Origin of the sequence: Proteus sp. HMSC14B05 (assembly GCF_001808035.1) — a bacterium.
GTDB lineage: Bacteria > Pseudomonadota > Gammaproteobacteria > Enterobacterales > Enterobacteriaceae > Proteus > Proteus mirabilis.
In genome coordinates, this window is the sequence record NZ_KV791969.1 from 171,939 (window position 1) to 229,609 (window position 57,671).

The 57,671-nt window shown below is 38.4% G+C and carries 56 protein-coding genes and 2 tRNA genes (1 of these 58 only partly in view); 33 read left to right on the forward strand and 25 right to left on the reverse strand.

All coding sequences use genetic code 11. The features are described from left to right. Positions 1-136: 136 nt before the first annotated feature. A complete protein-coding gene (ydiK, locus tag HMPREF3129_RS03230) occupies positions 137-1,249 on the reverse strand; it encodes an AI-2E family transporter YdiK (RefSeq protein WP_004243171.1) in 1,113 nt (370 codons plus the stop codon). A 217-nt stretch (positions 1,250-1,466) separates the two neighbouring features. Between ydiK and ydiJ the strand changes: the two genes are divergently transcribed. The 10 genes from ydiJ (at position 1,467) to HMPREF3129_RS03280 (ending at position 12,791) form a co-directional block, all read left to right on the forward strand. Continuing rightward, the gene (ydiJ, locus tag HMPREF3129_RS03235; RefSeq protein WP_070486774.1) at positions 1,467-4,523 is read left to right on the forward strand and encodes a D-2-hydroxyglutarate dehydrogenase YdiJ; all 3,057 of its coding nucleotides are present in this window, start codon (positions 1,467-1,469) and stop codon (positions 4,521-4,523) included. Next, the gene (locus HMPREF3129_RS03240; RefSeq protein ID WP_004243169.1) at positions 4,520-4,933 is read left to right on the forward strand and encodes a hotdog fold thioesterase; all 414 of its coding nucleotides are present in this window, start codon (positions 4,520-4,522) and stop codon (positions 4,931-4,933) included. Before ydiJ ends, HMPREF3129_RS03240 begins: the two co-directional genes overlap by 4 nt. Positions 4,934-5,083: 150 nt before the next feature. Further along, complete coding sequence (locus HMPREF3129_RS03245) at positions 5,084-5,695, forward strand: hypothetical protein (RefSeq protein WP_004250977.1); 612 nt, start codon at positions 5,084-5,086, stop codon at positions 5,693-5,695. 407 nt (positions 5,696-6,102) lie between these two features. Next, positions 6,103-6,471: a Fe-S cluster assembly scaffold SufA gene (gene sufA, locus HMPREF3129_RS03250; protein ID WP_036918404.1), complete on the forward strand. Its 369-nt coding sequence runs from the start codon at positions 6,103-6,105 to the stop codon at positions 6,469-6,471. 17 nt (positions 6,472-6,488) lie between these two features. Beyond that, positions 6,489-7,985: a Fe-S cluster assembly protein SufB gene (gene sufB / locus HMPREF3129_RS03255; protein WP_004243165.1), complete on the forward strand. Its 1,497-nt coding sequence runs from the start codon at positions 6,489-6,491 to the stop codon at positions 7,983-7,985. A gap of 44 nt (positions 7,986-8,029) precedes the next feature. Beyond that, a complete protein-coding gene (gene sufC / locus HMPREF3129_RS03260) occupies positions 8,030-8,776 on the forward strand; it encodes a Fe-S cluster assembly ATPase SufC (RefSeq protein WP_036918402.1) in 747 nt (248 codons plus the stop codon). After that, the gene (gene sufD, locus HMPREF3129_RS03265; RefSeq protein WP_004250980.1) at positions 8,751-10,058 is read left to right on the forward strand and encodes a Fe-S cluster assembly protein SufD; all 1,308 of its coding nucleotides are present in this window, start codon (positions 8,751-8,753) and stop codon (positions 10,056-10,058) included. The genes sufC and sufD overlap by 26 nt, the downstream gene beginning before the upstream one ends. 6 nt (positions 10,059-10,064) lie before the next feature. After that, positions 10,065-11,306: a cysteine desulfurase SufS gene (gene sufS, locus HMPREF3129_RS03270; RefSeq protein ID WP_004243160.1), complete on the forward strand. Its 1,242-nt coding sequence runs from the start codon at positions 10,065-10,067 to the stop codon at positions 11,304-11,306. A gap of 21 nt (positions 11,307-11,327) precedes the next feature. After that, positions 11,328-11,756: a cysteine desulfuration protein SufE gene (sufE, locus tag HMPREF3129_RS03275; protein WP_004243158.1), complete on the forward strand. Its 429-nt coding sequence runs from the start codon at positions 11,328-11,330 to the stop codon at positions 11,754-11,756. A 117-nt stretch (positions 11,757-11,873) separates the two neighbouring features. Continuing rightward, complete coding sequence (locus HMPREF3129_RS03280; RefSeq protein ID WP_004243156.1) at positions 11,874-12,791, forward strand: L,D-transpeptidase family protein; 918 nt, start codon at positions 11,874-11,876, stop codon at positions 12,789-12,791. A 104-nt stretch (positions 12,792-12,895) separates the two neighbouring features. Here the strand turns inward: HMPREF3129_RS03280 and HMPREF3129_RS03285 are convergent, their stop codons facing one another. Together HMPREF3129_RS03285 and HMPREF3129_RS03290 are read right to left on the reverse strand one after the other, a co-directional pair. Continuing rightward, complete coding sequence (locus HMPREF3129_RS03285; protein ID WP_004248171.1) at positions 12,896-13,135, reverse strand: Lpp/OprI family alanine-zipper lipoprotein; 240 nt, start codon at positions 13,133-13,135, stop codon at positions 12,896-12,898. Positions 13,136-13,410: 275 nt separating this feature from the next. Further along, positions 13,411-14,463 (reverse strand): linear amide C-N hydrolase, encoded by a 1,053-nt coding sequence (locus tag HMPREF3129_RS03290; RefSeq protein ID WP_036918400.1) that lies wholly within the window; start codon positions 14,461-14,463, stop codon positions 13,411-13,413. 404 nt (positions 14,464-14,867) lie between these two features. Between HMPREF3129_RS03290 and HMPREF3129_RS03295 the strand changes: the two genes are divergently transcribed. Together HMPREF3129_RS03295 and gadC are read left to right on the forward strand one after the other, a co-directional pair. Then, the gene (locus HMPREF3129_RS03295) at positions 14,868-16,259 is read left to right on the forward strand and encodes a glutamate decarboxylase (RefSeq protein WP_004243150.1); all 1,392 of its coding nucleotides are present in this window, start codon (positions 14,868-14,870) and stop codon (positions 16,257-16,259) included. A gap of 104 nt (positions 16,260-16,363) precedes the next feature. Continuing rightward, positions 16,364-17,917 (forward strand): glutamate/gamma-aminobutyrate antiporter, encoded by a 1,554-nt coding sequence (gadC, locus tag HMPREF3129_RS03300; RefSeq protein ID WP_017826959.1) that lies wholly within the window; start codon positions 16,364-16,366, stop codon positions 17,915-17,917. Between the two features lie 114 nt (positions 17,918-18,031). On the opposite strand, the gene pykF is transcribed toward gadC, so the two are convergent. The 4 genes from pykF to HMPREF3129_RS03320 all read right to left on the reverse strand — a co-directional run bounded on the left by pykF (position 18,032) and on the right by HMPREF3129_RS03320 (position 21,623). After that, entirely contained in the window at positions 18,032-19,444 is a 1,413-nt protein-coding gene (gene pykF / locus HMPREF3129_RS03305; protein ID WP_004248168.1) for a pyruvate kinase PykF, read from the reverse strand. Positions 19,445-19,909: 465 nt separating this feature from the next. Continuing rightward, a tRNA-Val gene (locus HMPREF3129_RS03310) sits at positions 19,910-19,986 on the reverse strand. Positions 19,987-20,014: 28 nt separating this feature from the next. Then, positions 20,015-20,091 (reverse strand) — tRNA-Val (locus HMPREF3129_RS03315). 158 nt (positions 20,092-20,249) lie between these two features. Further along, the gene (locus HMPREF3129_RS03320; RefSeq protein ID WP_004248167.1) at positions 20,250-21,623 is read right to left on the reverse strand and encodes an MATE family efflux transporter; all 1,374 of its coding nucleotides are present in this window, start codon (positions 21,621-21,623) and stop codon (positions 20,250-20,252) included. Between the two features lie 303 nt (positions 21,624-21,926). Here HMPREF3129_RS03320 and HMPREF3129_RS03325 point away from each other — a divergent pair, with 303 nt between their 5' ends. Beyond that, the gene (locus HMPREF3129_RS03325; RefSeq protein WP_004243145.1) at positions 21,927-22,583 is read left to right on the forward strand and encodes a riboflavin synthase; all 657 of its coding nucleotides are present in this window, start codon (positions 21,927-21,929) and stop codon (positions 22,581-22,583) included. A gap of 89 nt (positions 22,584-22,672) precedes the next feature. On the opposite strand, the gene cfa is transcribed toward HMPREF3129_RS03325, so the two are convergent. Both cfa and punC read right to left on the reverse strand, forming a co-directional pair. Further along, positions 22,673-23,827, reverse strand: a complete 1,155-nt coding sequence (gene cfa / locus HMPREF3129_RS03330; RefSeq protein ID WP_004243144.1) for a cyclopropane fatty acyl phospholipid synthase — start codon at positions 23,825-23,827, stop codon at positions 22,673-22,675. Positions 23,828-24,129: 302 nt separating this feature from the next. Continuing rightward, on the reverse strand, positions 24,130-25,347 hold the full coding sequence (gene punC, locus HMPREF3129_RS03335) for a purine nucleoside transporter PunC (protein ID WP_004248166.1): 1,218 nt from the start codon (positions 25,345-25,347) through the stop codon (positions 24,130-24,132). A gap of 119 nt (positions 25,348-25,466) precedes the next feature. Here punC and punR point away from each other — a divergent pair, with 119 nt between their 5' ends. Beyond that, entirely contained in the window at positions 25,467-26,369 is a 903-nt protein-coding gene (gene punR, locus HMPREF3129_RS03340) for a DNA-binding transcriptional activator PunR (RefSeq protein ID WP_004243142.1), read from the forward strand. 9 nt (positions 26,370-26,378) lie between these two features. Here punR and purR read toward each other — a convergent pair whose 3' ends face one another. After that, the gene (gene purR, locus HMPREF3129_RS03345) at positions 26,379-27,404 is read right to left on the reverse strand and encodes an HTH-type transcriptional repressor PurR (protein ID WP_004243141.1); all 1,026 of its coding nucleotides are present in this window, start codon (positions 27,402-27,404) and stop codon (positions 26,379-26,381) included. Positions 27,405-27,672: 268 nt separating this feature from the next. Here purR and cydH point away from each other — a divergent pair, with 268 nt between their 5' ends. Further along, the gene (gene cydH / locus HMPREF3129_RS19105; protein ID WP_096043109.1) at positions 27,673-27,756 is read left to right on the forward strand and encodes a cytochrome bd-I oxidase subunit CydH; all 84 of its coding nucleotides are present in this window, start codon (positions 27,673-27,675) and stop codon (positions 27,754-27,756) included. 134 nt (positions 27,757-27,890) lie between these two features. On the opposite strand, the gene sodB is transcribed toward cydH, so the two are convergent. Beyond that, positions 27,891-28,469: a superoxide dismutase [Fe] gene (gene sodB, locus HMPREF3129_RS03350; RefSeq protein WP_004243139.1), complete on the reverse strand. Its 579-nt coding sequence runs from the start codon at positions 28,467-28,469 to the stop codon at positions 27,891-27,893. A 239-nt stretch (positions 28,470-28,708) separates the two neighbouring features. Next, positions 28,709-29,524, reverse strand: a complete 816-nt coding sequence (locus tag HMPREF3129_RS03355; RefSeq protein WP_004248165.1) for a sulfite exporter TauE/SafE family protein — start codon at positions 29,522-29,524, stop codon at positions 28,709-28,711. Positions 29,525-29,820: 296 nt separating this feature from the next. On the opposite strand from HMPREF3129_RS03355, the gene HMPREF3129_RS03360 reads away from it, so the two are divergent. Then, positions 29,821-30,156, forward strand: coding sequence for a hypothetical protein (locus HMPREF3129_RS03360; RefSeq protein WP_004248163.1), 336 nt, complete (start codon positions 29,821-29,823; stop codon positions 30,154-30,156). A gap of 150 nt (positions 30,157-30,306) precedes the next feature. Here HMPREF3129_RS03360 and HMPREF3129_RS03365 read toward each other — a convergent pair whose 3' ends face one another. Continuing rightward, positions 30,307-30,873: a TetR/AcrR family transcriptional regulator gene (locus tag HMPREF3129_RS03365; RefSeq protein WP_004243136.1), complete on the reverse strand. Its 567-nt coding sequence runs from the start codon at positions 30,871-30,873 to the stop codon at positions 30,307-30,309. A gap of 98 nt (positions 30,874-30,971) precedes the next feature. Here HMPREF3129_RS03365 and HMPREF3129_RS03370 point away from each other — a divergent pair, with 98 nt between their 5' ends. Together HMPREF3129_RS03370 and HMPREF3129_RS03375 are read left to right on the forward strand one after the other, a co-directional pair. After that, complete coding sequence (locus tag HMPREF3129_RS03370) at positions 30,972-31,505, forward strand: dihydrofolate reductase family protein (RefSeq protein WP_004248161.1); 534 nt, start codon at positions 30,972-30,974, stop codon at positions 31,503-31,505. Between the two features lie 314 nt (positions 31,506-31,819). After that, complete coding sequence (locus tag HMPREF3129_RS03375) at positions 31,820-32,158, forward strand: Grx4 family monothiol glutaredoxin (protein ID WP_036918397.1); 339 nt, start codon at positions 31,820-31,822, stop codon at positions 32,156-32,158. A gap of 121 nt (positions 32,159-32,279) precedes the next feature. On the opposite strand, the gene rnt is transcribed toward HMPREF3129_RS03375, so the two are convergent. After that, positions 32,280-32,918, reverse strand: coding sequence for a ribonuclease T (gene rnt / locus HMPREF3129_RS03380; RefSeq protein ID WP_004243132.1), 639 nt, complete (start codon positions 32,916-32,918; stop codon positions 32,280-32,282). Positions 32,919-33,013: 95 nt separating this feature from the next. Further along, positions 33,014-33,421: a lactoylglutathione lyase gene (gloA, locus tag HMPREF3129_RS03385; RefSeq protein ID WP_004248157.1), complete on the reverse strand. Its 408-nt coding sequence runs from the start codon at positions 33,419-33,421 to the stop codon at positions 33,014-33,016. Positions 33,422-33,601: 180 nt separating this feature from the next. Here gloA and HMPREF3129_RS03390 point away from each other — a divergent pair, with 180 nt between their 5' ends. Together HMPREF3129_RS03390 and slyA are read left to right on the forward strand one after the other, a co-directional pair. Then, positions 33,602-33,841 carry a DUF1289 domain-containing protein gene (locus HMPREF3129_RS03390; RefSeq protein ID WP_004243130.1) on the forward strand — a complete coding sequence of 80 codons (240 nt, stop codon included), beginning with the start codon at positions 33,602-33,604 and terminating at the stop codon, positions 33,839-33,841. A 462-nt stretch (positions 33,842-34,303) separates the two neighbouring features. After that, positions 34,304-34,732, forward strand: coding sequence for a transcriptional regulator SlyA (gene slyA, locus HMPREF3129_RS03395; protein ID WP_004243123.1), 429 nt, complete (start codon positions 34,304-34,306; stop codon positions 34,730-34,732). 344 nt (positions 34,733-35,076) lie between these two features. Here slyA and HMPREF3129_RS03400 read toward each other — a convergent pair whose 3' ends face one another. Further along, positions 35,077-35,544 carry an outer membrane lipoprotein gene (locus tag HMPREF3129_RS03400; protein WP_004243121.1) on the reverse strand — a complete coding sequence of 156 codons (468 nt, stop codon included), beginning with the start codon at positions 35,542-35,544 and terminating at the stop codon, positions 35,077-35,079. A gap of 220 nt (positions 35,545-35,764) precedes the next feature. On the opposite strand from HMPREF3129_RS03400, the gene anmK reads away from it, so the two are divergent. From anmK to pdxY, 4 genes are all read left to right on the forward strand, one after another. Beyond that, the gene (gene anmK / locus HMPREF3129_RS03405) at positions 35,765-36,877 is read left to right on the forward strand and encodes an anhydro-N-acetylmuramic acid kinase (protein WP_004243120.1); all 1,113 of its coding nucleotides are present in this window, start codon (positions 35,765-35,767) and stop codon (positions 36,875-36,877) included. A gap of 43 nt (positions 36,878-36,920) precedes the next feature. Further along, positions 36,921-37,574, forward strand: a complete 654-nt coding sequence (pdxH, locus tag HMPREF3129_RS03410; protein ID WP_004243118.1) for a pyridoxamine 5'-phosphate oxidase — start codon at positions 36,921-36,923, stop codon at positions 37,572-37,574. 130 nt (positions 37,575-37,704) lie between these two features. Next, entirely contained in the window at positions 37,705-38,979 is a 1,275-nt protein-coding gene (tyrS, locus tag HMPREF3129_RS03415; RefSeq protein WP_004248155.1) for a tyrosine--tRNA ligase, read from the forward strand. Between the two features lie 120 nt (positions 38,980-39,099). Then, the gene (gene pdxY / locus HMPREF3129_RS03420; protein WP_004248153.1) at positions 39,100-39,969 is read left to right on the forward strand and encodes a pyridoxal kinase PdxY; all 870 of its coding nucleotides are present in this window, start codon (positions 39,100-39,102) and stop codon (positions 39,967-39,969) included. Between the two features lie 78 nt (positions 39,970-40,047). Here pdxY and gstA read toward each other — a convergent pair whose 3' ends face one another. From gstA to pspF, 8 genes are all read right to left on the reverse strand, one after another. After that, a complete protein-coding gene (gstA, locus tag HMPREF3129_RS03425) occupies positions 40,048-40,659 on the reverse strand; it encodes a glutathione transferase GstA (protein ID WP_004248152.1) in 612 nt (203 codons plus the stop codon). A gap of 218 nt (positions 40,660-40,877) precedes the next feature. Continuing rightward, positions 40,878-41,666, reverse strand: coding sequence for an enoyl-ACP reductase FabI (fabI, locus tag HMPREF3129_RS03430; RefSeq protein ID WP_004243111.1), 789 nt, complete (start codon positions 41,664-41,666; stop codon positions 40,878-40,880). 208 nt (positions 41,667-41,874) lie between these two features. Further along, positions 41,875-42,684, reverse strand: a complete 810-nt coding sequence (gene sapF / locus HMPREF3129_RS03435; protein WP_004243110.1) for a putrescine export ABC transporter ATP-binding protein SapF — start codon at positions 42,682-42,684, stop codon at positions 41,875-41,877. Further along, the gene (gene sapD, locus HMPREF3129_RS03440; RefSeq protein WP_004248150.1) at positions 42,674-43,675 is read right to left on the reverse strand and encodes a putrescine export ABC transporter ATP-binding protein SapD; all 1,002 of its coding nucleotides are present in this window, start codon (positions 43,673-43,675) and stop codon (positions 42,674-42,676) included. Before sapD ends, sapF begins: the two co-directional genes overlap by 11 nt. Continuing rightward, positions 43,675-44,568, reverse strand: coding sequence for a putrescine export ABC transporter permease SapC (gene sapC, locus HMPREF3129_RS03445; RefSeq protein WP_004243108.1), 894 nt, complete (start codon positions 44,566-44,568; stop codon positions 43,675-43,677). The genes sapD and sapC overlap by 1 nt, the downstream gene beginning before the upstream one ends. Continuing rightward, positions 44,555-45,520 (reverse strand): putrescine export ABC transporter permease SapB, encoded by a 966-nt coding sequence (gene sapB / locus HMPREF3129_RS03450; RefSeq protein ID WP_036918395.1) that lies wholly within the window; start codon positions 45,518-45,520, stop codon positions 44,555-44,557. The genes sapC and sapB overlap by 14 nt, the downstream gene beginning before the upstream one ends. Beyond that, positions 45,517-47,208 carry an ABC transporter substrate-binding protein SapA gene (sapA, locus tag HMPREF3129_RS03455; protein ID WP_004243105.1) on the reverse strand — a complete coding sequence of 564 codons (1,692 nt, stop codon included), beginning with the start codon at positions 47,206-47,208 and terminating at the stop codon, positions 45,517-45,519. The genes sapB and sapA overlap by 4 nt, the downstream gene beginning before the upstream one ends. A gap of 280 nt (positions 47,209-47,488) precedes the next feature. Continuing rightward, complete coding sequence (gene pspF / locus HMPREF3129_RS03460; protein WP_004248148.1) at positions 47,489-48,493, reverse strand: phage shock protein operon transcriptional activator; 1,005 nt, start codon at positions 48,491-48,493, stop codon at positions 47,489-47,491. 216 nt (positions 48,494-48,709) lie between these two features. Between pspF and pspA the strand changes: the two genes are divergently transcribed. From pspA to tyrR, 8 genes are all read left to right on the forward strand, one after another. Continuing rightward, entirely contained in the window at positions 48,710-49,378 is a 669-nt protein-coding gene (pspA, locus tag HMPREF3129_RS03465) for a phage shock protein PspA (protein ID WP_004243102.1), read from the forward strand. A 36-nt stretch (positions 49,379-49,414) separates the two neighbouring features. Next, positions 49,415-49,645 (forward strand): envelope stress response membrane protein PspB, encoded by a 231-nt coding sequence (gene pspB, locus HMPREF3129_RS03470; RefSeq protein ID WP_004243100.1) that lies wholly within the window; start codon positions 49,415-49,417, stop codon positions 49,643-49,645. Further along, positions 49,645-50,001, forward strand: a complete 357-nt coding sequence (gene pspC / locus HMPREF3129_RS03475) for an envelope stress response membrane protein PspC (RefSeq protein WP_004243099.1) — start codon at positions 49,645-49,647, stop codon at positions 49,999-50,001. The genes pspB and pspC overlap by 1 nt, the downstream gene beginning before the upstream one ends. Before the next feature lie 84 nt (positions 50,002-50,085). Then, on the forward strand, positions 50,086-50,343 hold the full coding sequence (gene pspD / locus HMPREF3129_RS03480) for a phage shock protein PspD (protein ID WP_004243098.1): 258 nt from the start codon (positions 50,086-50,088) through the stop codon (positions 50,341-50,343). Then, the gene (locus HMPREF3129_RS03485) at positions 50,324-51,718 is read left to right on the forward strand and encodes a YcjX family GTP-binding protein (RefSeq protein ID WP_036918393.1); all 1,395 of its coding nucleotides are present in this window, start codon (positions 50,324-50,326) and stop codon (positions 51,716-51,718) included. Before pspD ends, HMPREF3129_RS03485 begins: the two co-directional genes overlap by 20 nt. Next, a complete protein-coding gene (locus HMPREF3129_RS03490) occupies positions 51,715-52,761 on the forward strand; it encodes a YcjF family protein (protein ID WP_004243095.1) in 1,047 nt (348 codons plus the stop codon). The genes HMPREF3129_RS03485 and HMPREF3129_RS03490 overlap by 4 nt, the downstream gene beginning before the upstream one ends. Before the next feature lie 461 nt (positions 52,762-53,222). Next, positions 53,223-53,645, forward strand: a complete 423-nt coding sequence (locus HMPREF3129_RS03495) for a hypothetical protein (RefSeq protein ID WP_004243094.1) — start codon at positions 53,223-53,225, stop codon at positions 53,643-53,645. 136 nt (positions 53,646-53,781) lie between these two features. Continuing rightward, the gene (gene tyrR, locus HMPREF3129_RS03500) at positions 53,782-55,347 is read left to right on the forward strand and encodes a transcriptional regulator TyrR (protein WP_004243093.1); all 1,566 of its coding nucleotides are present in this window, start codon (positions 53,782-53,784) and stop codon (positions 55,345-55,347) included. Between the two features lie 99 nt (positions 55,348-55,446). Here tyrR and tpx read toward each other — a convergent pair whose 3' ends face one another. Continuing rightward, on the reverse strand, positions 55,447-55,950 hold the full coding sequence (gene tpx / locus HMPREF3129_RS03505) for a thiol peroxidase (RefSeq protein ID WP_004243092.1): 504 nt from the start codon (positions 55,948-55,950) through the stop codon (positions 55,447-55,449). Positions 55,951-56,175: 225 nt separating this feature from the next. Between tpx and HMPREF3129_RS03510 the strand changes: the two genes are divergently transcribed. Further along, positions 56,176-57,671: the 5' portion of a peptide ABC transporter substrate-binding protein gene (locus HMPREF3129_RS03510; RefSeq protein WP_036918391.1), read on the forward strand. The gene runs 124 nt beyond the window's last position; only the first 1,496 of its 1,620 coding nucleotides appear in the window; the start codon lies at positions 56,176-56,178; the stop codon falls past the right edge of the window.

Genomic DNA, 57,671 nt, shown 5'->3' on the forward strand with positions numbered 1-57,671 from the left:
AAATAAGAATTGTTTCAAATTGTAAATTTCAAGATATAAAAATAATAAAATACTCATAAATTGATAATCTTTATTAAAGTTTTAAGTAATACTTATAAAGCATGTAAGTGTTGATACTTACATGCTTTTATATTATTTACTCTTTTTCTATAAAGTTTTTATTCATAAATTCTACAGTTTCTGTTAAATCTGGATCGGGTTTAGGAACTTCATTGATCCACGCATTCAATAAACTGTGTGCTACGGCTAATACAACAGGGCCAATAAACAGACCAATCATACCGAGTGTTAAAATACCACCGATAACACCGGTCAAAATTAGTACCATAGGTAGGTCAGCTCCCATTTTGATGAGGAATGGACGTAGTACACCATCCATCGTCGCCACAATCCCACCCCAAATGATCATGACGATACCCCATGTAGTATCACCGGTCCAAAATAGCCATAGAATAGAAGGAACCAGAACGAACAAAGGTCCTAATTGCGCAAGACAACAAATAAACATCAATACCGTTAACACTGTGGCATAAGGCACACCCGAAATACCTAAGCCAATGCCACCAATAACGGCTTGGATCAGCGCAGTTAACACCACACCCAGCGCCACTGCGCGAATTGACATGGAAGCTAATAAAATGGCTGCATCACCCCGTTGTCCGGCAAGACGCACAGCAAAATGGCGTAACCAAGCAACAACATTTTCACCTTGTAAAAAGAGTAATCCTGAAAAAAGTAACATGACAACTAAGTGAAGCGCAAAACGGCCAATATTTAAGGCTTGTGCAAAGAACCAATTTGCTGCTTGTCCAATATAGGGTTGGATCTTCGCCATTAAGGCATTACCACCAGAAACGAGAATAGAGTGCCAAGTTTCATAGAGCGTATTACCAACCATGGGGATCTCTTTCAACCATAGCAGTTGTGGTGGTTGAATATCTGAAGGTGATTTTGCTAGTTCAATCAATGGAGCACTGTTGTCAATAACACTACTAATTAACAAAATAATCGGAATGACGAAAATCAGTAATATTAAAATCATCATGATCATGGTTGATAGCCAGCGATATTTTACTCGTTTTTCTAAAATAATGAGTAAAGGCCAAGTGGCAACCACTATCATGCCAGCCCAAATAAAACCAACGATAAAAGGATTCAGGATCCAAAAACTACCGATAATAAAAAAAGAAATAAAAAGAACGGTGAATAAAATTTTGGGTATATCTGTATGGATCTGCGGTTTTTCCATGATTTTAAATCCCTACACGAATAAAATGCTAAAAGCAGATGAATAAACATGGCAAATATCATGTTGTTTATGTCACTACGCAATTTGCCAGAATTGTATGATAAGGTGAACAGGTATCGGTCTGAAAGTGCAAATTCAAATTATTGCACCTCTTGGCATACATTGAGATAGTTTTAATAAAGCAATGTGGATAAATTAGATTAAAGAGCTATAACAAATGATCCCACGTATATCGCAAGCACCGCAAGTCAGTGAACTCACAACCGAATTTTTAAATACACTCCGACAAAATGGTTTTACAGGTGATATATCGAGCACTTATGCCGATAGACTCACTATGGCAACAGATAACAGTATTTATCAGTTGCTACCACAGGCGGTTATTTTTCCTCGTTCCACAGCGGATGTGACTATTGTAGCACGTTTAGTGGATGAACCTCGTTTTCATTCCCTCTCTTTGACACCAAGAGGTGGCGGAACCGGCACTAATGGTCAAGCGTTAACCGAGGGTATCGTGGTGGATTTATCTCGTTATATGAAACGTATTATTGAGATAAACCCAGAACAGCGATGGGTAAAGGTAGAAGCCGGTGTGATAAAAGATGAACTTAATCTGTTTTTAAAACCCTATGGCTTCTTTTTTGCGCCAGAACTGTCTACCAGTAATCGTGCGACATTAGGGGGAATGATCAATACCGATGCTTCAGGGCAAGGCTCTATGGTATATGGCAAAACCTCCGATCATGTATTAGGCGTCAGAGCCGTTTTACTAGGCGGAGAATTGCTTGAAACTCGCGCGATGGACAGCGCTTTAGCTGAAACTATTGCGAAAGAAGATTCTGCTGTTGGTCGGATATATCAAACGGTATTATCCCGTTGCAAAGCACAACGTCAGCTTATTCTCGAAAAATTTCCTAAATTGAATCGCTTTTTAACGGGCTATGATTTACGCCATGTGTTTAGCGATGACATGAAGCATTTTGATCTTACGCGTATTCTAACCGGCTCAGAAGGGACTTTGGCCTTTATTACCGAGGCAACACTCGATATTACCCCCATTCCAAAGCAGCGCAGTTTAGTGAATGTGAAGTATGACTCATTTGATTCCGCATTGCGTAACGCGCCGTTTTTAGTAAAAGCAAAGGCGCTTTCTGTTGAAACTGTTGACTCCAAAGTATTAAACCTTGCTCGAGAAGATATTGTCTGGCATTCCGTTAATGCATTGATTACGGATGTGCCCGATAAAGATATGCAAGGGCTAAATATTGTTGAGTTTGCCGGTGATGATAAAACACTGATTGCCTCACAAGTGGAGGATTTATGTCAGCGCTTAGATAAGCTGATGAATAATGGCGAAGGGGGCGTTATCGGTTATCAGGTTTGTGATAACCTCGCCGATATTAACCGTATTTATGCCATGCGTAAAAAAGCAGTAGGGCTATTAGGTAATGCTCAAGGGCATGCTAAACCCATTCCTTTTGTTGAAGATACCTGTGTGCCACCAGAGCATTTAGCGGATTATATTACTGAATTTAGGGCATTACTTGATAGTTATCAGCTCAATTACGGTATGTTTGGTCATGTTGATGCTGGCGTATTGCATGTGAGACCTGCTTTAGATATGTGTGATCCGCAACAAGAACAACTCATGAAAACCATTTCTGATGAGATTGTTGCATTAACGGCGAAATATGGTGGCTTACTATGGGGGGAGCATGGAAAAGGCTTTAGAGCGCAATATAGTCCAGAATTCTTTGGCGAAACCCTTTATCACGAATTACGTCAAATAAAAACGGTGTTCGATCCTCGAAATAGACTTAACCCAGGGAAAATATGTCCTCCTCTTGAGGTTGAGGCGCCAATGAAACAGGTCGATGCTATTAAACGCGGCACATTTGATCGCACCATTCCTGTATCGGTTCGCGAAGATTTTCGCGGTGCATTAGAGTGTAATGGTAATGGATTATGTTTTAACTTTGATGTTAAAAGTCCAATGTGTCCTTCTATGAAAATAACTGGACAACGTATTCATTCACCTAAAGGCAGAGCGACATTAGTCAGAGAGTGGTTACGTCTACTTACAGAGCAAGGAGTAAGCCCTCAGCAGTTAGAAACAAGTCTTACAAATAATAAACCTAGCTTACGGGGATTGATTGAAAAAACACGCAATACATGGAAAGCTAAACGTGGAGAATATGATTTCTCTCATGAGGTTAAAATAGCAATGAATGGTTGTTTAGCCTGTAAAGCGTGCTCTACACAATGCCCGATTAAAATTGACGTGCCATCATTTAGAGCCAAATTTACTCAGTTATATCATCAACGCTATCTACGTCCGCTAAAAGATCATATTGTGGCAAATGTCGAACTCACCACACCGTTAATGGCAAAAGTACCAAGTCTGTTTAATTTCTTTATTAAGCAACCATTGGTGCAATCGTTGAGTAAACGTACTATTGGTATGATAGATCTGCCTCTATTGTCATCTCCGACATTAAAGCAGCAGTTAGCTGGACATAGCGCGTTAACGATGACCTTGGAAGAGTTAGAGCAGTTATCAGAAAAGCAACGAAGCTATTATGTTATCGTGGTACAAGATCCATTTACCAGTTATTACGATGCTAAAGTAGTTGCTGACTTTATTAAATTGATTGAAAAAATTGGTTTTAAACCTGTGCTATTGCCTTTTTCACCTAACGGAAAAGCACAGCATATTAAGGGCTTTTTACAGCAATTTAGTAAAACTGCACAAAAAACAGCAACGATGCTTAATCGAGTTGCACAGTTGTCCATTCCAATGGTAGGAGTCGACCCCGCTTTAGTCCTTTGCTACCGCGATGAATATCGGGAGATATTAGGGGATAAACGCGGTAACTTTAAGGTTCAACTGGTTCATGAGTGGCTAAATCAGTTAGTCAGTGAGCCGATTGAGATCTGCGAAGATGCTGAAAAATGGTATCTTTTTAGTCATTGTACTGAGTCAACGGCATTACCGCAAAGTATGCAACAGTGGCAAGCGATATTCCAACGTTATGGTCAACCACTTGAAGTGGTAACTACGGGGTGCTGTGGTATGGCGGGCACTTATGGGCATGAAGTGAATAACTATAAAAATTCATTGGGAATTTATCAACTGTCATGGGGAAATGCATTGAAAACACTCCCTACAGCACGTTGCTTGAGTACCGGATATTCTTGTCGTAGCCAAGTAAAACGTATTGATAATATTGAGTTAAAACATCCACTACAGGCGCTTTTGGAGATTATGCAATGATATGGAAACGAAAAACAACATTAGGACAACTTAATCATATTAGCCCAAATAATATGGTGGGGCACCTTGGTATAGAACTCACCGCACTGGGTGAGGATTATCTTGAAGGCACCATGCCAGTAGATCAGCGTACTAAACAGCCTTTTGGTTTATTACATGGTGGCGCCTCTGTGGTATTAGCTGAAACCTTAGGGTCAATTGCTGGCTATTTATGCACAGAAGGTGAACAAAAAGTGGTGGGTTTAGAAATTAATGCCAACCATATGCGAGCAGTAAAAGAAGGGGTTGTAAAAGGTGTCTGTAAACCTATTCATTTAGGTCGTACACATCAAGTATGGTCAATAGAAATTTTTGATGACGCTGACCGTAAAGTCTGTATTTCACGTTTAACAACTGCGGTTATTGTTTAATTCGTTAATCAATAATAAACGCCTAAGGTTATTATTTCACTTTAGGCGTTTTTTATTTATTGAAATGAGGTCATGTGAAAAAATTATCTTTATTTAAGTTTAAATTTTAATGATAATTATTATCTTCATTATTATTAATAGTAAGAAAAAATGACATCAACCATTCTAAATTATAAAAGCGTTTTTATTTTAATCGGTAGTTTATTACTTACAGCATGTGATAACGAATCAACTCACAATAAGAGTGAAGAGATAATAAATTATCCTGTACGTACTATGTCGGGGTTTAATATCGCGTATCCAACTTCATTCTCATTAAATAGAGAGGATACAGAACACTATTTTCAATTATTACCTGATCATGTCCAAGATGCCACATCACAGATGTTAGTTTATCAAGCCAAACCAGTATGTCAGTTATCAGAAGTTCGTTTAGTTTATTTTAAACTTGACGATATGATGAGCTATGATATTGATTCAGGAGCACAGGGTATCGTTGATAATATTTCCACTATTGATGGCATGAAAGAAACTTCAACAACAATAAAGCCTTTCACAGTGTCAGAAATGCCAGCTCGACAAATTTTCTTTGAAGGAAAGTTGTCTAATCAAAAAGTGAGCTATGAAGGGGTATTAATTGCGGATACTAACACAAATCGTGTATGGCAATTACAATTTATTGCTGAAAATAAAAGTAATAATAATCAAGAAGTTATTGATTGTACTAATAGGTATGTGAATTCAATTAGTATCAATCAATAAGTCATAAAAGCACACAATACAATAAGAAGTTATCACAAAAGTGGTGCTATCTTACCTATCAGTATAAGCATAAAAAGAAAATATTTTGCGATTATCAATTGTTGATTTTTTATGCTTTTTCTCTACATTTCAGTGACAAAGGTATAAAATGTATTTGCTTTGCAACTTTTATGCGTATTGTGCGAAATAAAGGAATTTAAAAAAGTTTTATTTTTGTAATGAAAAAAGATAAAAATTGTTATATTTCAATTTATTAAGCGCTATATTTAACAATTAAGAAGCAAAAAAAGAGCAATTTTTAAACGATTTTATAATATCCTTTCAAAAGACAGGGTTGAAGTGATAAGGGTTATCATTACCATTAGAGTCAGGAAAGATATTAATCTCCTTTCGAAATGAGGTCAGTAATGACAAACAATGTTGAAACTTTTTCTCTAAATGATACTGCTTGGCAAGGCATTGTGCTGACTGATAGTGCAGCGAAACATATTTGCCAATTAGTGGAGAAAAACCCTGAAAGTCAGGGACTTTCCTTAAGTATTAAGCCATCAGGTTGTACGGGCTATGGTTATGTTATTGAGCTTGCTACAGGCCCCTCAGAGGACGATCTTGTCTATGAACATAATGGCGCCAAGTTATTTGTTGCATTAAAAGCCATGCCATTCATTGATGGTTTAGTTGTTGATTATGTCCGTGAAGGACTTAATCAGATGTTTAAATTTAATAATCCTAAAGCTCAGAACGTCTGCGGATGTGGTGAGAGCTTTGGGGTATAACATAGTGAAGTCAGATTATGTCTCAGAGCAATGTTGAAATTGGTGATGAAGTTCAAGGCTGGCTCAGTGATCATCACTATAAAGAAGGGTTCTATACCGATATCTCAACCGATACGTTAGATAAAGGGTTGAATGAAGCGGTTGTGCGAGCTATTTCAGCTAAAAGAAATGAGCCAGAGTGGATGCTAGAGTTTCGTCTTGATGCTTATCGTCATTGGCTAGAGATGGAAGAGCCTCATTGGCTAAAAGCAGATTATCCATCGCTGAATTATCAAGATTATAGTTATTATTCAGCGCCATCTTGTGGTGCTTGTTGTGCCAATGGCAGTTGTGCTAGTGGTAACAATGAAGCTGTCTCAACACAAGAAACCCAAGATTATTTAACTAAAGAAGTTGAAGACGCATTTAATCAGTTAGGCGTGCCAGTAAGAGAAGGGCAGTCAGTGGCTGTAGATGCCATTTTTGACTCAGTATCGGTTTCTACCACTTATCGTGAAGAGCTAGCTAAACATGGTGTTATTTTCTGCTCCTTCGGTGAAGCGATTCAAGAATATCCCGAATTAGTACGCCAATATTTAGGTACAGTTGTTTCTAGTCACGATAACTATTTTGCGGCACTTAATGCGGCGGTCGCTTCTGATGGTACCTTTGTTTATATTCCTAAAGGTGTTCGCTGCCCTATGGAATTATCCACCTATTTTCGTATTAATGCGGCACAAACAGGCCAATTTGAACGTACGATTTTAATTGCGGATGAAGGAAGTTACGTCAGTTACATCGAAGGGTGTTCAGCACCTGTACGTGATAGCTATCAGCTTCATGCTGCCGTTGTTGAAGTTATCATTCATAAAGATGCCGAAGTGAAATATTCCACGGTACAAAACTGGTTCTCTGGCGGTGATAGCGAAGGCGGAATTCTTAACTTCGTCACTAAGCGAGCCCTTTGTGAAGGTGAGAACGCTAAAATGTCGTGGACTCAATCTGAAACAGGTTCAGCGATCACTTGGAAATACCCAAGTGTTATCTTAAAAGGAGATAATTCAACGGCTGAATTTTTCTCAGTGGCACTGACCAATGGTAACCAACAAGCCGACACGGGAACCAAGATGATCCACATCGGTAAAAATACCAAATCGACTATTATTTCTAAGGGTATTTCTGCGGGTAAAAGTCAAAATAGTTATCGCGGTTTGGTGAAAGTGTTACCTGGTGCGCAGAATGCACGTAACTACACACAATGTGACTCAATGTTAATTGGCACAGAGTGTGGTGCTCACACCTTCCCTTATGTTGAAGTCATGAATAACTCAGCACAATTAGAGCATGAAGCGACAACGTCACGTATTGGTGAAGATCAGTTATTTTACTGCCGTCAACGTGGATTAAGTGAAGACGATGCAATCTCAATGATTGTCAATGGATTTTGTAAGGACGTGTTCTCAGAATTACCGCTGGAATTTGCTGTAGAAGCACAAAAATTATTAGCAATCAGCTTAGAACATAGCGTTGGTTAACCATTAACCAAATTCTGGGTATAAAAATACCGAAGGCATATATTATGTTAGATATTAAAAATTTACATGTCAGTGTTGAAGGCAATGAAATTCTTAAAGGATTAGATTTGCAAGTACGTGCCGGCGAAGTGCACGCTATCATGGGGCCAAACGGTTCTGGTAAAAGTACATTATCCGCAACCTTAGCAGGTCGCGAAGAGTATGAAGTTGATGAAGGTAGTGTGACTTTTAAAAACAAAGATCTACTGGAATTAGAGCCTGAAGAGCGAGCGGGTGAAGGTATCTTTATGGCGTTTCAATATCCGGTAGAGATCCCCGGTGTCAGTAACCAGTTTTTCTTACAATCCTCAGTCAATGCGGTAAGAGAATATCGAGGCCAAGAGCCGTTAGATCGCTTTGATTTTGAAGATTTTATTGAAGGTAAAATCAAACTATTGGATATGCCTCAAGATTTGTTAACTCGTTCTGTTAACGTAGGTTTTTCCGGTGGTGAGAAAAAACGTAACGATATTTTGCAAATGGCTGCCCTTGAACCTGAACTGTGTATCTTAGATGAAACCGACTCAGGACTTGATATCGATGCGTTAAAAATTGTCGCTAATGGTGTCAATAGCTTACGTGATGGTAAACGCGCCTTTATCGTGGTGACTCACTATCAACGTATCCTTGATTATATTAAACCTGATTATGTGCATGTGCTTTACCAAGGAAAAATCATTAAATCAGGTGATTTTTCATTAGCACAAAAATTGGAGGAACAAGGTTATGGCTGGCTTATTGACCCTCAATGAGAAACGTGAAAAACAGCATCAAGTAGAACAGCGTAATCAACAGGCATTAAAACAATTCTCTGCGCTATATCAACAGCGTAAAGGGGAAGATAATTTAAATGCACGTAATCACTGGCTACAAGTGGAAAAAGTGGGTTTTCCAGCTTATCGACACGAAGATTGGCATTATACGCCATTAGATGAGACGCTCAGTCAGCAATATCAAATGTTGCCACCTTTTGAGGTACAAGATTTAATTGAGCAACGGGCACTCTCATTTGATTGCTACCGTATCGTGATGGTTAATGGTGCATTTTCACCGGCTGAAAGTAGTCAAGATTTTGGTCCATACCAAGTGACATTACTGGATAACCAAAGTGAATTACCGCAAGCCATTAATGGTGAAGTGTTCTTGCATTTAGTTGAAAGTTTAGCGCAACAGCCGCTATTCATTACCTTGAAAAAAGGCGTAGTGGCAGATAAACCGCTTTATATCCTTAATATTACACAAGGTCATGCAGGGCAAGAAGTTAACAGTGCTAACTATCGTTTCCATCTTGATGTTGGCGCTAATGCTCAGATGCAAGTGATTGAACACTATATTAGCAGTGATGGTGAAAACCGCCATTTTACTGGGGCGAGATTAACCGCCACTATTGGTGATAATGCCTCGTTCAACCATATTAAACTTGGTTTTGAAAATGACATTAGCCAACATTTTGCCCATAACGATTTAAGCATTGGGCGAGATGCTCGTGTTAATAGTTACGCATTCTTGTTGGGGAATAAACTGAGTCGTCATCATACTAGCGCTGCACTGACGGGTGAGAACAGTGAGCTATCAATGAATAGTGTGGTATTACCCAAAGCGAACGAAATTGCCGATACTCGTACTTGGCTCGTGCATGGTGAGAAAAATTGCCTAAGCCGTCAATTACATAAAAGTATTGCAATGGATGCAGGGAAAGCCGTATTTAATGGCATGATCACAGTCACCCCTCAAGCGCTGAAAACAGATGGTCAAATGACCAATAACAACTTGTTATTAGGTGATAAAGCACAAATTGATACTAAGCCACAACTTGAGATCTATGCTGATGATGTGAAATGTAGTCATGGTGCAACGGTTGGGCGTATTGATGATGAGCAACTATTTTATCTACGTTCACGAGGTATTGCGTTAAGTGAAGCTCGCAAAATGATCATTCATGCATTTGCTGCCGAATTAACAGAATCATTAGAAAATAGTGTGATCAAAACTCATGTTCTAGAGAGAATAAATCAACGCTTATCAGAGGTATAAAAAGGCATGATGACACATTCCATTGAAAAAGCGCGGGATGACTTTCCTATTCTTTCCCAGCAAGTGAAAGAAAAACCTTTAGTCTATCTCGACAGTGCCGCAAGTGCGCAAAAACCCGCTTGTGTCATGGAGCGTGAAAAACAGTTTGCCTTAACACAATATGCCGCGGTTCACCGCGGCATTCACACATTAAGTGCAAACGCCACCACCTTAGTGGAGAATGTTCGTAAGCAAGCAGCACATTTCTTAGGTGCAAAGAGCGAAGAAGAAATCGTTTTTGTAAAAGGAACGACAGAAGGGATCAATTTAGTCGCTTACAGTTATAGCCATCGTTTCCTAAATGATGGTGATAACATTATCATTACTGAAATGGAACACCACGCGAATATAGTGCCGTGGTATATGTTAGCAAAACAGTATGGTTTTCATGTCCGTGTTATTCCTCTGCTTGCTAATGGGCAACTCGATTTAGCGCAATTACCCCAATTAATTGATAACAGAACTAAGTTACTGGCGATCACTCATCAGTCTAATGTACTGGGAACCGTCAATCCTATTGCTGAAATTATTTGCCAAGCTAGAGAGTATTCGGCTCAGCAAGGGGGCGAGTTACATATTTTAGTTGATGGGGCACAAAGTGCGATGCATCAAGCTATCAATGTTAGTGCGTTAGATTGTGATTTTTTTGTATGTAGTGGCCATAAACTTTATGGTCCGACAGGGATTGGTTTGCTATATGGCAAAAAAGCGCTACTTGATGAATTACCTCCATGGGAAGGGGGTGGCGCTATGATAAAACATGTGCATATCAATGGTGATATTACCTACGCGGATGCGCCGTGGCGATTTGAAGCTGGAACGCCTAATATTATCGGTATCATTGGCTTAGGGGCAGCTTTGGAATATCTTGCTCAATTTGGTATGGATAAGATTGCTGCATATGAAAATAGCTTAATGCAATATGCACAACAACAATTAACCAAAGTAAAATCATTAACGCTTTATGGTAATGAAGCGCGTCAAGGTGTGATAGCATTTAATTTAGGTAAGCATCACGCTTATGATGTGGGAACTTTTCTTGATAACTATGGTATTGCTATTCGTACAGGTCATCACTGTGCGATGCCAATTATGGACTATTATCAGGTTCCTGCCATGTGTCGCGCTTCGTTGGGATTGTACAATAATAAAGCGGATATTGATGCACTGGTTAATGCGTTGTTACGCATTGAAAAACTATTAGGCTAACAATTAAAAAAGAGGTTATTCATGGCAATTGCGGCTTTGCCTGATGAAGCAAAATTATTACGCAATTTTTCTCGTTGTCAGGATTGGGAGCAACGCTATCTCTATATGATGGAGCTAGGAGAACGCTTACCACCATTAACAGATGAACAAAGAACGGCGGCTAATTTTATTGAAGGTTGTCAGAGCCAAGTCTGGATAGCGGTTGAATTAGATGAGCATAAACAGCTGATCTTAGCCGGTGATAGCGATGCAGGTATTGTAAAAGGATTAGTGGCATTAGTGATTATTCTTTTTCAAGGTAAAACGGTAGAGCAAGCTCTCGCCACTGATGTTAACCACTATTTCTCGACATTAGCACTGGAAAGTCATTTGACGCCATCTCGTACTCAAGGGCTACACGCTATGGTAACACGGTTAATGAAACGCTTTTCGGAATACACTGTAGCATAAATGTTACCCGATCCCATATTAATGTTCTAAACTGACTTATTATATGATAATCATAACGATGAGAATGTTATCATGATAATAGTCAGTTTATTTTATTGCTAACACACGGGATCAACAATGAAGAAATGGTTAACCTTATTGGGTGCATCGCTGTTAGGGATGAGCAGTCACTTAACTTATGCACATGAATACCTGCTACCTACGGATGGTTCACGTATCATTGGGGAAAATGTTTCTTACACCGTTCCTGATGATAAACGTTCTTTAGAAACGATCGCTGCACAATATCAAGTGGGTTTGCTAAATATGATGGAAGCCAACCCAGGTATTGATCCTCTATTACCCGAAGCGGGCAAAACACTACAAATTCCCTTACAGATGATCTTACCTGATACCGTGCGTAAAGGTATTGTCATTAATCTGGCAGAATTGCGCCTTTATTACTATCCCAAAGAAGGGGGAACCGTTGATGTCTATCCTATCGGTATTGGCCAATTAGGGCGGGAAACGCCTGAAATGGTGACATCTGTTTCTCAATTGATTAAAGATCCGACTTGGACGCCGACAGCCAATATTCGTAAAAATTATGCGGCTAAGGGGATCACGTTACCGGCAGTGGTACCAGCAGGGCCAGATAATCCAATGGGGGCATATGCGTTAAGATTAGCGCACAGTCGTGGTGAATATCTTATTCATGGTACTAATGCCGATTTTGGTATTGGCTTAAGAGTGAGTTCTGGCTGTATTAGATTACGTCCTGATGATATTGAAACACTGTTTAATGTGGTACCCAAAGGCAGTCGGGTTCAAGTGATCAATAAACCGATTAAATTTACTGAGACTGCAGATGGTAAGCAATTTATTGAAGTGCACCAACCACTCTCACAAAATGAAGATGACGATCCCCAGACGATGCCCCTAACGTTTACTAAACAATTTACGGCTTGGTATGAAAGTGGCAAAGTGGATAAAGCAAAAGTGGATGCAGAAATTATTCGTCGTTCAGGTATACCGGTCGATGTAACCGCATATTGATGATTGATATTCAATGATGAAAAAAAGCAGATACTTCATAGGTATCTGCTTTTTATTATTAATTAAAGCTGACTTAACGTTTTTCAGCTTACTAGTCAGTCAAATTATTTTTTATAAGTAGTTACTTGGTTATCTAGACGCTGATTAGCACGAGCTGCTTCATCATAAGCGGCTTTTGCTTGAGCGTTAGCTGATTGAACATCACTACTTAGTTGTTGAACTTGCGTATTTAAACGGTTTACATCAGAAGAGATTTGGTCTAATTGTGCGTTGTTGCTAGAAGAACAACCTGCTAATAGGCCTGAAGCCAGAATTACCGCACCTAGTACAATTTTTGCTTTCATTGTGACAACCTCTATTATTAGTTTGTTTAAAGGAACAAGTAGCATTTTGTATGAAGCCACTAGTAAGTATGGCACAGTTATAAGAAAATACAGAATTTATTTATAACTAGCTATAACTACTTACTCTTTATATGACAATATGAAAAATAACCTACAACAAGCAAATAACCAGTATAAAAAATGCGTGTTATTTCACAAAAGATTTTTATTCGTAAAAGTCTGATATAAAAAATTTTTCTCCGTGCTAAACTAATCTAGTTTCTATCTAAAGCATTTTACAATGCCTCTTCCAAATTGACCTTAATAAAAACCGCGCTACTTTCATTTTTAAATGACTCAAGTGTGAACTTTTGAAAGTTTAAGTTGTTGTAGCCTCTGAAGAAAAAGATCCCCCGTTCTAAATCAGTTAGCGCCGTCCAGACAGAAAATTCACTAGTATGAAGTTTAGTTAGCGTATCATTACCTAATAGTGGATCAATGGTTGCATCTTTAGGGCGATCGAAGCGATTCATGATATGGGCAAGCTCAATAAGCTGTTTATCAGGATCAGAAACTTTGTGGTAATAGGTTGAATAATAAACTGCACGAATAAATCTATCTACAGAAGTATCTGAGCTAGGTAATGTTGCTAATGCAATACCACTATCAGGTTGGTTGATTTTAATACGACCTAATGTGCTACTGGAAACGTTGATATTAGAAAGATGAGTGTAGTTGTTTAAATTAGTTAAATGCCACGGGAAAATAGGGCCATTGGTCATGCAATAGGTAGGATTATCATAAATATGTAATTTACCATCTGAGACTTCGACAACAATACAATCACCGGTTTTATCATAAAATGCGTAATGGAAAGGGCTTGGTAAGTTACGTAACAATAATAGCTTTTGTGACCAAAAATGGGTTTGGGGGATAATCTCTTTTAACTCTTTAACCGTCGCATATTGTCCTAATGCCCACTCACCAATAGCAGCAATAGGAACAGAGCTTGCGTAATATTGGGGATCGAGCTCATCTAACTTAGAGTTAGGTAGCATATTTAAGCTAAAAGAGAGTCCCTGACTATTTACACCTTCAAGTACATCTTTGGTACCCGATAAGTTAATAGGAGCGGTAATAGCCATAAAAGGATATTTAACGCTGTACTTTAATCCGGGGGTTCCATCAGGGGCATTTTGCTGAAAAGTATGACCTTGTGGATAATAAGCTAAGATAGACGTTGGCTCATCAGAAGAAAACTCCATTGTCCGACCATGATAAACACGTTTTTTCTTGTCAGTAATCGCAAGTGTTGTGCAAGCGAAGGGGTGTCGGTTATTTTCTATCATCTTTTTTTTGTTCCTTATTAAATCAAATCTAAATTAAATAATTATTAATTTTAAAACTTAGATTTAAAATTTTATTTACATTTATATTTTAAATTAAGTGTTATTACTTAATGCTATAAAGGTTATTTCTCATAATTCAAGTTTTATTATAGTACAAATATTTTATTCTAAATGTACATAAATAAATTAACATAAAAGCAAGTGGAATATTATTAATATTATTTAAAATCAATAGGTTGCTATTTGTTGTAGAGTGTTAAAGCTGATTTGATAAATATACTCTCATTGTTTTCATAAAATATAAAAAATTTTTCATTACTGGAATTATTAGACTATCTTTTAAAGTAGGTATTTAAAATCATTTAGTCACTAATGTAATAATAATTAGTAAGGGTAATTTCAAGATGAATAAAAAAACGCCAAGTTATAGCTCACTCGATGATGTTTATGCATCGGTTGATTTATCACAATCCTTACCGAAAACACATTTTCCGCAACAAGAGAGCCATCCTCGTCATGTTTTTGATGCTGTAAGGGATGAGCTGATGCTAGATGGCAATTCAAGACAAAATCTGGCCACATTTTGTCAAACCTGGGTAGATGATGAGATCCGTGATTTGATGAATTTATCTATCGATAAGAACATGATAGATAAAGATGAATATCCACAAACGGCAGAAATTGAAAACCGTTGTGTTCATATGCTTGCTGATTTATGGCACTCACCCGATCCACTCAATACCCTAGGTTGTTCAACCATTGGCTCCTCTGAAGCGGCAATGCTGGGGGGACTTGCATTAAAATGGCAATGGCGTAAAAAACGTCTTGCTGCTGGAAAAGCGACAGATAAACCTAATCTTATTTGTGGGCCAGTTCAAGTCTGTTGGCATAAATTTGCCCGTTATTTTGACGTTGAACTCAGAGAGATCCCGCTTGAAGGTGATCGCTTGATGATGAGTCCTGAAGAGGTCATTAAACGTGTTGATGAAAATACTATCGGTGTAGTGCCAACATTAGGGGTGACCTTCACCTGTACTTATGAGCCAGTAAAAGCGGTACATGATGCACTCGACCAACTACAAAAAGAGACCGGACTTGATATTCCTATTCATGTCGATGGTGCGAGTGGTGGCTTTTTAGCGCCTTTCTGTGCACCTGATTTAGAATGGGATTTCCGTTTACCGCGTGTTAAATCCATTAACTCATCAGGCCATAAGTTTGGTTTAGCGCCATTGGGCTCTGGTTGGGTAGTATGGCGTGAAGCCAAAGACTTACCGGAAGAGCTTATTTTTAATGTGAACTACCTTGGCGGTAATATGCCAACCTTTGCGCTTAATTTCTCACGTCCCGGTGGGCAAATTATTGCTCAATACTATAATTTCTTGCGTCTTGGCAGAGAAGGGTATGCGAAGATCCACAATGCCTGTTATCACACCGCGCAATACCTTGCTCGAGAAATTGAAAAGCTAGGGCCTTTTGAAATGATCTTCAGTGGTGATAGTCAAAAAGGAATACCTGCATTAGCGTGGAAACTGAAAAAAGAGGCTAAGGTAAGCTACTCCTTATATGACATCGCTGATAAATTGCGTAGCCGTGGCTGGCAAGTACCCGCTTATTCTATGCCTGCTGATCGCCAAGATTTAGTTATTCAACGTATTCTTGTTCGTCATGGTGTGAGTTTAGATTTGGCGACATTACTGATAGAAGATATGAAACGTACTCTCGATTATTTCGAAAAACATCCTGTGAGCACACCTTTATCTGAAGAAGACGGCGGTGGCTTTAACCACAGCTAAACAGGCTCTTTTATTTGGTAATAGGTTGGAGAATTAGACTCTTTTTCTCCAGCCTTGATTATTTGCACACCATTATTTCATTGTATACACGTAGGAGAATGAGCATGGCGACATCTGCAACAAGTTCTGCCTCAAAACAGCTCACGTTATTAGGTTTTTTTGCCATAACTGCATCCATGGTGATGGCGGTCTATGAGTATCCAACTTTTGCAACTTCCGGCTTTAGTCTAGTCTTTTTCTTATTACTAGGCGGTTTGTTGTGGTTTATTCCTGTTGCATTATGTGCAGCTGAAATGGCAACCGTTGAAGGATGGCAAGAAGGGGGCGTATTTGCTTGGGTATCTAATACGCTAGGGGAGCGCTGGGGATTTGCGGCGATCTCTTTTGGTTATTTACAAATAGCGATTGGTTTTATTCCAATGCTTTATTTCGTATTAGGAGCATTATCTTATATTCTTGATTGGCCTGAGTTAAATACCGATCCGCTCACCAAAACGATTGCCGCATTAGTGATTTTATGGGGATTAGCTTTAACTCAATTTGGCGGAACTAAATACACGGCTACTATTGCTAAATTAGGTTTCTTCGCGGGGATATTATTACCAGCAATCATTTTAGTGCTTTTAGCTATTAGTTATCTGGTCAGTGGTGCGCCTTTAGCAATAGAAATCAGCAGCAAAACCTTTTTCCCTGATTTTACTCAGATTGGTACTTTAGTGGTTTTTGTGGCCTTTATTTTAAGCTATATGGGCGTTGAAGCCTCAGCCACTCACGTCAACGAAATGAAAAATCCAGGCCGTGATTATCCACTTGCCATGTTTTTATTAATGATTGTGGCAATATGCTTAAGCTCTATTGGTGGTTTATCTGTTGCGGCAGTGATCCCTCATAACGAAATCAACTTATCTGCGGGGGTGGTTGAAACCTTTAGTGTTTTAGTCAGCCATTTTAGTAGCGGATTAGTTTGGGCGGTTAAAATTATTGCTGCACTATTATTGCTTGGCGTCTTGGCTGAAATTGCGTCGTGGATCGTTGGGCCTTCACGGGGAATGTTTGTGGCTGCACAACAAGGTATTCTTCCGCCAACACTGGCTAAAGTAAATAAAAATGGTGTACCGGTAGCTTTAGTGATCACTCAGCTAATTATTACTACTATTGCTATAGTGGTGCTGACTAACACCGGTGGTGGGGGCAATATGTCATTTCTTATTGCTTTAGCGCTGACGGTGGTGATTTATCTATGTAGCTACTTTATGCTGTTTATTGGCTATATGCATTTGGTTTGCAAGCAAGCTGATAAAAAACGTGCATTTAATATTCCCGGTGGTAAAGGTGTTAAATTATTAGTGGCCGTTGTCGGTCTGATTGTGTCTATTTTAGCTTTTGTTGTTTCATTCTTCCCACCTAGCTCTTTACCGGGTGGCAGCAGTGATACAACGTATGTTTCATTGCTAGTGGTAAGTTTTGTTATTATTTTTGCTTTACCTTTTATTATTTATGCGTGCTCTCGCAAAGGTAATAAAGCCAATGTATCGATGATCCACATTAAGAGTCATAATGCACCGAAAGGACACTTTTTTATCCATCCTCGTGCTCGTTCAACGCATTATTTAGTGCCAATAGATAAAACAGATCATGATAGTCAGCAACAGAAATAATCTCTTTGGCAGTAGTTCAATGTGATGTTTTTTATAAAAAAGTAGCGATAAAAAAGCCATCCGTTAAAACGGATGGCTTAAATTTTTTAATTACAAATTAGCTATAATCGAGTATTACAGAACGTGTACTGATGAAGTATTTGTCGTTCCACTATCAACCAGTGCACCTGTAACCATAACAACACGATCACCTGCATGGGCTAAGCCACTTGATAATGCTGCATCTTTACCGATACGGTAGAAGTCATCAGTAGAAGCAATTTTATTAACTAATTGTGTTGTCACACCTTTTACTAACAGTAATTGGCGTGCGGTCTCTTCATTATTTGTTAATGCTAAGATAGGCGCTGTTGGGAAATATTTACGGATAGAGCGCGCTGATTTACCGCCATAAGTTGCTACAACGATAAGAGGAGCATCTAATTTCTCCGCCATTTCTACAGCACCACGACAAACAGCTTCTGTTACACGTAATTTAGCACCTAATTGGTAAGACTCTAAACGTGATTTCATGATGCGATCAGTACGATCACAGATAGTCGCCATAATAGTCACAGCTTCTACTGGATATTTACCTTTCGCACTTTCACCGGATAGCATAACAGCATCAGTACCATCTAAAATAGCATTGGCAACGTCACCTGCTTCTGCACGAGTAGGGCGTGGATTTTTGATCATGGAATCTAACATCTGTGTTGCAGTGATAACCACTTTACGCGCAGCGTTACATTTTTCGATCATCATTTTTTGTGCAAAGATAACTTCTTCAACAGGGATCTCAACACCTAAGTCACCACGTGCAACCATGATACCGTCAGAAGCTTCTAAAATTTCGTCAAAGTTATTTAAACCTTCTTGGTTTTCAATTTTAGAGATGATCATGATGTTTTCGCCACCGTGTGCTTTTAAGTGAGCACGCATCTCTTCAACATCTGAACGTTTACGAATAAAAGAAGCGGCAACAAAGTCAACGCCTTGTTCGCAACCAAAGATAAGATCTTGTTTATCTTTTTCTGCTAATGCCGGTAAGCCGATAGAAACACCTGGTAAGTTAACGCCTTTATTTTCGCCTAAATCACCGTTGTTGAGTACTTCACATACCACTTCAGTATCAGTGACTTTAATGACTTTCATACCGATAAGGCCGTCATCGACTAATACGGTATTGCCGACAGTTAAGTCTCTTGCGAAACCGTCATAAGTGACCGCAACGCGATCTTTATTACCAACAACAGAAGTATCTGTTGTAAAGGTAAAAGTCTGACCTGCAACTAAAGAGACATCGTTACCACCTTCTAATTTAATGGTGCGGATCTCAGGTCCTTTAGTATCTAATAAAATGGCTGCTTTTTTGCCTGTTTTTGCGCAGACATTACGCAGGTTTTTGATACGGTTGCCATGCTCTTCATAGTCACCGTGAGAGAAGTTTAGACGCATTACGTTCATGCCTGCGTCCAGTAATTGAGTCAGTTTTTCTTCAGATTCGGTTTTTGGCCCGATGGTGCAAACAATTTTTGTCTTTTTCATGGCAGTCTATTAATGATTCTATTGTAATGGATGAATAAGGATTAATGTTGTTGGGTTATATCAATCATCTTAACAGTGCGAAACACGATAAGTGCATTCATTTCTAGCTAATAAGTTGCGCAACATGTGAGTGGCTCCAACAACATGATAAAAATTTTGTCACTATTTTGTATAAAAGATTGCTAGACATCTTACATTATAGTCTATCATGATTCATTTGTTCTGTTTTCTAAAGATGCCTGTAAATCAATACGCTGAAACCTTTCAACAAAATTATGTTTTGTATTATAGAGGTTAATTTCCATGAAGAAAATCGAAAAAAGGTAAATTTAAGTGATGTGATCAAAATAGGGCTCTGATTGCTTGTTTTTTAAGCGTTTTGTTGCGCAATTAAATTTTGCGTAATTATTTTGTTGTAGTGTAGGGGAGGTAACACGAAATATAACAAGAATTAAGAAAGAGAAATGGTGCGTCCAAGTGGACTCGAACCACCGACCCCCACCATGTCAAGGTGGTGCTCTAACCAACTGAGCTATGGACGCACTGTATTGAAATGTTGTTCAGAGTAAATGGTGCGTCCAAGTGGACTCGAACCACCGACCCCCACCATGTCAAGGTGGTGCTCTAACCAACTGAGCTATGGACGCATTCTTTATTCTGGGTGACAACGGAGACGAATATTAGCGAGATGATTTGCTTCTGGCAAGAGGAAAAACACAAATTTGTATTCAACTGCTCGTATTTAAAGCTATTTGTTGATATTTGTGTCATTCCTTTGCCAAAAAATAACGCTTTAATGGAAGTATTAACGCTCCGAGCGTAATAAGACAACCTCATCAGATTGACGCTGGATCCACCAAATACGTGTTCCCATCATAATTGCAGAAGCGGTTAAACCTAAAATAAAACCAATCCAGAACCCCGCAGGCCCCATTGCTTCAACAATATAATCCGTTCGTCCCAAGAGATATCCGGAAGGCAAACCAATTACCCAATAAGCGATAAAGGTAATAAAAAAGATAGAGCGAGTATCTTTATAACCCCGTAATACCCCTGAACCAATAACCTGTACGGAATCTGACAACTGATAAAGTGCGGCGAATAACATAAGATGAGAGGCTAATGTCACCACTTCAATGTTATCGTTATACATTAAAGCAATTTTTTCTCTAAAAATAATAGAGAAAATAGCGGTACAACTTGCCAGCATTAATCCGACAGCAAGGGCTGTAATGGCTGAAGTACGAGCTTGCTCTGTAGAACGTTGCCCAAGGTTATAACCCACACGAATTGTTGCAGCTATTCCCAAGGAAAGAGGGAACATAAACATTAATGAGCTAAAATTAAGGGCTATCTGGTGACTTGCAACAGCCGTTACACCTAATGGTGAAACTAATAATGCCACAACAGCAAACAGTGTTACTTCAAAAAATAGTGCTAGCCCTACAGGTAACCCTAACAATGTAATACGTTTTATTGTGTGGAATTCAGGTAACACTAGGCGTTTTTTGGGCATAACATCCCGTTGTGTTGGTGCTCGACGCACATAGTAGCGCATCATTAAGAACATCGCCCAAAAAACAGAGGCGGTTGCCACACCACAACCAATCCCACCTAATTGTGGGGCACCAAATTTACCGTAAATAAAGGCGTAGTTAACAGGAATGTTAATTAATAATCCAATAAAGCCGATGATCATGCCTGGTTTTGTTTTTGATAATCCCTCACATTGGCTTCTCAGTACTTGATAATAGAGACAACCAGGAGCCCCCCACATAATGGCATGAATAAATCCAATGGCTTTTTCTGCAAGCTCAGGCTCGATATCATGTTGCGCTTCAATAATAAAACGGCTGTTATAAAGAATGGCAATGACCATGATGGATAAAAAAGTGGCAAGCCAAAAACCTTGCTGTGTACGATTAGCAATATGCTTTCGTTGTCCTGAACCATTTAATTGTGCAACGATGGGGGTCAATGCCATTAATATACCTTGACCTAATAAAATCGTTGGCAACCAAATCGACGTACCTACAGCAACCGCAGACATTTCTGTGGCATTGACAGCACCTGCCATCACGGTATCAACTACTCCCATAGCAGTTTGGGAGAATTGAGCGATGATAACAGGGATACCAAGAGCAAGTAAGCTACGCGCTTCTTTTATATACTTCTGCACGCATACACCTTTATTCATTATAATAAGACGGAAGGGAGGAAAGAACGTCACATGTTAATATGGCGTAAAATAATCCTTAAGCAAACATATTCTAATGATAAATGTTTAATTATCAATGAAAGATATGACGTTTTTCAACCACAGAATTTTGATAAGTAAATAAGTGGTTTTACGTTATATTTGATGGCAAACATCATAAGGGGAGAAGGCAATAATGATCCCTTTGTGTAATATCACTTATGTTATCCTGATTACACTAAATTAATTAAGATAAACTCGCTTATCAGTCCAAGGAGATGTGAGATGTTTACAGGTATTGTTCAGGGAAAAGGACGTGTTATTGCCATTGAAGATAAAGGTGATTTCCGTACCCATATCATTGAATTACCTTCCGAGTTAGTCAATAACTTAGAAACAGGAGCTTCGATCGCTAACAATGGTTGTTGCCTAACCGTCACAAAAATCGATGGCAATAAAATTAGTTTCGATTTAGTGAAAGAGACGCTGCGCTTAACTAATTTGGGCGAGTTAACGGTTGGTTCAGAAGTTAATATTGAACGAGCGGCCAAATATGGCGATGAAATTGGTGGTCATGTGATGTCTGGTCATATTGTCACTACGGCTGAAATTGCGAAAATTATTACTTCAGAAAATAACTTACAGATCTGGTTTCGTATTTTTGATCAGACATTGATGAAGTATATTTTGCATAAAGGTTTTATTGGCATTGATGGTATTAGTTTAACTATTGGTGATGTGGTTAATAATCGTTTCTGTGTCCATCTGATCCCTGAGACTCGCGATAGAACGACGTTAGGTCGTAAGCGTTTGGGGGATAAAGTTAATATTGAGTTAGATCCACAAACTCAGGCGATTGTTGATACCGTAGAGCGTGTTATGGCGCAACAAGCATTAACGGTTAAGCTTCAAGCAACACACGAAGAAGAAAACGAAAAATAATATAGTCTGTTATCAGACGACTAGAATTAAAAAATCCCGTTTTTCAGTCTATGGAAAACGGGATTTTTACCTCTATTGATAGCTAAAAATCAGCGAGGTGTGCGTAATCCACCTATTCTACCTTTCGGGCTTAACATAATTTGCCATAACTGAATATCTCTGGCGCGGAAAGCACCCGCACAAGCATTCAAGTAGTAGCTAAACATGCGTTTAAAACGAGGTGTATAGTTAGATTCAATTTCAGGCCAGCTAGCTAAAAAACGCTCATACCATGCCATTAAGGTTTTGTCATAATCGGCACCAAAATTATGCCAATCTTCCATAACAAATTTATTTTCCATTGCCTCAGCGGTTTTTTGAATAGACGGCAAACAACCGTTAGGGAAAATATATTTACTTATCCAACTATCGACATTAACTTTATTGTGATTAGAACCAATGGTATGTAATAAAAATAGTCCATCTTCTTTGATATTACGACGAGCGACATCAAAGTAAGTGGCATAGTTTTTCGGGCCAACATGCTCGAACATACCAACAGAAACGATACGGTCGAACTGCTCGTTTAAGTCACGGTAATCTTCTAAGATGATATTGACATCAAGACCTTTACAGCGCTCTTGTGCTAATTTCTGTTGTTCAACTGAGATGGTCACCCCTGTAACAGAAACGCCATAGTTTTTGGCAGCATAAGCAGCAAGACCACCCCAGCCACAGCCAATATCGAGCAATGTCATACCTGGTTTTAGCTCTAACTTACGGCAAATAAGGTCGAGTTTGTGCTGTTGAGCAACTTCTAAGCTATCCGCATCCTTCCAATATCCACAGGAATATTGCATATAAGGATCTAACATTGCGGTAAAGAGGTCGTTACCTAAATCGTAATGCTCTTTACCCACCATCCACGCTCTTTTTTGTGTTTGTAAATTAAAAATGCGTGCCATGGCTATTTTTAAAATATCGCGCCAGTTACTTGGCAATTTATTTTCAAGACCTGCTCGTAAAACTTTATGAAAGAATATATCAAGACGTTCGCAGTCCCACCAACCATCCATATAGCTTTCACCGAGACCTAATGAGCCTTGTTGTAATACTCTTTTATAAAAATCTTTATTATGCACTTGGATATCATAAGGTTCAGAACCATTGATATGAATGTCTGCTTGAGCGAGCAGCTCTGATGCGATCCGTTGATAAGGATCATTGGAGGTCTTTCGGCCTTCTTCTACACAAGATGTACTCATATACTCTCCGGCGTAAACTAAGCGGGTTTTGAGGCATGAAGCAAGAAAGGATAATGCAGATTGGTAGAGTTAAAACAATATTGAATTCAACACAGATTGAATGAATAAAATTATTAAGAGAACTAATCTGACATAATCAGCAAATTATCTGTTTAATGCCTCAAAATCCGAAAGAAAAATGAATAAAACGCTTAAGCGTTTGAACAAGTATAGAGATGTAAATAGGTTTTCTCTAGAAAATAAAAAGGCCATTTTATACAAATGGCCTTTTTTAAGAATTTTCCTAAAAGCAGGGTGTGGCGTTATTCTGTCGCCTGAACTGTGTGTTTGCTAACGGATTTATTACGTTGAATAAAGTAACCCAGCGCCATTGGAATAGCCGTGAGTGCCATAATCGCTGTGGTATTAATTAATGGCTGTTGGCTAATAAAGGCTGAGACAATAAAGCTTGCTAAACTACATAGACCTAATTGTAGCGCATTTTGCAATGCGGCAGCTTTACCACTCACTTCCGGGTAGGCTGATAGCGCATTAGAGACGGCAATGGGATAAGAAGCACCGTTCATCACAGCCATAATACAAAATGGAATTAAAATTGTTGTTAATGTTGGGTGTGTATATTTGGCGACTAAGAACAACGCTGTCATGCTCACTGCGTAGCCAATTAACAATAAAGGTAACAGTGTCTTACCCGACATTTTTGATAATAAAATGCGACAACCATAACCACCTACCATAAATGCGATGGTTTGTGGAATATAGCTTAAGCCGATATCTTGTGGTGAATAACCCATCTTCTCAAGGATAATCGGAGAGCCTGCTAACCAAGCAAAGAAACCCGCACTACAGGAAGCGTAAACTAATACGTTACCGGCATAGATAGGTGACTTAAGCAAAGTTAAAAATGATACTGTAGATGGGCCTGCATCAATAACTGATTTTTGTTTAATATTTTTTAGCATCAATGTGGGTAGCATTAATACAAGAGTAATTGCCATCAGCAACATAAAGATCATGCGCCAGCCACCGTGGTTTAACAGAAAAGCACCAATGAGTGGCGCTAAGGCTGGGGAAAGGGCGACCAATGGCATAATTGATGCGAAAACGTGTTGAGCGCGAGACTCATCAAAACGGTCTATCACTAGTGCTTGCCAAATAACGGCTGCAGAGCAGACGCCAAAGGCTTGTAAGAAGCGCATGGTTAGTAAACCGGCAGCACTATCTACCCAAAGCATACCTAGACAGCCTAGGGAGAAGAAACTTAGCCCAATAAGTAAAATAGGCTTACGCCCCAATTTGTCTGAGAGTGGTCCCCAAAGTAGTTGAGCGACAGCAAAGCCAAATAGAAAGATACTTAAGCTGTTACTGACGGCGCCTTCACTGATTGATAATTCGCGTTGCATCATACCAAATGCAGGCAGATACATATCGATAGCTAAATAGCCCAGCATACTAAGGCAGGCGAGATACACCATAAAGAGAGAAGGTGTTTTTGATTGTGTGGAATTCTTTAAAGTCATTTTAATTTTCTATGTTATGTGATGTAAAACATTTTATATATTGTAGCTAAGAGTGATTTTACTTGTGAAACGGGAATATTTGGTTAATGCTGTGAAAAAAATTCAAAGGAATAAATATTATGTGGTCAGAATACTCGCTAGAGGTCGTTGATGCTGTCGCTAGAACGGGGAGTTTTAGCTCAGCCGCTCAAGAATTGCACAGAGTACCCTCCGCGGTGAGTTACACCGTGAGACAATTAGAAGAATGGCTTGCCGTTCCTTTGTTTGAACGCCGGCATCGTGATGTTGAATTAACCGATGCGGGTAAGATCTTTATTAAAGAAGCCCGTTCTGTTATCAAAAAAATGAATGACACTCGCCATATGTGCCAGCAAGTCTCAAATGGCTGGCGGGGGCAGTTTAGCATTGCCGTGGATGGTATTGTCAAACCGGCTAGAACACAGCAACTTATTCTGGACTTTTATCGCCATTTTCCTGATATCGAACTCTATGTTTATCCTGAAGTTTTTAACGGTGTCTGGGATTCATTAGTGAACGGGCGTGTTGATTTGGCTATTGGTGCCACCAGAGCTTCACCTATTGGTGAACGTTATAGTTTTAAAGATATGGGCTTTATGCCGTGGCGATGTGTGTGTCATGCTGATCATCCTCTTGCAAGCGCGGCACATCCTTTAACCGATGATGAGTTACGGCCTTATCCTAGTTTATGTTTAGAAGATACCTCACGTAGTTTACCAAAACGAGATACTTGGGCATTAAATAATCAGCGCCGAATGATAGTACCTTCATGGGATATGGGGCTTGAGTGTTTATTAGCAGGATTATGTGTTGGTATGGTGCCTTGGCACCGAGCGGAGCCATTAATCGAACAAGGTAAGTTGGTTACCCTTACCTTAGCACAACCCCTGCCAGACAGTCCGTGCTGTCTAACATGGGTTGATAAAAGCGAATCGCCGGCATTAACTTGGCTATTAGATTATCTAGGCGATAGCCAAACCTTAAATGAGGAATGGCTTCGTTAATGAAGGGGATCAGCGACGATAATCAATAAATGGACCATCGGCAACAGAGCGACGTTCTACTAGACGCGGGTGTACTTCGATAGTTTGTGCATCCTCGCGTTTATTCACAATACGGTCGAGTAACATGGAAAAAGCCATTTGTCCTAAACGCTCTTTCGGCTGGTGAACCGTGGTTAAAGCTGGTGTGAAATAGCGTGCATTACGGATATTGTCGTAGCCGACAATGGAAATATCGGCAGGAACACGTAATCCTAATTCATCAGCTGCACATATTGCCCCCATCGCCATAACATCACCGCCACAAAATACGGCAGTAGGGCGTTGTTTTTGATTGAGCATTTGGGTCATGGCTTTGTAACCAGATTCAGGTTCAAAGTCACCTTGTACAATCCACTCTTCTTTTACCGTAATTTTCGCTTCTTCCATGGCTTTTAAAAAGCCCTGTAAACGACCGCCTCCGGTATTTCGCTCTAGAGGGCCGGGGATAATACCAATATCACGATGACCTCGTTCAATAAGATAACGACCGGCTATATAGCCACCATGGAATGCGTTATCAATAATGGTATCAGTAAAGTCACCACGGGCTTTTCCCCAGTCCATGACGACCATCGGAATATTACGATAACCTTCTAAGAGAGAAAGAAGATGATCGGGATATTCTGAACACATGACTAATAAACCATCAACACGTTTTTGTGCCAACATAGCTAAATAAGCTTTTTGTTTATCAAGATTATTATGTGAATTACATAAAATTAGCGTGTAGCCTTTGCTATAACAACTATTTTCAACAGCTTCAATCACTTCAGCAAAGTAAGGTGCTTCACTGGACGTGGCTAATAAACCAATAGATTTAGTGTGATTGACTTTTAAACTACGTGCGACAGCACTTGGCGAATAATTTAATTCTTTTATCGCAGCCCAAACTGCCGCTCTTGTGTTCTCAGCAACAAAACGAGTTTTGTTGATCACATGAGAAACAGTCGTGGTTGATACGCCTGCGCGTTTTGCCACGTCTTTTATTGTTGCCATGGTGTGGAAAACTCCTGACCTTCATTGGTCTCTTTTAATTCATTTTATGGTTTAACTGCCAGTATAGTCATATATAGGGCAAACACTGGCAATAATTTAGCGATTAGCTGTGAATTTTGTATGATCTAGCTCAAAAGTGAAAGTATTAATCAATGTTATAAATTGTGCTCTAGTCGCTATTTTAGCAAAACTTGATATGTAATAATAATTAACCATGACAAGATTATGGTTTAATCTGAGTATTATAATCATTTTGAGGGAGAAATAGATGGATACGGATCTGAAATTTGGTTTAAGTACCGCAGTAGCAGCACTGGTTATGATCGTAATATATGCAAGTTTATTGTTTTGATTGTTAATTGCTAATTAATTGCTTAAATTTTAGCTATCCAAAGTGAGCAATCAAATATATCAATATAACAAAGGGCACTAGGCCCTTTGTTATTAGATTATCAAAAATGGTTTTCCCATCTCTGAAACAGTCAATTAAGCAAGATTTGCTTCAACAAATGACCAGTTAACCAGTGCCCAGAACTCTTCTAAGTATTTCACACGTGCATTACGATAGTCGATGTAGTAAGCGTGCTCCCAGACGTCAACAGTTAACAGTGGTTTATCTTCGCCAGAAACAGGTGTTGCAGCGTTAGATGTATTAACAATGGCTAATGAGCCATCTGCTTTTTTCACTAACCAAGTCCAACCTGAACCAAAGTTTTTTGCAGCTGCATCATTAAATTGTTTTTTGAACTCTTCAAAAGAGCCAAACGCTTTATTGATTGCTTCTGCAATTTTACCTGTTGGTGCACCGCCTGCGTTTGGTGCTAAGCAATTCCAGTAGAATGTATGGTTCCAAACTTGAGCGGCATTATTGAAAATACCACCTTCAGTAGTTTTGATGAGCTCTTCTAAAGATTTATTTTCTAAATCAGTACCTTTAACCAAGTTATTTAAGTTGGTTACGTAAGTTTGGTGGTGTTTGCCGTAGTGGTATTCTAATGTTTCTTTAGAGATATGTGGCTCAAGAGCATCTAACGCATAAGGTAATTTTGGTAATTCGAAAGACATTGCGTACTCCTTTATCCTATCATTTTCGGGTTTTGTGCCTTAAACCATTCCATCTAATTCAACTGAATTGATAAAATGAGGCAAATGAACTCACTAAGTTGTTACTATTTTGCTAATTATTTTAACAAAAATTCATTGAAATAACAGCTAAATATCTTTTATCTATTAGTATAGAACATATAGATTAGTTATATTGATAAGGGTATCTCTCACTAAGATAGAGGTAAAGTGTTAAAACACTATCCCAATATCAGGGTATATAACATTTTAGCCATGACGATTAATAAGAATAGGGCAAATATTTGGCGTACTCTGGCAATAGGTAGTTTATAGGCAACTTTTACGCCGATAGGGGCTGTAAGTATACTGGTAATACTAATACCAATAAAAGCAGGTAGATAGACAAAACCTAAATAATAGTCTGCTAATTCAGTTTGTTGCCAACCATAAACGATCCCCATAACAGTCCCAATAGTGGCGATAATCACACCCAGCATTGATGATGTTGCAATACATTTACGGGTATTAAACCCCCAGTGGCTTAATAGCGGTATTGTTATGGTGCCACCAGCTATACCAATAAAACTTGAAATAAAACCCACTAAGCTACCACCGGTTGTCAGTGCTGGTTTTGAAACAACCGGATCTTGGGCATTCTCAACACGTTCAGCTTCTTTTTTCTTGGTCAGTAATCCATATATGGTATAGGCCATAAAAATACAAAAGATAATTTGCAATAGGGTATTTGAGAGTTTTTGTACTAGGAATGTCCCAACTAGCATACCGAGAAGAGTGCCTACAGCGAGGAGCGGAAATTGTGACCATAAAATCGCTTTATGTTTATTATGCGAATAAGCAGAAGAGGCGGTAGAAAATATAATGACAGAAAAAGAGGTTGAGAGGGCGATTTTCATTACCATATCTGCAGGGATAGCTTGTTGGCTAACAACATACATCACAATAGGAACAATAATGGCTCCACCACCAATTCCTAACAATCCGGCAAAAAATCCAGTTATACATCCCACAATCAGAAACAGTAAAATCATTTCCATTACTAAATACTCATAAGTTTAAATATGCGAGTTTTGACGAGTCCATGATAATGGCAGATCCCTATGAGAAATAACATCTCATTTTTATATATATAAATAATTAGTTAATTTTACTTATTGTTTTATCTCTATTGAATAAAAGCAAAAAAAAAGATAGGTACGTTAATTTATTGAATATATAAATAATTTATATATATCTTACAGAGCGTGAGCAGGATATTTATCAGAATGTTTAATTATGATCTATAATTTAAATTGAACTAATGATTGATGTTTATTCATAAAAAGGAGTATTTATGACTGCTAAAATTGATCCAAAAGCATTTTTTGACTTACCCTTTGAGAATGGTAAAGACATTACGGATAAAGAATTAAAAGCCGCTTATGATGCAGGGCACACTTTTATTCATATTGATTTAAGTGATGCGCATTTCTCACCACAAATTACCTTGTTCAATGGTAATGAATTAGATCGTATTCGCGGTGGTGTAATTCGTATTGATAATAACTCAACGAAATCTACTTTAGTTGCTGAAGGGCCAAGTAAAAAACCAGAGCAATTAAAAGCCGGTTATTATTACCACGCTTCAGGTACTACAGGTTGGGATATTATTGTTAAGCCTATTAAATAACGAAATTTATCAATATCCAATTTAACGAGATATTGATATTGACGTTGAAAATTTGTGTGATCAGGGACATCAGATATCCGTCGACTAAAACATTATCTGGTGTCCTTTACTGTAATCATTGCGCTATATGTGAATATTGGCATCTTGTCGTTACATTTTGGCCATTCCTAATGAATGACAGATTAGCTTTAATGGACCATACATCATTTCATTTTTAATAATACCTTTGTCTGGATTACAACTGATTGAAATAGTAAAACCGTGCAAATAATCAGCGATTAAATTTAGGCTATCTTCTTCGACTTTTTTAGGAAGAGCTAAAGGCGAGATGATAATTTTATATCGTTTGGCAAATATTTGAGCAGGACCTTGTAATGACATAGTCAGTATAATATTCAGTAATCCTTTGTATTTACATAATATTTCAACGTAACTGATACATAAATATTTTAATTCTTCTTTCCAATCAGAATATGCTTGAGGAATATAGATCTCTTCTGTAAGTGACGTAGCTAGTGTCTCTAGCAGTGAATTTTTATTTTTGAAGTAGTGGTAGATTGCCATGGGATCTACATTTAATTGTGTTGCTAACGATCGGATACTAGGCACTTTTCCGTCGTTTTGCATCAAAATCTTGGCTTTGTTTAAAATAGCATCAGCGCTTAGCTGTGAATGTGCTCTTGCGGGTCTTCCTCGTTTTTTTTCATTGACATTCATCTAATAACTCCAATAAGCTTACAATAATTCTATGCTGTAGAATTATTGTAAGTAATAGTTTGGATTTATTCAATTACAAAGAATTTGATGAGATATTTATGGCAAATATTGTATTTATTGCAACTAGCTTAGATGGTTATATTGCAGATAGGCAAGGCAAGCTCGATTGGTTATATTCAATACCAAATCCAGATAATATTGATACAGGTTTTATCACTTTAATGGAGAAAATTGATGCGTTAGTTATGGGACGTAATACGCTAGACACGATACTGAGTTTTAATTGTGATTGGCCTTACACAAAGCCCGTGTTTGTACTGAGTAATTCTATGACAACTGTTCCAAATGGTTATAACGGAAAAGTATTTTTAGTCAAAGGTGAATTGCAAGATATTATTACCGAATTGAATGCTAAGGGATTTAATGAACTTTATATTGATGGCGGTGTGACAGTTCAAAGCTTTCTAAATGAAGATTTAATAGATCAAATGATTATCACCCGCTTTCCGATCTTACTTGGCGGTGGAACACCTTTATTTGGCGAACTAAAACAGCCATTAAATTTCAAGGTGATTAAAAATGAAGTATTACTAGAAAATCTAGTCCAAACCACTTATTTACGTGATAAATAATATTTATTCCTTCTAGGAATAGTGTTGTGCTTTTATACGTTTATTTAGGTGCTTTTTATGGGGGTACTTCACATTGGGCGAGGGTTTACGGCATTTTTCGCTAAGCCAACATTAATCTTATTTTATTTGTTCCCAGATCGTCATGCTTTGTCGTATGTTTTCTCATCAATTATAGAGTGATTTATCCGTAATTTATTGATTTAGATACATAACTAAACTTATATAGAGCTTTCTTATATAAAGTGGTATTCTTCTTTCATGTTTTCCTCAATATAAAACATACTGAATATAAAAAGGTTGTAAGGACTTAATAAATGACGACTATCGAAAAAATTGAACGCCAAATCAAAGAAAATCCCATCCTGTTATACATGAAAGGATCACCAAAATTACCAAGCTGTGGGTTTTCTGCACAAGCCGTTCAAGCGATTTCTGCTTGTGGTGAGCGTTTTGCTTATGTCGATATTTTGCAAAACCCTGATATTCGTTCAGAGCTACCAAAATATGCTCATTGGCCAACTTTCCCTCAATTATGGGTGGATGGCGAATTAGTCGGTGGCTGTGACATTATCTTAGAAATGTATCAGCGCGGTGAATTGCAGAAGTTATTAAAAGAGACTGCAGATAAATACCGTGGTGAAGAAGAAGCATAATCCCCATTGCGTTTTTCACCATGATTTAAATTGACCGTAATTAAAAAAAGAAGCCAGTACATTATTTGCACTGGCTTCTTTTTTGCCGTTTTATATGGTACAGCCAAATAGATAAGTTTGATTAGGGCGTTGGTAGTGGCCAACCACCTAATTTTTTCCAGCGGTTAACTAATTCACAAAACAGTAATGATGTACGATTGGTATCGTATAAAGCCCCATGAGCGAGTTTACTATCAAAGGGGATACCTGCAGTAATACAGGCTTTCGCTAAAATAGTTTGTCCTAGTACTAAACCACTTAAAGCCGCAGTATCAAAAGTAGCAAAAGGGTGGAAAGGGTTACGCTTTAAACCTGCTCGCTCAGCTGCCGCCATAACAAAGCTATGATCAAAATTAGCATTATGAGCCACAATGATCGCACGGTTACAGTTGGCGTCTTTCATTCCTTTACGTACCATTTTAAAAATGGCGTGTAACGCTTCATATTCGCTGACAGCACCACGAAGAGGATTTGTAGGATCAATTCCGGTAAATTCTAACGCCGCTGGCTCTAAATTTGCGCCCTCAAAGGGGTCGACATGAAAATGCAATGTATTATCAGGTTTTAACCAACCTTGCTCATCCATTTTTAAAGTGATAGCAGCAATTTCAAGTAAGCCATCTGTTTTGGCATTAAATCCACCCGTTTCAACATCAATAACGACTGGATAGTAACCTCGAAAGCGGTTACATAATTCATTAGGGTTTATTTTATCAGGCATTAAACTGTACTTATCCGATGAAAATAGCACATCAGAAATTAATAATAATCAGGAACCAGAAAAGCAATACAATGCCTTTCTGGTTTTACTAATATTTAGTTACCCAGAGCTTGACTGGCACTTTTGTTTTCGATTAATTCAATTTTATATCCATCAGGATCTTCTACAAAGGCGATAATTGTTGTACCACCTTTAACAGGGCCTGCTTCACGGGTAACGTTACCCCCCGCTTGACGGATAGCCTCACAAGTTGCAGCTACATCATCAACCCCTAATGCAACATGGCCAAATGCAGTCCCCATTTCGTAGCTAGTCACACCCCAGTTATAGGTTAATTCAATAACAGCACCGCTACTTTCATCACCATAGCCAACAAAAGCCAACGAGTATTTATATTCCTCATTATCACTGGTGCGTAGAAGTTGCATACCTAAAACTTTGGTATAAAAATCGATAGAGCGTTGTAAATCGCCTACACGGATCATGGTATGAAGTACTCGCATATAAACCTCTCGTGTTTGTTAAATATGACACCCGACAGTATAAACTGATGGTGTTGTACTATAACGCGTTACAGCCCTATAGTTCAATTTACGCTTTACTCATCAGTATTGTAGTAAATGGGCAGATAATATCTCTTTTTACTATACTCTATAGTAACAAATAATTGGGGAGAATAATCAATGCAAGAACAATTAGAATTCTTCGATATCCCAAGCCCTTGCATTGGTCGATGTGAATCTAATTTACAAGGGTATTGCATTGGTTGTTACCGTAGTCGTCAAGAACGCTTTAGTTGGTCAACGATGAGTCAACAAGAAAAACGAAATGTATTGAGACTTTGTCGACAACGATATTTAAGAGCTCAACAAAAAACAGTGTCTGAAACAGAAAAAGAGAATGAACAGCTGGATTTATTTTAAATTTATTATTTATTTTTAAATTTTAAAATAAAACTAACGTTTTAATATAATTTAATTGGTTTATTGATTATATTTAGTTAGTTCATTTTATTTAATTTTTAAGGTAAATAATATTCATTGTAAATATTTGTTTTGTTAATGGTTTTTAATTCCGTGAATTGTAAGGTTTTTTTGTTTTCTCGGCTTTTCTTGTGAAATAATAATGATTATTATGTAAAAAAATATAGATTAGTTTTTATAACAAGGTTATTCTTTATAGAGATTCATTCGTGGCGATAAATATACATAATTGGATCTTAAAAATAATTTCCTATCTAATAAATAGGATTCTAATATTATAAAAATAAGATAAAGAGGTCGGCTCATCAATCAATAAATAATGTAATTTACAAAATAGTGTTTTTAAAGAACATATCTAAACTTTGTAAAAGCTGAAAGAAAAGCGAATTTAAGGAGGGATAAGTGGAATCAACATTAGGAGCTGATTTAGCGCGTTTAGTTCGATTATGGCGTGCCTTAATTGATCACCGACTCAAGCCATTAAAATTGACTCAAACTCATTGGGTAACGTTGTATAATATTAGTCAACTGCCTCCAGAACAATCTCAAATCCAGTTGGCTAAAGCAATTGGTATTGAACAACCATCATTAGTGAGAACTCTCGATCAGTTAGAAGAAAAAAAACTGATTTGTAGACATACTTGTTCAAGTGATCGCAGAGCAAAGCGTATAACGTTAACAAAAGAATCAGAACCTTTTATTTCAGAAGTTTATGCAGTTATTGAGAAGACACGTCAAGAAATATTAAGTGGTATAAAGAAGGAAGAAATAGACAACTTGATTTATCTTATTAAAAAGCTAGAGAAAAATATAATTAGATTACATGACTAATTAAATTGGGCTAATTTACAGCAATTTTATTTCTAATGGTTTTATTTGTAATAATTCTATTTATTATTTAATTTCAAAGGATTTATTATAATTCTACTAGAGGGTAGATAAGATGATTTTATCTATGAAGTCTATTGTTGATCTTATAATAAAAGCGTTATCAATTAATAATTGATGATAAAAGACGAGTGATTTTTATCATTAATTAAAGATAGATAATGCAATGTTTGAATTAATTAATAAGTTATAAAACTGGTTATTATAAGTAAAATAATTTCTATTAATAAAACAGGCAACTAGAATGGTTGCCTGTTTTGCTTATCACACATCTCAAGTAAATAAATTTAGCGTGGAGAAACGGTGAGATTATTACCGTTACCAATCACAGCAACACGTTGACCTTGTCTATAGGCAGTATTGTCTGCTTTTTGTACGACAACCACAGTTTTACCGCTATCTAAACGTACTTCCAATTGCACACCCTTGGTTGTATTTAAAGCACCTTGTGCTTGTTGTCCAGCCATACCACCAGCAATAGCACCCGCTGCGGTTGCTAGGTTACGGCCTGTACCACCACCAATTGTATTACCTAATAAACCACCTAATACGGCACCACCGATAGCACCAAGAACATTTTCATCACTACCGGCTTGAATATTTACTGCACGTACTGAAACAATGGTGCCATAAGTTACGTTTTGTGCTTGTTTAGCTTGACTTGCTGTATAAGTATCACCTGATAAAGAGCTTGTATTTACACAACCAGCCAGCGTTGTCACAGCAAAAAGACCAACAAGTAAATGCTTAAACATAATTACTCCTAATGGAAATCTGATAATAATTTTTCAGATTATATCAATTTAATTTAATATCAGTTATAGCTTATTTTTTGCATATGTCGACACTGATTTTAATCGTATACCTCTTACTATATAGTAAAGAGCGCAAGTAAACACTGAAGAGATTTCCGAAAAAAAGAATATAACATTATATGTTAAAAAGTTGCATCATCTTGATTATAAGGAAAAGGGCATGAAAGCAGGGCGATACATTGGTGTGATGTCTGGTACAAGTTTAGATGGTGTTGATGTGGTGCTGGCAGCCATTAGTAATAAACTGGTTGCTCAACAAGCCAACCATTTTTTACCTTATCCTCAAACCTTGCGTCAACGCATTTTAGCCGTTTGCCAAGGCCAACCTGTGACGTTGCATGAGTTAGGCTTATTAGATGCGCAACTGGGTGAACTCTATGCAAAAGCTATTATGGAATTATTAGCGAAAGCGCGATTAAGTGCTGCTGATATCACGGCGATAGGATGTCATGGTCAAACAATTTGGCATGAGCCAGAAAGTGATATCCCGTTTACCATGCAAATTGGTGATAACAATAGAGTGGCTGCCTTGACAGGAATAACCACTGTCGGGGATTTTCGTCGTCGTGATATGGCATATGGTGGGCAAGGTGCACCATTGGTTCCTGCATTTCATCTTGCAGTATTAGGCCATCCTACAGAAAAACGCATTGTGTTAAATATTGGTGGTATTGCCAATATTTCGTTGCTATTACCTGGCGTTGCAGTGAAAGGATATGACACAGGCCCTGGCAATATGCTGTTAGACAGTTGGAACTGGGTTCATAATCAGACAGCTTATGATGATAATGGGCAATGGGCAGCAACTGGAAATGTGAATACCCAATTATTACAGGAAATGCTGGCAGATCCCTATTTTTCTCGTTCAGCGCCAAAAAGTACGGGACGAGAATATTTTAATACCCAATGGTTACATTATCATTTGGCTAAAGTACCCAATGTATTTCCAGAGGATGTACAGGCAACTTTAGTAGAGCTAACCGCTATCAGTATTGCACAGCAAGTACAACTCAATGGTGGATGTGAGCGTTTATTGGTGTGTGGTGGCGGGGCAAAAAACGGTCAAATTATGCATCGTCTTGCTAGTTTATTACCGGGTACAGAAGTCTCGTTAACGGACAAATATGGTCTTAGTGGCGATGATATGGAAGCATTAGCTTTTGCGTGGTTGGCCGCACGAACAATGGCAAATGAACCCGGCAATTTACCTTCTGTTACAGGGGCATCACGAGAAACAATTTTAGGGGCGATTTATCCTACAAATCCTCGATAAGCGTGATATGCTGAGCACAGTATCTCAAAAGAGAGAGTGAAAAATGACAGATCTGGATTTTATTGATGTTGCTGATCTTCGACGTGAATATATGAAAGGTGGATTACGCCGTCATGAATTAACCGAACAGCCATTAGTTTTATTTGAAAAATGGCTTAAGCAAGCTTGTGAAGCTCGCTTAAGTGATCCTACTGCCATGTGTGTGGCAACCGTTGATGAAAATGGACAACCTTATCAACGTATTGTGCTGTTAAAGCACTTTGATGAAAAAGGTTTAGTTTTTTATACCAACTTAGGTAGCCGTAAAGCGAGTCATTTAGAACATAACCAAAGAGTCAGTTTACTCTTCCCTTGGTATCCTTTAGAGCGACAAGTCTGTTTTTTAGGGAAAGCTGAGAAACTTTCAGCATTTGAAGTCGTAAAATATTTCCATAGCCGTCCTAAAGATAGCCAAATAGCAGCTTGGGCATCAAAACAATCTTCTCGCATTTCTGCCCGTGGGGTGCTTGAAAGTAAGTTTTTGGAGTTAAAACAAAAATTTCAACATGGAGAAGTACCTCTACCCAGTTTCTGGGGAGGATATCGAGTCACTTTTGACTCTGTTGAATTTTGGCAAGGTAGAGAAAATCGTCTACACGATCGCTTTATATACCAAAAATCACCAGAAGGATGGTCTATTGAACGTTTAGCACCTTAATTGGGCTAATAAATTTGTATCAAAAAGGCTTTTTCTACTGGTACTTAATGTAGTGGCGCTTTATGCTATACCACTTGTGTTTCACTTATATTTTAAATAGACAAAAAACAATAAACCGATGGAGTCATTGATGTCTAGCAAGAACCTAATCACACAATTGCAGGAGCGTGGGCTTATCGCTCAGGTCACGGATGAGGCAGCTTTAGTGGAGCGTTTGGAGCAAGGTCCTATCGCTCTCTATTGTGGCTTCGATCCTACCGCTGATAGCCTGCACTTGGGGCATTTGGTTCCTTTGCTGTGTTTAAAACGATTCCAACTAGCCGGGCATAAGCCTGTGGCGTTGGTGGGTGGTGCAACGGGTCTTATTGGTGATCCTAGTTTTAAAGCCACCGAGCGCAAACTGAATACCCAAGATACTGTTCACGAGTGGGTAGAAAAAATTCGTAAACAAGTGTCACCTTTCTTAGATTTCGACCGTGGTGAAAACAGTGCGGAATTAGCAAACAACTATGACTGGTTTGGTCAAATGGATGTGCTAACCTTCCTGCGTGATATCGGTAAACACTTCTCTGTGAACCAAATGATCAACAAAGAAGCGGTTAAACAGCGTTTAAACCGTGACGATGTGGGGATCTCTTTTACTGAATTCGCTTATAATCTGTTACAAGCTTATGACTTTGCGTCATTAAACAAAAACCTCGGTGTCGAGTTACAAATTGGTGGCTCAGATCAGTGGGGTAACATTACTTCGGGTATTGATCTAACTCGCCGTTTCAACCAAAAACAAGTATTTGGTATGACAGTACCTTTAATTACCAAATCTGATGGTACTAAATTTGGTAAAACAGAAGGTGGTGCTGTTTGGTTAGATCCGAAGAAAACGAGCCCATATAAATTCTACCAATTCTGGATCAATACCGCGGATGCGGATGTGTATCGCTTCTTAAAATTCTTCACTTTTATGAGCATTGAGGAGATTAATGCACTGGAAGAGGAAGATAAAAACAGCGGTCAAGCACCTCGCGCCCAACGTGTGTTAGCAGAACAAGTTACACGTTTAGTTCATGGTGAAGAAGGTTTAACTGCCGCTAAACGTATTACCGATAGCCTATTTTCAGGAGCTATTGCAGATTTAACGCAAGCTGATCTTGAACAATTAGCGCAAGATGGTATGCCAACTATTGAGTTAGAAAAAGGCAATGATTTACAACAAGCACTGGTCAATGCAGAATTAGTTCCTTCTCGTGGTCAAGCTCGTACAATGATTGGCTCTAACGCAGTATCTATTAATGGCGAAAAACAGGATAATCCTGAATACGTCTTTGAAGAAAAAGATTTCTTATTTGGTCATTATTCCATTTTACGTCGCGGTAAAAAACATTACTGCCTTGTTATCTGGAAATAATTGACAACAAAAGGGCAACAGTAGGTTGCCCTTTTTTGATAACAATAAATAAATGTGTATACCTCGCCTATGATAATAAAGCTTGGGTGTTGTGTGTATTCACAATAATCGGTTTATGTCATGAAAAATATACTTTCTATTCAATCTCATGTAGTTTTTGGTCACGCAGGTAATAGCGCTGCTGAATTTCCAATGCGCCGTATGGGGGTAAATGTTTGGCCTTTAAATACGGTTCAATTTTCCAACCACACACAATATCCAGAAAAATGGACGGGTTGTGTGATGTCGGCAGAGCATATCACTGAGATCGTTGATGGTATCGCTGCTATTGGTAAATTAGCACAGTGTGATGCGGTATTAAGTGGTTATCTTGGCTCGGCAGAGCAAGGCCGACGCATTGTTGATATTGTAAAAAAAGTCAAACAAGCTAATCCTAACGCATGGTACTTTTGTGATCCGGTTATGGGACATCCTGAAAAAGGTTGTATTGTGCCTCCAGAAGTTTCTGGCGTACTTTGTGAAGATGCCTTGCCCATCAGTGATATTATTGCACCCAACTTATTAGAACTTGAAACATTAGCTGGTGGAGCAACGCTGCATAATGTTGACCAATGTGTAAAAGCGGCCCGTCAATTATGCCAGCAAGGGCCTAAAATTGTATTAGTAAAACATTTATCACGAGCAGGCTTTCGTCATGATCGCTTTGAAATGTTACTGGTGACTGCAGATCACAGTTGGCACGTGAGCCGACCGCTGGTTGATTTTGGTGAACGTCAGCCTGTTGGTGTCGGGGATCTAACCAGTGGTTTAATGCTGGTGGATTTACTAAAAGGTGTTGAGCTAAAAACGGCATTAGAGCATGTTGCTGCTGCTGTTTATGAAGTGATGTTAAAAACTAAAGAGATGAATGAGTACGAGTTACAACTCGTCGCCGCTCAAGATCAAATGGTGCACCCAACCCATAACTTCTGTGCAACGCAGTTAGATTAATCATATTGTTAATATAAAGCGGAAGTCATTAATTTCCGCTTTTTATGTTTATTAATGAGACTCGCCTTTATAGCAATCTTACTCTTTTATTAATCCTTCCGTGACTAGTGCACTATGCACATTAGGACGTTGTGCAATACGTGCTAGATAGTCTTGTAAATGGCTTAAGTCGGTTAAATCTAGCGCCACATGAGGTGCCCATTGACTTAACGTAAACAGATACGCGTCCGCCACAGTAAAGTGATCACCACAAACACATTTTTGTTTGCTTAGTACATCATTAATATAAACAAATTTACTTTTTAGTTTGTTTTTTACCACAGGGAGATAACTTTCAGGCGTATCAGATGAAAATAGAGGGCTATAGCCTTTATGAACTTCACTGGCAAGAAAGTTTAGCCACTCAATTTGATGATAACGTTCTAATGCTTTTGGTGGGGCAATAAGATTTCTATCTGGCTTCAGATCGGCAAGATACTGCACAATAGCAACACCCTCCGTTAAAATATCACCATTATCTAATTGAAGAACCGGAACTTGCCCTTTAGGGTTGATGGCAAGAAAATCTTTCCCTGACTCTGTTTTTTTGGTGCGTAAATCAATGCGCTCAATAGAAAAGTCGAGACCCGTTTCACGTAGAACGATATGAGGAGAAAGCGAGCAACTACCCGGCGTGTAGTACAATTTCATCTTAAATAACTCCCTATCAATGAGTGGTGATACCCGTGAAGATAAGAAATACCCTCACTAATATTAGATAATAAGGCGTTATAAGAATTTAGCAAACGCAAATCTGGCAAATAAAATAGGCTTTTGTAAATCTGTGAACAGTACAGCTTATTCATGAAAAAAGAAAACCTCGAAGAATTTCGAGGTTTTCAGAAAGAATGTAATGAAATAAAGGGAAATTATTTCAACTCTAATTCATTCATTGCTGCAATGCTAAAACCACCGTCTACGTGAATGATTTCACCGGTGATCCCGCCAGATAAGTCAGAGCATAAGAAAGCTGCAGTATTACCCACATCTTCAGTAGTGACTGTGCGACGTAAAGGGGTGACAGATTCGCAATGGCTTAACATTTTACGGAAATCTTTGATACCAGATGCTGCTAAGGTACGAATTGGACCTGCAGAGATACCGTTAACACGAATACCTTCAGGACCCATAGCATTTGCCATATAACGTACGTTTGCTTCTAGAGAAGCTTTAGCTAACCCCATAACATTATAGTTAGGAATTGCACGCTCAGCACCGAGGTAAGTCAGCGTTAATAATGCAGAGTTTGGATTTAACATTGCACGGCTTGCTTTTGCCATTGCAACAAAGCTATATGCACTGATGTCATGGGCAATTTTAAAGCCTTCACGAGTGACAGCGTTAACATAGTCGCCATCTAATTGGTCAGCAGGTGCGAAACCGATAGAGTGAACAAAACCATCATATTTAGGCCAAACTTTTGCTAGCTCTGCATACATTGCGTCAATGCTTTCATCTTTTGACACATCACACTCTAATACGATGTTAGAATTTAATGAGGCTGCAAACTCTTCAACGCGAGGTTTGAGTTTTTCATTCTGATAAGTAAAAGCCAGTTCAGCGCCTTGATCGTGCATGGCTTTGGCAATACCATAAGCAATTGATAATTTGCTCGCAACACCAGTAATCAGAATGCGTTTGCCGGTCATAAAGCCCATAGCTGTATCCTTGTTTGTTCGTAAATTGCGATAATAACATCATGCAGAATTTTATTTATCTGTTAGGTTATCACGCTTATTGTTAATAAATCGTGGCTGATTCTACCACGACATTTGTAAATTTGTTTAATTTCCCTTGCACCTCCGAGGAGTTGAAGGAAAAGGGTGAAATAATAAACAATTAATATGATGTTAATGCTGTTTAATATTAAGGTAAATCTTGTCGCCAAGCTTCTGCCGTAAGTGCTTCCCCAAAATGACTAGCCACTAATCGACGAGTCACTTCATGTAAAGGTGATGCTAATACCTCAGCGGTGTTACCACGCTCGACCACTTCACCATTATCCATCACCATGACTTTATCACTAATATGCTTAGTCATTCCTAAATTTTGTGTCACATAGATATAGGCAATTTCATGTGTCTCTTGTAGCTCTAACATCAAATTAATAATTTGTGAACGTAAAGACATATCTAAAGAGGCAATAGCTTCATCCGCTATAATCACCTGTGGCTGTAAAATAAGTGCACGAGCTAAGGCGATCCGCTGGCGTTGTCCTGAGGCAAACATATGTGGATAGTAATTAGCATGTTCTGGTAATAGTCCTACTTGCCGCAAAGTTTGATAAATGCGTTTTTCTCGCTCTATGCCACTAAGTTCGGTATTAAGTCGTAATGGTAAGTCTAATGTTTGCCCAATACGCTGACGTGGATTGAGTGAGTTTGTGGGATCTTGAAATATCATCCGAATGCGTTGACTACGATAAGAGTAATCGCCAAAACTTAATTGATGACCGTTTATAAAAATATCACCACCCGTTGGCTCTGTAACGCCGGATAACATTCTAGCTAATGTTGATTTACCTGAACCATTAGCGCCAATAATCGCCAGTGTTTGCTTCGGTTCAAGAGTGAAACTCACCGGTTTTACCGCTTTCAACTGCTGGCGATGGAATAATCCTGTACGGTAACGAAATGTTTTTGATAAGTTTTTGACTTCAAGTAATTTATCGAACATCTGTCGTCTCCACATTTAATGGGAAATGACAAGCCACCGCATGATTTTTAAATGCACGTAATCGAGGTGCTTCAATACATTGACGTTGTGCATAAGGACAACGAGGGCCTAAACGGCATCCAACAGGTAGGTGCTCTAAAGAGGGGATCGCACCGGGTAGTGTATTTAAACGGCTTTTATGAGGCAAAGAGTTAGTAAAATCAGGAATAGAGCGGATAAGGGCTTGTGTATAAGGATGATAGGGGGTAACCAATAGTTCCTCAGGTATGGCGGTTTCCACTGTCTGACCACAATACATGACCGTAATTTTACTGGCTAATTTACTCATCCACTGCAAATCATGGCTAATTAATAAAATAGTCATATTATTATTTTGATTTAAACGGGTGAGTAAACGAAATATTTGTGTTTGCGTTGCCGGCTCCATCGCATTAGTTGGTTCATCGGCAATCAGTAAACGGGGTTGGTTAGCAATGGCAATGGCTATCATCACTTTTTGGCATTCACCCTCGGTTAACTCATAAGGATAGCTACGCATGATATCTTTATGATCTTTAATACCAACCCGATGAAGTAACTCAATTGCACGGCGTTTTCGCCAATGAAAACGTTGCCACCAGTGGCCTTTAAATGTCCAACCAGGGATTGCTTGAATAAGCTGGTGTTCAATTTTGGTCGCCGGATCAAGACAAGATTGAGGCTCTTGGAAAATCATCGACACATTATGACCAATCACCCGACGACGTGCTCTTGGTGATAATTTAAGTAAATCAATATCATCGAACCGAAAGCGATCCGCAGTCACTTTAATATTATCTTTAGTCACGCCACAAATTGCCTTAGCGATCAAACTTTTTCCGGAGCCAGATTCACCGACTAAACCTCTTACTTCTCCCTCACTGAGGGTAATGGAAACGCGATCTACCGCTTTTACTGGGCCATCGGGTGTCATAAATTCAATAGTTAGGTTGCGTATGTCTAATAACGGCATTATTCCACCCCCTCATTAATGGCACGTTGTAAGCCATCCCCTAATAAATTGACAAGTAATACACTGATCATAATGGTGGCTCCGGGGATAAGGACTGTCCAAGGTGCAGCATAGATTAACTCTAGGGAATCGCCGAGCATTGCCCCCCATTCAGGGGAAGGTAATTGAGCGCCTAAATTCAGAAACCCTAATGCCGTGATATCTAATATTGCGATAGAAAAAGCCCGAGTTAATTCAGAAACCAATACTGGGGTAATATTCGGCAATACGGTATACCATAAAATAGAGATATTTGATGCACCATCAAGACGTGAGGCAATAACGTACTCTTTATTTAATTCATCATTTACCGCTGAATAGATCATTCTCACTAAGCGGGGGAGTAGTGCTAGCCAAATTGCTATCATGGCGTGCTCTAAACTTGCCCCTACAAAAGCGACCACAATAATGGCTAATAAGAGTGATGGAATGGATAACAGTGTATCTAAAATATGATTTAACACTGCGGATTTTAGGCCGTGGGTCATTCCTGCAAGGCAACCCATAATTAACCCCATAAGTGTCGCCGCAAAGGTGACAATAAAAGCGCCACCAAAGGTCATACTCGTACCAATTAAAATACGGCTAAAGACATCGCGCCCTAAATCATCAGTACCAAAAAAGAAGGTGACATTACCGTTTTGATACCAAGAAGGTGGTGTTAATTGATGACCGAAGAATTGTTGGTCGAGTGCATAAGGCGCAATATAAGGACCAACAATACTTAATATTAACAGGAAGATAACACCATAAAAGCCCACCATGGAGAGAATATCTTTAGAAAAACATTGCCAAATCACCGCAGCTGGTGATGGTGTTTTTTTCTCTTTATAAAACTGGCTATCTAAAGGCATATCCCACCTTGTGTTTCATTGGATTACTCATCGCACCGACAATATCTGATAACACATTGACGATGATAACCATTGAACCAACAACCATAACACCGGCTGAAATAGCCGAATAGTCTTGTTGGCGAATGGCCGTTACTAGCCAACGGCCTAATCCTGGCCAGTTAAAAACAATTTCGGTCACCATCGTCAGTGTTAACATGGTAGAAAACTGTAAGCCTAATTTGGGAATAATAGGGGGTAATGCATTATGTAGAATATGACGGCGAATAATAGTAAAGCGTGATAAGCCACGGGTTGCCGCTGCTTTCACATAATTCTCGACCATGATCTCTTCTGTACTATTACGCATCAACCTAATAACTTCCGTAGTAGGAGCAATAGCTAGTGTAGTCACGGGTAGAATTAAATGTTGCAAAACGTTTATGATCATCTGTTGACGATAAGGCGAATCCGATAGCCAAGCATCAACGACTGCGATCCCCGTTATAGGCTGTAAGTTATACAGTAAATCAATACGGCCTGAAACAGGTAGCCAACCTAGCTTTAATGAAAAGAAAAGTGTCAGTAATAATGCAAGACCAAAGACCGGAACTGAAAAGCCCAAAAGTGCGAGATGACTAATAAAAGTATCCGCAGGTTTATTGCGCCATACACCCGCGATGATCCCCGCAGGAATGCCGATAAGTAGGGCAAAGATAAATGCCAATGCACATAACTCCATAGTGGCAGGAAATGTTTCAATAAGTTGTGCTTTAATGGGTTCGCCATTAATTGAAGAAATTCCAAAATCAAAATGGAACATATTGTGGGTATAAAAAAAGTAGGCATCAAATAAAGAAGCACCACTTAACGGCCCATTGGGTGTGTAATAGCTGAGACTAAAACTCACCAGTGACAAGAAAAAGAGCGTCACAATTAATAACAGTAAGCGACGTATCGAGTAGATAATCATGGGTTTGTTGTAGCCTCTTGGTTGTGACTATCCTCATCAACTTCTGCTTCGCGATACACACCGGCAAAAGAAGCGTTACCAAATGTACTTAATACAAGTCCTTTAATATCATAACGATAAGCCTGCATACGTAAAGAATTAGCTAATGGTAAAACCGGTAGCTCTTGCGCTAAAATATCTTGTGCTTGGTGATAATAGTCTATACGAGAGGCCAGTTGTTGGCTATAAAGCGCCTGTTGTAGCACATTGTCAAATGCCGGTGAGCACCAATGACTTAAATTGGTTTGCGAACTAATAGCCGCACAACTAAATAATGGGCGGAAAAAACTATCGGGGTCGTTACTATCTGTTGACCATCCTGATAAAGTCATATCATGAGTTCTATCCATCAAACTGGTTTCTTGATAGCGACCTTCTATAGGTCGAATATTCATTTGGATACCTACTTGGGCTAAATCAGCTTGAATTAACTCAGCCATTTTTAACGGGCTGGGATTATAAGATTGCGGAGCACTGGGAACCCAAAGGTTTAATTTAAGTCCTTCAAGTCCCAACTCTTTTAATATTTGCTTCGATTTTTCAGGATTATATTCGGTAATTTTAGCGCGATTATCATAAGCCCAAGAGGCACGAGGTAAAACCGATGCGGCTGTTTCAGCCGTACCGTAATAAATAGATCCCATTAGTCGTTCATTATTAATCGCATAAGCGATGGCTTGACGCACTTTTAGATCGTTAAACGGTGGCTTATTAGTATTAAACGCAAGATAAGCAATATTCATTCCTGAACGTAATGTAAGGCGTAAACGAGGATCATCACGTAAGACCTTTAATTGGCTTGCCGCAGGATAGGCCAAAACATCACACTCTCCCGTTAAGAGTTTAGATATACGTCCAGTACCGCCTGCACCCGTGTCTATAACCACTTGTTGCATTTTGGGCTGACCTTTCCAGTATTGCTCATTTCTCAGTAATCGAACAAATTGGCCTGGCTGAAATTCATCAAGGTAAAAAGGCCCTGAGCCTACAGGTTTCCAATCAAGTTGCGATTGATTACCCGATTTTTCAAGGTTACTGGCATATTCTTCTGAAAGGATAGGCGCATAATGGGTTGCTAAATGCCATAAAAAAGAAGCATCAGGAGATTTTAGATTAAATTCAACGGTGTATTTGCCTAACTTTTTAATTGATTTGATATTATCCGCCAAACTTAAACTATCAAAATAGGGGTATTTACCACCATTAACTTGATTATAAGGATTATTGGCAGAAAACATGCGCTCAAAACTAAAGATAACATCGTCTGCGGTGAGTTTACGTGTAGGCGTAAACCAAGGTGTTGTCTGGAATGACACATTTTTACGCAAATAAAAGCGATAAGTTGCGCCATTATCGAGAGACTCCCAACGTGCGGCAATTTCAGGGATCAAACGATAGGTATAAGGGTCAACATCTAAAAGACGATCGTAAAGTTGCGCGGCTAGGGGATCAATAATTAATCCACTGCTCGAAAGTTGAGGATTAAAGGTATTTACACTGCCATCAACACAATAGACAAAGCCATTTTGATGAATGTTTGTAGGCTCTTGCGCGACAGATAGCTCTGTAGCTTTGGTAGCTATCTCTGCCATACAAGTCATACTTATTGAAGCCAGTAGCATAGTACTAATAAGTAAAATAGGGCGCATAATTATGTCTTTTAGATAAACGATTTGGCTATTGTAACTTAAAAAACTGGCTAGCCCAAAATTGTCAAAAAAAACAAATTGAGAAAAATTCTCAATAAAAAGCTTTACAAACGCTAATGATAAAGATTATCATCCGTATTGTCCTTTGGCGATAGAGGTTTTTCGCACAAGGGCACGACATTGCTCACATTGCTTCCAGTATTATTTTACTAGCCAGCTCGGGTGCTGGCTTTTTTTTTGTCTGTATTTCATTCTGTCTTTGCTCATCTTATTTACAAAACTAGACCGACAATTTTATGTGATGTTTTTTTATTAATCCGCGTAATTGATCATAGCTCAATGCTAATTTTTCTGCCGCCATCTTCTGGTTATAACGACTCTCTTTCAATGCTTGCTCTAGTAAGTTTTTTTCTGTGCTATGTTGCCACTGGCGTAAATCTAGCGGTAATGGCGGTAATGAAAAGATCATCTCCTTTTGAGGCTGAGGTTGCTCAGCTATGGTTGAAGACGAAAAGCGCGCAAAAGGGTCGATAATAATATTATCCAGTTCACGCTCACTGGTGCCATGGCGATAAACAGAACGTTCAACCACATTTTTTAGTTCGCGAATATTCCCCGGCCAACGGTAATCTAAAAGAATTTGGCGGGCATTGTCACTAAAACCGGGGAAAAAGGGCAACCCTAACTCTTGGCACATAGCAATCGCAAAGTTTTCAGCCAGTAGCATAATATCGGCTTTACGCTCTCTTAAAGGGGGCAGACGAATTACGTCAAAGGCCAATCTATCCAGTAAATCAGCACGAAATTTACCCTCGTCCGCCATTGCCGGTAGATCTGCGTTAGTGGCACAGATAAGGCGCACATCGACATGCAGCGATTGACTACCTCCCACTCGTTCTAAATGACCATACTCAATAACGCGTAGCAACTTTTCTTGCACCAGCATCGGTGCAGTGGCTAGCTCATCAAGAAAAAGAGAGCCGCCATCGGCACGCTCAAAACGTCCTTGATGGCGGTTTTTCGCTCCGGTAAATGCCCCCGCTTCATGACCAAACAGCTCTGAATCAAGCAAATTATCGTTTAATGCCGAACAGTTAATGGAAATAAATGGTCCTTGCCACCAAGGTGATAAATAGTGTAATCGATGAGCGATAAGCTCTTTACCAGTACCACGTTCACCAATAATCAATACTGGTTTTTTGAGTTGAGCGAGGGCTGAGGTTTGTTCTAAAACATCGATAAAATGACTATCAACACCAATTATTGTCTCTAAATTCTCTTGCATTGGTTAAAATCACCATATTGAGGTATTTCTCACCAGTCTATCAGTAGTGTAAAAAATAGGCGAGGAAAAATAAAATGTTATTTATTAATGTGTTAAGTTATTTTGAAAAGTTGGCACGCAAATTGTATTAACTATAGCAACTGGGCGTTATTGTTAATAACGCTATTTAATCAACACTCAAGGCTATTATTTATCATAGCTATTAAGGATAACATCATGGGTATATTTTCACGTTTTGCTGATATTATTAATGCCAACATCGCTTCTTTGCTGGATAAAGCAGAAGATCCTGAAAAAATGATCCGCTTAATGATCCAAGAAATGGAAGACATGTTAGTTGAGATCAGAACAACTTCTGCACGTACGCTAGCAGAGAAAAAAAGCTTAGAGCGTCGTATTGAGCAAGCAGAAAAACAAATTAAAGATTGGCAAGATAAAGCGGAACTCGCGCTGATTAAAGATAAAGAAGATTTAGCACGTGCGGCGTTAATTGAAAAACAACGTATTGCTTCAATGTGCGATACCTTAAAACACGAACTAATTATCATTGATGAAACATTAGATCGTCTCAAAGGTGAAATCAGTGAATTAGAAAATAAACTGACAGAAACGCGTGCTAAACAGCAATCATTAGTGGTTCGCCACCAAGCTGCAAACTCTTCACGTCAGGTTCGTCGTCAATTAGATAGCGGTAAAATGGATGCGGCAATGGCGCGCTTTGAACAATTTGAGCGTCGAATTGATCATATGGAAGGCGAAGCGCAAAGCTATGGATTAGGTAAAGAAAAATCATTAGAACAACAGTTTGCTGAGCTGAAAGCCGATGATGAAATTAGCGCGCAATTAGCGGCATTAAAAGCTAAAATCAATACTAATAAAGAGTAACAGCAAGCGTAATAACCATCTTATAAAGGATATGTAATGGGCTATATATTTCTGGGAATACCACTGACAATTTTTGTGTTATTTATTCTTCCTATTTGGTTATGGTTGCACTATAACAGCCAAAAAGGGGGAGGGAAGGTTCAGTTAACCCAACAAGAAATGCAGCGACTGAGCGCGCTGGTGGATAAAGCTCAGCAAATGCAGGAACGCATTAAGACATTAGAAGATATTCTTGATGCAGAACATCCTAACTGGAGGCAATCATAATGACGATGCAGAGCAAATCATTGTATCGCTTGCCACAAGAAGGCATGATCCGTGGCGTATGTGCTGGGCTTGCCCATTATTTTAATATTCCTGTGCTATTAGTCAGGGTTATTGCGGTGATTGCACTCTTTGCTGGTTTTTTTGGCTTAACCATTGTTGTTTATCTTGTTTTAAGTTTCTTTATGGAGCCTGCACCTGATAATTATAACCAACATCAGGAACAGCAAGAGGATTTAAAAGCTATTTTAAAAGAAGTGGATAGTCAATTAACAAAAGGTGAAAAACGTTTACAACAAATGGAACGTTATATTACTTCTTCGACTTATCAGCTCAATAAACGCTTTCAAGATTTATAATTTTCTTGCCACTTAATCTAATATGACGCTCCAATACTAGGAGCGTCTTTATTTGGATATAAACCATTTGCTTATTAAGGAGGAATGATGAATTCCACTTTGATACCGACAACCGTTAAAACAAATAAACTCACTAAATGGGCGAAAAAAGGGGTAACATTTGCTTTAATGTTATTAACTTTATTTGGGCCAGCCGCAATAACCGGCGGTATATTAAAACGTGTGAGTTATAAACCGTTACGTTGGTTGGTTCTATTGATAGCTGAGCCTATGATAAAAATGGGGCTAGATAAGTTATCGCGTCACGTGTCTTGGGAGAAACATGAAACGCTTACAAAATGAACTAACTGCACTGATTAATCGAGGCGTAGATAGGCATTTACGCCTCGCTGTTACAGGGTTAAGCCGCAGTGGTAAAACAGCCTTTATTACCTCTTTAGTCAATCAACTCACCAATGTACATAGTGGGGCGCGTTTACCTTTATTTTCTGCGGCACGCAACCAACAGTTATTAGGGGTTAAACGTATACCGCAACATAACTTAAGTATTCCACGCTTTACTTATGATGAAGCTATGGAGTCACTTTACCATACGCCACCCAGCTGGCCTGTACCTACTAAAGGTGTCAGTGAAATACGTTTGCAATTACGCTATCGCTCTCATGAGTCTTTAACGCGTTTTATAAAAGAAACTTCATCGCTCTATTTAGAAATTGTTGATTATCCCGGTGAATGGTTACTTGATTTACCTATGCTTGAGCAAGACTATTTTGAATGGTCTGAGCAGATGAATAGAGTTAATCAACAACGAACGGCACCTGTGCAACAGTGGCAGTCGTTAATAAAAAAATGTGATCCCTTTGCCCCTGCTGATGAAACGCTGTTAGCCGAGATCGCCGCAGCTTATACTGAATACTTATTAGCCTGTAAAAAACAGGGACTACATTTTATTCAACCGGGACGCTTTGTTTTACCAGGGGAATTATCCGGTGCACCTGTTTTACAATTTTTCCCTTGGGCTGACTTAACGCAATACGATAGTGCTAAATTAAAAAATGCCGATAAAAAAACCAATATTGGTATGTTAAAAAAGCGCTATGAATATTATGGTCAACATATTGTAAAAGGATTTTATCGCGACCATTTTCAAGGGTTTGACAGACAAATTGTCTTAGTCGATTGCCTACAACCCCTAAATCAAGGTGCGGATGTTTTTAATGATATGAGACAAGCGCTCACACAATTAATGCGCAGCTTTCATTATGGCAAACGAACCTTATTAAGACGTTTATTCTCCCCCTGTATTGATAAACTGCTATTTGCAGCCACTAAGGCTGACCATATCACGCCAGATCAGCATGAAAATTTAGTCTCTTTGTTACAGCAACTTATTCAAGATGCGAAACAGAATGCTATTTTTGAAGGAATAAGCATTGATTGTATGGGGCTTGCTTCTATTGCTGCGACAGAAAGTGGCATTGTCGATCATCATGGTGAAAAAATCCCAGCCCTAAAAGGCTACCGACTAACGGATAATCAGCCGCTCGTTTATTTTCCAGGAGAAGTTCCTAAGAGATTGCCTGAAAAGGCATTTTGGCAAAAGCAAGGATTTAGTTTTGAATCTTTCCGGCCTCAACAAATATCGAGAGACAGTGCCGTTCCCCATATTCGTATGGATAGTGCCTTGGAGTTTTTATTAGGGGATAAACTAAAATGAATGAGCCATTAAAATCACGTATTGATTTTAAACAATCAACCTTACAAAACGAAGAAATCAGCTTAAAAAAAGGGCTTGATTTCAATCAAGATGAACAATTTGTTCCCTACAATCCGCAATTAGAGGCACAGGAAAATGAAGGGCGTTTAGAAGGTGAGATCCAATCGGCCCTAAAGCCTAGAAAAAGTTTATGGAAACGCTTAATAACAGTGGCGAGTACTATTTTAGGTGTTAGTGTTATTGCTCAAGCGGGACAGTGGATCTATCAATCATGGATAAATTCTGATTGGATTGCTTTAGGCGCAGCCAGTGCGGGAGGATTAATTGTTATTGCGGGTATGGGATCGGTAATTACTGAGTGGCGTCGTATTTATCGTTTACGCCAACGGGCTGACGAGCGTGATAAAGCGAGAGAATTACTCTATAGTCATGCAATAGGGAATGGGCGCCCTTTTTGTGAAGATTTAGCCAAACAAGCAGGTATTAATTCACAACATCCTGCTTATATTCGTTGGCAAAGTACATTACATGATACGCATAACGATAGAGAAATTTTAGAATTATATAGCCAATTAGTACAACCGATTTTAGATAAGCAAGCACGGGCTGAAATTAGTCGTTCTGCAGCGGAATCAACCCTTATGATTGCAGTAAGTCCATTAGCAATGGTGGATATGGCGTTTATTGGTTGGAGAAATATTCGGTTAATTAATCGTATTGCACAAATATATGGTATTGAACTTGGTTACTATAGCCGATTAAAGCTATTTCGCTTGGTACTCGTCAATATTGCGTTTGCTGGAGCGACTGAATTAGTGAGAGAAGTGGGAATGGATTGGCTTTCACAAGATTTGGCTGCTCGGTTATCCACGCGTGCCGCTCAAGGCATTGGCGCTGGATTATTAACTGCCCGATTGGGAATTAAAGCAATGGAGTTATGCCGTCCATTACCCTGGATTGATAATAAGCCTAAATTGAGTGACTTTAGAAAAGAGCTTATCGGTCAATTAAAAAATACATTAGGTAATAAGAAGAAAGAGTGAGTTATCTATCAATATATTCTTGAATTCAAGATAAATTGAATAGCCTCAACAATAAGTATTATTGTTGAGGTTTTTTTATCGCTAAATTAATTGTTAGTGTATATAAAAGTGATATGTGTATGGGCAAGGAAATAATTTATTTCTATCGAAAAATATACATTTTATTGTTGTAAAGTTAGTTGGTATTACATTGGTAAAAAATAGTTATAAGTAAAGATTAATAGCTTTAAGGTACTTGGTTAACTTATTGTATTTATTTGTTTTTATTTATTTTTTTAACATTTAGCTAACGTTTTTTCTTTTTTTGATAGTAAAGCTTATTTACTTTAGTATGATAAATAGCGTCAACATAATATAAATGTATAACTGCGATGATGTTTAATATTAAATTATTAGCTGGTTAGTATTTTATATAATAGTGTTTTTATATAAGTTTATATCTAAAGTGCGAGGAAAGAAAAATGAAGATTGAAACAATAAAAAAACTTTCAAAACAAAGACGCAAGTTTTATATTGGTTCTTCTTTGAATATTACTCATATTAACCGTCAATTGGCCTTTTTAACGCCTATTTTGGATGATGCAATTGATAAAATAAAATATGCACAACAAAAGCAAGCTCTATTATCACCAATTAAAGAAACGGCACAGATCTTTGAGTATGTAAAAAACAATAATAAAAAGAAAGCAGCGATATATGCACTAGATTATCTCATTTTTTGTTTTTCTCATGGTTGTTGCACAATCAAAAAATTTATAAGAAGAGAACTTATGTTTTTATTGGAAAGGATCAAGCATTTTATCGCTTATGAGTTAAAAGAGATCATTCAGCCTTCAACATTTTTCTGTTTTAATTTTTTAAAAGCGTTAAAAAAGCATTTATAATCAAAATATCACCTCTTTTGTGTAAAAATAAATGCTAATAGTGTCAACTTTTGCTGACAAAGCCCTTTATTTAATTGATATTAATGTATAATATCAGCAATTAGTTCAGGGGCACTCAGTATTAAGAAGGTTTAAAATGCGCTTAGAAGTTACCTGTAAAGATCGCATCGGGTTAACCCGCGAATTACTCGATCTACTTGTATTAAAAAATATCGATTTGCGTGGAATTGAAATCTTTCCTATTGGTCTTATTTATCTAAATTTTTCGCAAATCGATTTTAATATATTTCAACCTTTAATGGCTGAAATCAGAAGAATTGAGGGGGTTATCGATGTTCGTACTGTGGCTTTTATGCCATCAGAGCAAGAGCATCGAGCTATGTGGACACTATTAGAATCAGTACCTGTCCCTGTCTTTTCTATTAATACCAAAGGTCAAATTAAGTTATTAAACCCAGCTACACGGCATCTGTTTGAATTAGATGAAAATGATAAAAATGAAAAATCTTTTAACCAACTGATACCTAACTTTAATATCCATCGCTGGTTAGAACAAAAAGATCCTCATGCTGAAATTATCTCCATCAAATTAAAAAAACAACATTTTGATATGGAGATTGTGCCAATAAAACTGACTGATGATAATCAGTTTAATCATTGTGTTGGTGCACTCATTTTATTGAAATATCGCGGAATAATTCATGAGCATCCGAAATTAATTGTTAATGATAATTCGGGGTTTGAACAAGTTATTGCTGTTAGCACCCCCATGAAACAATTAGTTGAACGCGCTAAAAAAATGGCAAAAATGGATGATCCTTTATTATTAGTGGGGGATACGGGGACGGGCAAAGATCTATTTGCTAAAGCTTGCCACTTATTAAGTCCTCGAGCCAGAGAGCCATTTTTAGGCCTTAACTGTGCCTCTATGCCTGATGATGTGGTTGAAAGTGAGTTATTTGGTTATGCGGCAGGTGCATATCCTAATGCTATCGAAGGTAAAAAAGGTTTTTTTGAACAAGCCAATCGAGGCACTGTTTTGCTGGATGAAATTGGCGAAATGTCGCCACAAATGCAAATTAAACTCCTGCGTTTTTTAAATGATGGTACTTTCCGTCGTGTTGGGGAAGAGCACGAAGTTAAAGTTGATGTTCGAATAATTTGTGCAACACAAAAAAACTTATGGGAATTAGTACAAAAAGGGTTATTTAGGGAAGATCTCTACTATCGACTTAATGTATTGACATTAACTCTACCACCGCTACGGGAAAGAAAAGCGGATATCATGCCGTTAGCACTGCATTTTATTAATCAATATTGTTTAGAGCAGAAAGCATCAAAACCTGTTATTTCCCCTGATTTATCTGCTTATTTAGTACAATATGGCTGGCCTGGTAATGTTCGTCAATTAAGAAACACAATTTATCAAGCCATGGCTCAGTTAGTAGGCAATACATTGCGACCTCAAGATATTGCCTTGCCTGAGCATACTGCGGATACTTTATTTGATGAAGATTTGCTTGAAGGCTCGCTAGATGAAATGACTAAGCGATTTGAAGCTTCTATTTTAAGGCGTTTATATCGTGATTATCCAAGTACACGTAAACTGGCTAAACGTTTAGGTATTTCTCATACCGCGATCGCAAATAAATTACGTGAATATGATTTAACAAGTAAAAAAGCGGATAAAACAGAGAAATAATACTATATTACAATGTGTTAATGGTTTTTATTTAAACAAACGGGCTATATCAGCCCGTTTGTTTTTTACATTACTCGGTATGAATAACGTTATTGTCAATTATTTTAGTACAGCTAATGCTGCGTCATAATTAGGTTCAGTGGTGATTTCATCAACTAATTGGGTGTAGATAACGTTGTTACTTTCATCAAGTACAATCACAGCACGGCTAGTTAATCCCGCTAAAGGACCTGACGTAATCGCGACACCGTAGTTTTCTTTAAATTCCGCACCACGCATTGTTGATAATGTGACAACATTATCTAAACCTTCAGCACCGCAAAAACGTGCTTGTGCAAAAGGTAAATCTGCTGAAATACACAGTACAACGGTATTATTTAATTCGTTGGCGACTTTATTAAATTGGCGAACACTCGCTGCACAAACACCAGTATCTACACTTGGGAAAATATTTAATACTTTACGTTTGCCGGCAAATTGCGCTAAAGAAACATCATTTAGATCTTTACCTACTAAAGAAAAATCGGCTGCTTTTTGGCCTACAGTGGGGAAATTTCCAGCTAAAGTCACCGCATTACCTTGTAAAGTCACTTGATGTGCCATTGTTGTTCTCCTTTGTTACTTATTGAACTAACCATTATTAATACTAAATTATTAACGATAATATTCGTTAATGCGTAACCATGATTAAAATTTGTCTACATCTCTAAAATAAAAGAGTGAAAACGGTAAAATTGATAAAATTTTTGCAATCAGTGATTGTGCCTTTTTATCAGGCTTTTATAATTATTAAGTTAACTCGCTTATAGACTACAGGACGAAACAGACATGCGCAAAATATTCGTTATATCATGTGCACTTGTCGTTCAAGGATTGCTCATATCACAGGCTAATGCGGCAGTGGTGCCATCAGGAACGATACTCGACAAAAAACAGGAAGTAGTGCGACATTTAAAAGATGAACCCGCATCACTTGATCCCATTAATGCCGTAGGTTTAACGGAGGCTCAAGTTCAACGAGACTTATTTGAAGGATTAGTGATAGAAGATGAGCGAGGGCGTCCCATTCCTGGAGTGGCACAATCATGGCGAACAGAAGATAACCGGGTTTGGATTTTTACATTACGTGATAATGCTAAATGGTCAAATGGCGAAAAGGTGACGGCTTCTGACTTTGTTTATAGTTGGCAAAGATTAGTTGATCCAAAAAATCTTTCTCCTTTTGCTTGGTATGCAGCCCTAGCTTCTATTGAGAATGCCCAAAAAATTATTGATGGTAAATTAAAACCAACCTCGTTAGGTGTGGAAGCCATTGATGAAAAAACGTTAAAAGTTACCTTAGAACGACCTGTTCCTTATTTCCCTAGTTTAGCAACCAATTTTTCACTTTATCCTGTACCTAAACACACAATCGAAAAATACGGTTCAGAATGGATCAAAGTAGGTAATTTAGTCGGTAATGGGGCTTTTATACTAAAAGATCGCGTTGTGAATGAGAAAATTGTGTTAACGCCAAACCCTTACTATTGGGATCACCACAATACGGTGTTAACCAAAGTCACTTTTGTGCCTATTAATCATGAATCACAAGCGACTAAACGTTATTTAGCTGGGGATATTGATATTACAGAGTCTTTTCCTAAACACTTATATCACAAATTGATGAAAGATATTCCTGATCAAGTGTATATCCCTGAGCAGTTAGGTACTTATTATTATGCATTTAATACACAAGCAGGGCCTACCAAAGATATTCGGGTTCGCAAAGCGTTAGCTATGGCAATTGATAGAAAAATTATTACTGATAAAGTCCTTGGTACTGGAGAAAAATCAGCGAATCGCTTTACTCCTGATGTGACGGCTAATTTTACGCCTGAGCCAACGCTATATGATGAATACAGTCAGGATGAATTAGATAGCCAAGCCAAAATATTGTTATCAGCAGCCGGCTATGGTCCTCATAATCCTTTAACTCTCTCTCTGCTTTATAATAATTCAGAAAATCATCAAAAGATCGCCATTGCTGTTGCTTCTATGTGGAAGAAAAAGTTAGGCGTAAAGGTAAACTTACGCAATCAAGAGTGGAAAACTTATATTGATAGTCGTAATTCAGGTGATTTTGATGTGATAAGAGCGTCATGGATAGGCGATTACAATGAACCCTCCACATTTTTATCTTTATTAGGCTCTAAGCATGCTGGAAACATCCCAAAATATCAGAGCCAGCAATATGATGAGATTTTAGTCCAAGCCAATATGACGACAGATGAAGAGGAAAGAAATCGTCTCTATAATCGTGCAGAACAGGTTATTGCGGAAGAGGC

What these genes read in the sequence shown, in the direction of transcription:
- gstA (WP_004248152.1), bottom strand. Translation starts at nt 40,659, where the DNA reads ATGAAATTGTACTACACGCCGGGTAGTTGCTCGCTTTCTCCTCATATC.
- HMPREF3129_RS03360 (WP_004248163.1), top strand. Translation starts at nt 29,821, where the DNA reads ATGACTGCTAAAATTGATCCAAAAGCATTTTTTGACTTACCCTTTGAG.
- cfa (WP_004243144.1), bottom strand. Translation starts at nt 23,827, where the DNA reads ATGAGTACATCTTGTGTAGAAGAAGGCCGAAAGACCTCCAATGATCCT.
- sodB (WP_004243139.1), bottom strand. Translation starts at nt 28,469, where the DNA reads ATGTCTTTCGAATTACCAAAATTACCTTATGCGTTAGATGCTCTTGAG.
- gloA (WP_004248157.1), bottom strand. Translation starts at nt 33,421, where the DNA reads ATGCGAGTACTTCATACCATGATCCGTGTAGGCGATTTACAACGCTCT.
- sapC (WP_004243108.1), bottom strand. Translation starts at nt 44,568, where the DNA reads ATGCCTTTAGATAGCCAGTTTTATAAAGAGAAAAAAACACCATCACCA.
- sufD (WP_004250980.1), top strand. Translation starts at nt 8,751, where the DNA reads ATGGCTGGCTTATTGACCCTCAATGAGAAACGTGAAAAACAGCATCAA.
- pspD (WP_004243098.1), top strand. Translation starts at nt 50,086, where the DNA reads ATGATGAATTCCACTTTGATACCGACAACCGTTAAAACAAATAAACTC.
- pdxH (WP_004243118.1), top strand. Translation starts at nt 36,921, where the DNA reads ATGACAGATCTGGATTTTATTGATGTTGCTGATCTTCGACGTGAATAT.
- tyrR (WP_004243093.1), top strand. Translation starts at nt 53,782, where the DNA reads ATGCGCTTAGAAGTTACCTGTAAAGATCGCATCGGGTTAACCCGCGAA.
- HMPREF3129_RS03495 (WP_004243094.1), top strand. Translation starts at nt 53,223, where the DNA reads ATGAAGATTGAAACAATAAAAAAACTTTCAAAACAAAGACGCAAGTTT.
- HMPREF3129_RS03285 (WP_004248171.1), bottom strand. Translation starts at nt 13,135, where the DNA reads ATGAAAGCAAAAATTGTACTAGGTGCGGTAATTCTGGCTTCAGGCCTA.
- anmK (WP_004243120.1), top strand. Translation starts at nt 35,765, where the DNA reads ATGAAAGCAGGGCGATACATTGGTGTGATGTCTGGTACAAGTTTAGAT.
- punR (WP_004243142.1), top strand. Translation starts at nt 25,467, where the DNA reads ATGTGGTCAGAATACTCGCTAGAGGTCGTTGATGCTGTCGCTAGAACG.
- fabI (WP_004243111.1), bottom strand. Translation starts at nt 41,666, where the DNA reads ATGGGCTTTATGACCGGCAAACGCATTCTGATTACTGGTGTTGCGAGC.
- HMPREF3129_RS03490 (WP_004243095.1), top strand. Translation starts at nt 51,715, where the DNA reads ATGAATGAGCCATTAAAATCACGTATTGATTTTAAACAATCAACCTTA.
- tyrS (WP_004248155.1), top strand. Translation starts at nt 37,705, where the DNA reads ATGTCTAGCAAGAACCTAATCACACAATTGCAGGAGCGTGGGCTTATC.
- ydiJ (WP_070486774.1), top strand. Translation starts at nt 1,467, where the DNA reads ATGATCCCACGTATATCGCAAGCACCGCAAGTCAGTGAACTCACAACC.
- sapD (WP_004248150.1), bottom strand. Translation starts at nt 43,675, where the DNA reads ATGCCGTTATTAGACATACGCAACCTAACTATTGAATTTATGACACCC.
- sufC (WP_036918402.1), top strand. Translation starts at nt 8,030, where the DNA reads ATGTTAGATATTAAAAATTTACATGTCAGTGTTGAAGGCAATGAAATT.
- sufB (WP_004243165.1), top strand. Translation starts at nt 6,489, where the DNA reads ATGTCTCAGAGCAATGTTGAAATTGGTGATGAAGTTCAAGGCTGGCTC.
- cydH (WP_096043109.1), top strand. Translation starts at nt 27,673, where the DNA reads ATGGATACGGATCTGAAATTTGGTTTAAGTACCGCAGTAGCAGCACTG.
- gadC (WP_017826959.1), top strand. Translation starts at nt 16,364, where the DNA reads ATGGCGACATCTGCAACAAGTTCTGCCTCAAAACAGCTCACGTTATTA.
- HMPREF3129_RS03375 (WP_036918397.1), top strand. Translation starts at nt 31,820, where the DNA reads ATGACGACTATCGAAAAAATTGAACGCCAAATCAAAGAAAATCCCATC.
- pspF (WP_004248148.1), bottom strand. Translation starts at nt 48,493, where the DNA reads ATGCAAGAGAATTTAGAGACAATAATTGGTGTTGATAGTCATTTTATC.
- sapA (WP_004243105.1), bottom strand. Translation starts at nt 47,208, where the DNA reads ATGCGCCCTATTTTACTTATTAGTACTATGCTACTGGCTTCAATAAGT.
- HMPREF3129_RS03370 (WP_004248161.1), top strand. Translation starts at nt 30,972, where the DNA reads ATGGCAAATATTGTATTTATTGCAACTAGCTTAGATGGTTATATTGCA.
- punC (WP_004248166.1), bottom strand. Translation starts at nt 25,347, where the DNA reads ATGACTTTAAAGAATTCCACACAATCAAAAACACCTTCTCTCTTTATG.
- sufE (WP_004243158.1), top strand. Translation starts at nt 11,328, where the DNA reads ATGGCAATTGCGGCTTTGCCTGATGAAGCAAAATTATTACGCAATTTT.
- purR (WP_004243141.1), bottom strand. Translation starts at nt 27,404, where the DNA reads ATGGCAACAATAAAAGACGTGGCAAAACGCGCAGGCGTATCAACCACG.
- sufS (WP_004243160.1), top strand. Translation starts at nt 10,065, where the DNA reads ATGATGACACATTCCATTGAAAAAGCGCGGGATGACTTTCCTATTCTT.
- HMPREF3129_RS03390 (WP_004243130.1), top strand. Translation starts at nt 33,602, where the DNA reads ATGCAAGAACAATTAGAATTCTTCGATATCCCAAGCCCTTGCATTGGT.
- sapB (WP_036918395.1), bottom strand. Translation starts at nt 45,520, where the DNA reads ATGATTATCTACTCGATACGTCGCTTACTGTTATTAATTGTGACGCTC.
- tpx (WP_004243092.1), bottom strand. Translation starts at nt 55,950, where the DNA reads ATGGCACATCAAGTGACTTTACAAGGTAATGCGGTGACTTTAGCTGGA.
- pspC (WP_004243099.1), top strand. Translation starts at nt 49,645, where the DNA reads ATGACGATGCAGAGCAAATCATTGTATCGCTTGCCACAAGAAGGCATG.
- pspB (WP_004243100.1), top strand. Translation starts at nt 49,415, where the DNA reads ATGGGCTATATATTTCTGGGAATACCACTGACAATTTTTGTGTTATTT.
- pdxY (WP_004248153.1), top strand. Translation starts at nt 39,100, where the DNA reads ATGAAAAATATACTTTCTATTCAATCTCATGTAGTTTTTGGTCACGCA.
- HMPREF3129_RS03280 (WP_004243156.1), top strand. Translation starts at nt 11,874, where the DNA reads ATGAAGAAATGGTTAACCTTATTGGGTGCATCGCTGTTAGGGATGAGC.
- HMPREF3129_RS03325 (WP_004243145.1), top strand. Translation starts at nt 21,927, where the DNA reads ATGTTTACAGGTATTGTTCAGGGAAAAGGACGTGTTATTGCCATTGAA.
- HMPREF3129_RS03365 (WP_004243136.1), bottom strand. Translation starts at nt 30,873, where the DNA reads ATGAATGTCAATGAAAAAAAACGAGGAAGACCCGCAAGAGCACATTCA.
- sufA (WP_036918404.1), top strand. Translation starts at nt 6,103, where the DNA reads ATGACAAACAATGTTGAAACTTTTTCTCTAAATGATACTGCTTGGCAA.
- HMPREF3129_RS03485 (WP_036918393.1), top strand. Translation starts at nt 50,324, where the DNA reads ATGAAACGCTTACAAAATGAACTAACTGCACTGATTAATCGAGGCGTA.
- pspA (WP_004243102.1), top strand. Translation starts at nt 48,710, where the DNA reads ATGGGTATATTTTCACGTTTTGCTGATATTATTAATGCCAACATCGCT.
- HMPREF3129_RS03245 (WP_004250977.1), top strand. Translation starts at nt 5,084, where the DNA reads ATGACATCAACCATTCTAAATTATAAAAGCGTTTTTATTTTAATCGGT.
- sapF (WP_004243110.1), bottom strand. Translation starts at nt 42,684, where the DNA reads ATGTTCGATAAATTACTTGAAGTCAAAAACTTATCAAAAACATTTCGT.
- HMPREF3129_RS03355 (WP_004248165.1), bottom strand. Translation starts at nt 29,524, where the DNA reads ATGGAAATGATTTTACTGTTTCTGATTGTGGGATGTATAACTGGATTT.
- pykF (WP_004248168.1), bottom strand. Translation starts at nt 19,444, where the DNA reads ATGAAAAAGACAAAAATTGTTTGCACCATCGGGCCAAAAACCGAATCT.
- HMPREF3129_RS03240 (WP_004243169.1), top strand. Translation starts at nt 4,520, where the DNA reads ATGATATGGAAACGAAAAACAACATTAGGACAACTTAATCATATTAGC.
- HMPREF3129_RS03290 (WP_036918400.1), bottom strand. Translation starts at nt 14,463, where the DNA reads ATGATAGAAAATAACCGACACCCCTTCGCTTGCACAACACTTGCGATT.
- ydiK (WP_004243171.1), bottom strand. Translation starts at nt 1,249, where the DNA reads ATGGAAAAACCGCAGATCCATACAGATATACCCAAAATTTTATTCACC.
- HMPREF3129_RS03400 (WP_004243121.1), bottom strand. Translation starts at nt 35,544, where the DNA reads ATGTTTAAGCATTTACTTGTTGGTCTTTTTGCTGTGACAACGCTGGCT.
- HMPREF3129_RS03295 (WP_004243150.1), top strand. Translation starts at nt 14,868, where the DNA reads ATGAATAAAAAAACGCCAAGTTATAGCTCACTCGATGATGTTTATGCA.
- rnt (WP_004243132.1), bottom strand. Translation starts at nt 32,918, where the DNA reads ATGCCTGATAAAATAAACCCTAATGAATTATGTAACCGCTTTCGAGGT.